Consider the following 57,671-nt stretch of genomic DNA (forward strand, 5'->3'; position numbering starts at 1 on the left):
GCATTCCGCTCCAAAGCGGTGGGCACGGTGGAAGATTCCGACTTCGGGCAGATCCCGAGTTATGCGGTGGTCAACCTGTCCACCGGCCTGCGCGGCGACTTCAACCAGGGGCAGTGGGACGTTTCGTTATGGCTGAAAAATGCCTTCGACAAAACCTACTACACGACGCTGTGGACGGCTGCGAATGGCGGTTATGAAGGCCTGCTCGGCACGCCACGAACGCTGGGCGTGACTGGTCGATACGACTTCTAAGAAGGGGGGTTCAGCAATGAGCAACGTCCAGACCGCCGTCAGTGCACATGAAGTGCTGTGGCACCCGGCACCTGGTGGCGAGTTGGTCGACCTCGGCCGACCACACCGCGTGCCCTTGGGCCAGTTGCGTTTGCAGCGTTCGCCCAAGGGCATTTTGAGCCGAAGGGAAACGATCCTGCTCGGCGTGCTGGCGTTGCTGGTACATGGCGCGGTGATCTATTGGGTCAATCAGCAACCGACCCCAGTATTGCCAATCGTGCCGCCGGAGATTCCGCCGATGACCATCGAGTTCTCGCGGCCGGCGCCACCGGTGGTCGAACCACTGCCACCGCAACCCGTGCCGCCAGTGGTTGAGCCGCCTCCACCCGTGGAAGACGAACTGGCCGTGAAGCCACCTCCACCGAAGCCGGTTCCCAAGCCTAAACCGGTGGCCAAACCGATACCGAAACCGGCGCCCAAGGCGGTTGAGCAACCACCCGCGCCTGCGACACCGGCAACGCCCGTCGCGGCCCCGGTACCCCCTGCACCGCCGGCGCCCGCGCCTGTGACACCGGCCTCCGCAACGGCCGGCTACTTGAAAAACCCGGCGCCGCAATACCCGTCGCTGGCCCAGCGTAAAGGCTGGGAAGGCACGGTGTTGTTGCGCGTGCAGGTGCTGGCCAGCGGCAAGCCCGGCGAGATCCAGATTCAGAAAAGCAGCGGCCGTGATGCACTGGACGAAGCAGCGCTGAACGCGGTGAAACGCTGGAGTTTCGTGCCGGCCAAGCAAGGTGATGTCGCCCGGGACGGCTGGGTCAGCGTGCCCATCGATTTCAAGATTCATTAAACCGAAACCAAATTCGCGCGAAACGTTTATACGAGGAATACACCATGACGTTACTGGCATCTCCACTTGAATCCATCGAAAGCGCGGTGATCTGGCTGCTGGTGGTTTTTTCCGTCGCTACCTGGGGTCTGGCATTGCTCAAGGGCGTGCAGTTCGGTCGCCTCAAGGCACAGGATCGAAAGTTTCATCAACAGTTCTGGGCCGCGTCGAGTCTCGATTCGGCGGCTGAACTGAGCGAAACCCGGCCCGGAGCCGCGGCCCGTGTCGCGCAGGCCGGATATGCAGCCATCCAGGTGGGCGAGGCGCCGCAGGCGTTGGACTTGAGCCAGGCGATCAATCATCAGGATCGCCTGGAGCGTGCCTTGCGCCAGCAGATCGTCCGCGAGCGCCGGTCGCTGGAAACCGGTTTGGCGGTACTCGCAAGCATCGGCAGCACCTCGCCATTCATTGGTTTGTTCGGCACGGTGTGGGGAATCATGGAAGCGTTGAAAGGCATCAGCGCGGCGGGCTCGGCAAGCCTGGAAACGGTGGCCGGGCCGATTGGCGCGGCACTGGTCGCCACCGGCGTAGGGATCGCCGTCGCGGTGCCGGCAGTGCTGGTTTACAACTATTTTTTGCGTCGTCTGAAACTGACGGCGGCGGACCTGGATGACTTCGCCCACGACTTCTACAGCCTGGCGCAGAAGAGTTCGTTCCGCGTGTTGATCCACCCGACGGCGCACAAGGTGGCGGCCCAGGGCAGCGCGCAGAAAGTGAAGGAGGCGTCCTGATATGGCCTTCTCCACGCAAGACACCGATGAGGTGCTCAGCGAGATCAATGTGACGCCGCTGGTGGATGTGATGCTGGTGCTGCTGGTGGTGTTCATCGTCACCGCGCCACTGCTGACCAACGCGATTCCGATCAACCTGCCCAACACCGAAGCGGTGGCGCCGGTGGAGCAGAAAGACCCGTTGGTGGTGAGCATCGACGGTGCGGGCAAACTGTTTATCAACAAGGACGAGATACAACCGGACTTGCTGGAGTTCAACCTCAAGTCGGCGAAGGCCAAGGACCCCGAGGTGCGCGTGCAGTTGCAGGCCGACAATGGTGTGAATTACGGCGAGGTGGCGCGGGCCATGGCGTCGATTGAGCGGGCAGGGATTACCAAACTGTCGGTGATTACTGCGCGTTAACGGATTTTCGTTTTCCGGGGCCGTCTCCTTGGCAGGGTGCGGCCCTTTTTTTGCCTCGACTTTCGCGAACACACTGTTCCCTGAGGGAGCGAGCTTGCTCGCGATGGCGGTGGATCAATCGACATCGATGTTGAATGTCCGGGCCCTATCGTCGGAACGCCGCCCGGAGCAAGCTCGCTCCCAAAGGTTTTGCGTTTAATATTCGATATGGGTCTTAATAAATAGCTTCTTATTCCTTAACGAATATATCTCACCTGCCTATACTCGACCGGGAACAGACACGCAGCAGGAGAGCTCCCCCATGCGCAACGAATCAATTCGCTACCTGATTGTGCCGGGCTGGCAAGGATCGCCAGAAGATCATTGGCAAAGCCACTGGCAGAACAGCCTGCCGAACAGCGCACGGGTGGAACAGGCTGACTGGCTGACGCCACGTCGCGAAGACTGGGTCGCGGCGCTGGCCGAGGCGATTGCCGCCGACAGCACGCCGGTGATTATCATTGCCCACAGCCTGGGTTGCATCACCGTCGCCCATTGGGCGGCGAGCGCCCCCGTACAGTTTTTGCGTCAAGTGCGCGGTGCCTTGCTCGTCGCGCCGGCAGACGTCGAACGCCCGGCCTGCGTGCCGGCCTTGCGTAACTTCGCGCCGATTCCGACGGACCTGCTGCCATTCCCGAGCCAGGTCGTCAGCTCCGACAACGACAGCGCCGTCAGCGCACCGCGTGCCCTGGAACTGGCGCGCCATTGGGGGGCCGAGGCGGGGATTCTAGCGGGGGCGGGGCACATCAACGTGAAGTCCGGTCACCAGCGCTGGGAGCAGGGTTTTGCCTATCTCTATCGCTTGCAGAACCGCATGGAACACCACGCCCTGCGTCGCGCTTGAACACTTTCTTTATTTAACGCCCCCGTCTCCCGGCGGTTTTGGGCGGGAGTCTGTCATGAGCTTTGAAACCTTCGGTCAGCCGCTGCTGACCTTTCCCGATGCCGAAAAAAGTCCCCTGAGCATTCGCGCCAAGGCGCTGGTGTTTGTCGATCCGCGTTCGCGGCAATTACGTGAAGACCTGGAGCAACTGGCCACGCGTTCAGTGTCAGTGCTGATCCGTGGCGAAACCGGCACCGGCAAGGAATTGCTGGCCCGCCATATCCACCGCGCCAGTGATCGCGGCGGGTTGTTCGTATCGGTCAACTGCGGTGCCATCAGCCCGACCTACGCCGACGCCGAGTTGTTCGGCTATGCGGCGGGCAGCTACAGCGGCTCGGCGAGCAGTCGTGCCGGGTGGTTCGGTTCGGCCAACGGCGGCACGCTGTACCTGGACGAAATCGGCGACCTGCCGCTGCCGATCCAGACCAAACTGCTCGCCGCGCTGGAAAACCACGAAGTCACCCGCGTCGGTGCCCAGCAGCCGAGCCCGGTGGATGTGCGGCTGGTGGCGGCCACCAGCATCGATCTGGCCCAGGCGGTTGCCGCCGGAAAATTCCATGAGCGGCTCTATCACTACCTCAGCGAAGGCCCGCTCGAACTGCCGGCGTTGCGTGAGAGGGTGGGGGATATCCTCTCGCTGGCGGAGTACTTCCTCGGCATCTACAGCCAACGCCTGGACCTGCCGGTACCGCTGATCAGCGAGGAGGCGCAACAAGTGTTGGAACGGCACAGTTGGCCGGGCAATACCAGGGAGCTGGAGAACGTCATTCACTTTGCATTGCTGGTCAGTACGGGTGACGAAATCTTGCCGGAGCATTTGAATCTGTCGGCTGTCCGGCCATCTGCGGTTCTTATACAAGGATGGATAGATCAACTTGTTCAACAAGGAGACGTCGCTGAAGTCCGGGCGCTGAAAAAATATTTCACAAGCATCATTGTATAATCCCATTGATTATTTTTATAACTAAACCAGGCAATTGATTGTTGTCTGGTTTTTTTGTGGGCGCTGATCCTTGTTTTATATTTTGTAATATTTGCAGTGTGGTTGTGACAATTTTGCGTTTTGCAGGTCGATGGGGGTTGATATATCTTTTAATTTCTCTTGGATACATTGATATCCGTCATTGTTAAATATCATATGAAAAAGGATTTTTCTGTGAGTCTTGTTGAAAATAATGCTGCGATAGCCCCGGGTGCCGACGGTGAGTTGGAAGATATCAATCCCATTGTCGAGGGTTATATGCCTGCTGATCCGGGAATGGCACCCCTGTCTTTTCAAGAGGCTGATTCTCCTGAGTGGATAGGCCTCAAACGATTTCAAGTCTTCTCGACTTCGGGCGGAAATACAATTTACGCCAATGGGTATCAGCAGTTGAAATTGATGGTAGTTGTGCAAGCTGTAGACGATGGGCAAAAGGTAGTAGGAATATCCCAACGCGAGTTCGACAGCATTCAACTGCTGGATGCCTATTCCAACAAAGCCCTGCCGATAGACAGCATTCGAGACGGCGAGGAACCGGCATGGAAGTGCACGCTGGAACGACGCTTACCCTACGAGCCGTTTCCTCACACGGGTGAACTGCATGGCCCGGTTGTGCGGGGGAAAGCCATCTTTCTCAAGGAGTTCTACGTCAGCAGCAACTCTCCCGAGCCCATCAAGCTGATTGCAGCCATTACCCGTTCGGACGGGGAGGCGTTCTATTCGGAAGAAGCCTCGGAATTCGGTGTAATAAACCTGAGGACCGTTCCACCGCCGATCTATCGAAAAGAACAGTTCAGGGTCAAACACCTATCCGGCCACTGGGAACCGACAGAGAACGTTGCCAAGGTCGATCGATATGTTCTGGACCTGTTAGTGGATCAGCACCATATAAAACTCGTCAATTGTTCGATTACCGGCGTGTTGCAGGCATGCAGTGAGCATCCCGACTATCTCGGGTATTACGCCGTTGGCTATTTTAAAGGGCTCAAGGCTAATCATGGCACGGAGGTGTTGTGGGAAACAGCCGATCAACTTGCGGCCCACCACGAAGAAAAAGGCAAAGTCACTTTTTTGATGCACTTTGCCAGAAAGGGCGGAACGTCCCAGGTTCGACATGATCGTTTATCGGTGAAGATGTTGGTTCGGGATATGTATGGGAACAGGCATGAAGTCGACGTCGCAATGAACACCCGAAACCCTTCGATGATCGAAGTTGTTTAATTTTACTGTGTCTGCAAAGTCAAGGAATGATGATGAGTACAGCAGTGCCAGAAGTGGAATCCAACGCATTCAATTTTTCTGAATTTATCCAGTCTGGAGTTGATGTCCGTACCGGATCTTATAGTACCAGCCTTAATCTCGCGGGGTGGGTAGCTAACAATATCAACGGTCCACAGATATCCTTTAGTATTTCATTCGATAGTTTCCGCACAACAGATCTCGGTTGGGGACGCGGCTGGTCATTGGGTTTGAGCTCCTACAATCGGAAGACCCGTAAACTGACCCTTGCAAGCGGAGTTTCTTATCGTGTCTACATCAGCCGAGGGCGGCTCGTCGTCAAGGATAAAAAGCTTCAAGACACCCGGGTCACGCTCGACGGCGACAATCTGGTTGTCAGCCATAAAAACGGTCTGATCGAGAGGTTGGTCAGGCCAGATGAAACGTATGACGAATGGCTGCCTGAACATGTTTACTCCAACGAAGGGCGCTCGATCAGTCTGAAATACATGTTGGTACGGGGCCGCCGTGTCCTGCACGAAATTCACGATCAGCAACACCGCGTCGTGGCCCTGAGTTATGAAACGAAAGATCAACCCGCCAGCATTACCGTATGGCCTGATCATCCGCAAAGACGCTTGAAGTTTGTTTTGCAGGTTCGCGATGGATGGCTCCGGCAGATTACCCTTGATCACGGTCCCGCCGAGCACCTTGCATGGTCATTCGATTACCAATTACTCAATGGCTTTCTGGTCATGACGGATATCCGCGCACCGGGTGGCAGTGTCGAGAGTATTGAGTACGCTCCTCAGAAGCATCGGTTACCGCTCGGGGCACCCATCAATGCTTTGCCGGCGGTGCGGCGCAGTGTTCTGGTGCCGGGTTCAGGGTTGCCGACGATCACCCGTGTCTATGAATACTCCGACAAAAATTTCCTCGGCTATCAATCGGGACTTCGTTGGGAGCAGGACGGGGACCATCTGCATGGGCACAAAGGGCCTTACACCTACTCCTGTACCGAACGCCTGGTTACGGGTGTGGGCGACAAGACAGTTGAACTGAGTCGCATCGAAAGAACCTACAACCGCTTCCACCTGATGATCTCGGAAAAGTGCGCTTCCAACGGGAAGGTGCAGCAAAGAACGATTACCTATCACGATGTTGACGGTCTGGACTTCTCCGATCAGCCCGCCCATTTTCAACTGCAGAAAACTTCTGTCGTCAGTTATGTCGATACTTCTACGAACGCCGCGCCCCGAACCGAAACCACCCATACGACCTATGATGAATCCGGCAATCTGCTAACGCAGATAAATCCGAGCGGAGCCCGGGAGGATTACGTCTATTACCCGGCAGAAGGTGCCGAGGGTTGCCCCCCCAACCCACTGGGTTTCATTACGGCATTGAAGGAGCGATCGGTCACGCCTTCCCCTGATTTTGCCCCGGCGCCGACGGTCATTGTCCGTTTTTCCTACATTGACTTGCCCTCCATGCGCGAAGACGGTCATCGGTTTTTGTTGCCTCAAAGCGAAAGGCTGTTTGAAGGAGGGAATGAAAAGCCATGCGTGGATACTCGATTCGAGTACATCGATGATGCCAGTGATGCGTTTTACGGACGCCTCAAGAGTCGCTCGCAAGCCGGGCACAACGGCAACCGCCGTCTCGAATTCAAATATTCAATTGATGGAGATCGGGTAGAAACCCTTCAACAATTGTACGTGGGTAGCGAAAGGCATGATCGCAAAGTCTGGCATGACCGATTTATCGGACAGGAAGTCAAGGCTCGGGATGGGGCCGGTAATGAGTTGTTGAAGAAGTACGACAATCTGAACCGTGTTGTTCGCGAGACAGCGGCATTCGATGGAACGGACATCGTGTCACGCATCACCGAATTCTACGGTGAAAGCCAGCCAGAGGACGGCGCAACCGTCGGCATCACCAGCATACGGGGTGTGCTGAGCAAGATTTGGCTCGACGGGGTCGGGCGCACGACCAAAGTCAAAGTTCAGGATGTCGATTCACCCGACAGACCATTACGTCTGACCTATGAGGCCCACTACGACAATTTTGGTCGACTGGTGAGCGAAGTCAGCCAGGACTGGTTCGATGACAAGGCCACTGCGTCAACCACGACCTACAGCCACGACGGCTGGGGGCGCGTATGCAGAACGGTAGGTCCTGATGGTGTCGCGGTGAACGATGTGTTTGACCCGGTTTCATTGACTCGAACATGCTGGTGCGACGGCGCTGGAAAAACCCGTTCTGTATTGAACGTGTTCGGTAAGCCAGATCGGGAAGAACGCATCGATTCCGAAGGTGTGGTCACTATTACCGCGACTTTTTCCTATGACGGACTTGGGCGTTGCCTGACGCAAACCAACGAGGCAGGATTCGAAACGAGCTTCCGATATGACCTTTTCGGTCGTCTGATCGAGACGACTCTGCCGGATGGTACTTCGATAAAAAAAAAGTATGACCCTCTGAGCACGGGTGATCATCCGATCGAAATCAGTGCCGATGACTACGTGTTGGGCACCCGGACTTATGACGGTTTGTTACGTGTCACCCGTACGACCGTCGGCGGCAGAACCGAAACAAGGACCTATGAGGGCGGTGGTGCTCAACCTTTGCAGCAAGTGACGGCGGCGGGCGATATTTTCAGGTTCACCCTTGATCCCATGCTCAACGGGGCAGTGACCGAGCGGATGGGCAGTCATGCTCAATCAGCCAGATATCGATTTGATCCATTGACCGGGCAACTCGTCGAAACCTCCAGCCCTGCCATTCAGCGCCGGTTTGAGTACTCCGGGTCGGGCAAAGAGAAGTCCCGGGAGTGGATTTCCAGCGAAGGCCGCTTCGGTACTGCCACTACCCGTTCATTGAATGGGCTGCCCATCAGCTTTACCGATGTTAATGGTGTAGAAACTACTTATATCCATGACGCTGCGGCGCGACCCATAGAAATTCAGCAGAGACCGGTTCTGGCGAAGTACGCCTACGGTGCCCAGGGCCAGTTGCTGACATTGAGTGTCGAGGACACCGCCTCGAAACGTTCGCTGACGACCACCTTGGTTCACGATGAGTTCGGTCGTGAGATTCAGCGTATTTCACAGTTCGGCGACGGATCTCGCCTGGAGGTCCTTCAAGAGTTTGGGGCCGATGACAAACTTCAGCAACGATCGCTGGTGTCCGGTGCGCAGTCACGTACAGAAACCTTCGCCTACGACAGGCGCGGGCGCCTGAAGCGCTATGACTGTGAGGGCACGCAGGCACCGATCGATGCCTGGGGAAAACGCATTGATTTTCAGGAATTTACCTACGACTACCTCGATAACCTGTTGACGGTGCGTACGGGTTTCGATGGGGAGGAGAACCTGTGCAGGTTTTTTTACGATCGTCCTGACAAAACCCAGTTGAGTTCACTGACTCACAGTCACGCGCACTATCAGCCCGGGCAAGTGAGCTTCGAATACGATGCCAACGGTAATCTGCTCAACGATAACCAAGGGCGCACGTTCAGGTATGACACTCTGAGCCGGCTCGAAAGTGTGGCCAGCGCTGGCGGTCGTGCGCATTATCAATTCGACGGCGAAGATCAATTGCATGCGGTGGCTGCCGAATCCGGAGAGCTGATCAGGTTTTTCTATAGCGAGCATGCGCTGTGCAGCGAAGTGGCGGGTAACCACCGACGCAGTCTGTTGTCAGGCGACGGCATGTCCTTGGCCGAGCAGCAAGGTGACGACGTTGTCTTGTTTGTCACGGATGGTCAGGGCACGGCCCTTGCGCGCCTTGGATCTCAAGACGAATCTGTTTTGTCTTGTCTTCCCTATGGTGATCGCCCCGCATCGAGCGGACTTGGTGCCCTGCTGGGGTTTCAGGGCGAGCGACTGGACCCGTCAACCGGGTGCTATCTGCTCGGCAGGGGTTATCGGGCCTACAACCCCCGATTGATGCGATTTCACAGCCCCGACAGTTGGAGCCCCTTTGAGGATGGCGGCATCAATGCCTATGCCTATTGTCTGGGAGATCCGGTCAATCTCAAGGATCCCACCGGGCATATCTCGACCTTGGGGTGGGTGAAAATCGGTGTGACCACCGCCCTGGCCGCCGCTGCGGTTGCCCTGACAGCCGTTACCTTGGGCGCAACCGCACCACTCGTATCGATCTCGGCTAACGCCGTCGCCTTGTTAACACTGGAGGCCATTTCCGCGACAGTTTCAGTTGCCTCGGCGGTTGTCGATGAACTGGCCCCGGATACCTTTGGCGCTCAGGTATTGACCTACTCGTCGATAGCGCTGGGAGTGGTGTCGCTCGGAGCCACCGCGGTTGCAAAAATTGCCAGTAAAGGCATTGGCTTTGCGTTGACGAAAAGTGTGAACTCCCTGGCGGACGTGGTGACTGCACAGGCGGGAGTCGCGCGCGTGACGGTGGGGCGGCGTCTATACGGCGCTGTTTCCACGGCAAATGAGGCATTGAGAAGTACAGTCAAATTGCAGAGCCGGCTCAACAACGTGTTGACGGCGAAATCGGTAATCAGTGGGGCGGGTATCGCTGCCAAAACAGCATTCGTGGTCGCGAATTCGGAAAAGTACGCGGCCAAAGCCGACGCGTTTCTTCAAGATTACTGGCCATCACTGGTCGAGGATTTCAGTGCTCAGAAGTTTCGAAGCGATGTGGTGGACGCTCTGGAGTCATTCACCCATGAGATTGGCGAGCAGATCGACACGCTGCGTGGCATTTGAGCAATGATGACCAGAGATTTGGATGCTTTCAAAATGGAATATCAACTTGAATAAAAGTTATTGTTCGGGAATAAAAAATCCCGGTATTGTCCGCATCACGCCAGCGATAGCACTTCACTGGCACTCGCGTTTTCAAGCCGTCGCCACAAGCGACTGTGATTTTCGATAAGGACACTGCATGAAAAAGGTTCTGTTGTTCACCGCACTGGCGGCTGCCCTGACCGCGGGCCTGGCCCAGGCTGGCGAGAAACTGGTGGTTGCCGCGACCCCGGTCCCACACGCCGAGATTCTCGAGCTGATCAAGCCAACCCTCGCCAAAGAAGGCGTGGACCTGGAAATCAAAGTCTTCACCGACTATGTTCAGCCGAACGTGCAGGTCGACCAGAAGCGTCTGGACGCCAACTACTTCCAGACCCTGCCGTACCTGAAGAGCTTCAACGAAGGTAAAGGCACTCACCTGGAAACCGTGATTGGCGTGCACGTTGAACCTTTCGGCGGTTACTCGAAGAAAGTCAAAACCCTGGCTGAGCTCAAGGATGGCGCGACCATCGCCATCCCGAACGAAGGCAGCAACAGCGGCCGTGCCCTGATCCTGCTGCAGAAGGCTGGCCTGATCGAGTTGAAAGACCCGAAAAACGCCGTGTCGACCCCGAAAGACATTGCCAGTAACCCGCACAACTTCAAGTTCAAAGAGCTTGAGTCCGCGATGTTGCCGCGTGTGCTGGATCAGGTCGACCTGGATATGATCAACACCAACTACGCGCTGGAAGCGGGCCTGAACCCGGCGAAAGACGCGCTGATCATTGAAGGTGCTGATTCGCCTTACGTGAACTACCTGGTGGCCCGTCCGGACAACAAGGACAGCGTTGCCATCCAGAAACTGGCCAAAGCCCTGACCAGCCCGGAAGTGAAAGCATTCATCGAGAAGAAGTACAGCGGCGCGGTACTGCCGGCGTTCTGATTCGCGAAGCAAGCCCCTTAGAGGTTTCAAACGCCGACGGCTGATTTAGCGTCGGCGTTTTTTATTGGACAATGGATTGCTCAGGCCGGCCTGGACTCCAGGGCCCTGCGCAACGCCATCAAGAGTTTCAGAATGTCCTGCGGATCCAGCCGTTGCGGCGGTTGTACGTCTGCCATTTTCTCGTCCTTGTGAGGTTTGGCCGGAAGTCTGGCCAAAAGTGGTTCGTCCCTGGAGCAGCGTTTCGAAAAAAAGATTTTTCCTACGGCGCAATGGGAAGTAGCTGTCCTCTCTTGTCTGGGCAAACCTGGGCGTCAGTTTTTTCCCGGCACTAACAGTTCTGCTAGGTGCCGACGCATTCAAGCAGGTGCAAACTGCTTCCTTCGCCGGGAGTCGACCCTCATGAGCGCATTGACTCGTCACCTCAATCGCTACCGCTATGATGCCCTGGACCGGCTGGTAGAGCTGGAGCTGTCGGAGCTGGAAAAACTGACCCGGTTCTACTGCGGCGAACATCTGGTGACGCAACTGAAAGGTCAGGGGGGGCACTGCGTGCTTCAACACGACAGGCAACTGCTGGCAGTGCAATCGTTTGACGGCGCCGAGTGCAACAGCCAGTTGCTGGTCACCAATCAGCAACGTTCGGTGTTGCGCATGGACGGTCCTGGCGGAGTTGTGCGGCAGGTCTACGCGCCCTACGGTCATCGGCGGGTCGAAAGTGGTCCCGGCAGTTTGCTGGGATTCACCGGTGAAGCAGTCGATCCGGCCACCGGTCATTATCTGCTGGGTAACGGGCATCGGGCGTTCAATCCGGTACTGATGCGCTTCAACAGTCCTGACAGGTTGAGCCCGTTTGGGCGGGGTGGGTTGAATGCGTATGCGTATTGCCTGGGGGACCCTGTGAATTTCAGTGATCCGACGGGGCGGTTTGCCGACATTGCCCGGTTAATCACAAGTCTGTTGAGCGTGACGAACACAGGACTGGGCATGTCCCGTGTCATCCCCTCCTATAATTTGGCCAAGGACGCCTTGAGGTTGGGGGCTGTGACGAAGTTGCCGTTCAGACAGTCCGCTACGGCAGTCAGCACAGTAGTTGCCAGCGGTACGATACTCACCACAGGTCTGGTTGGGGTTGCCAGTGCCGTTGCAACGCTTGTCGATGAACCTGAGACAGCCAAAATACTGGGGTACGTCGCTTTAGGACTGACGGGGTTGGCGATTGCATCGAGAGGGGGTACTTACTGGGCCGCGAGCAAGCCTGGAACTGAAGCTGCCTTGATGCGTTTTGTGAAGAACAAGGGGCAACCAGTCGTTGCGACACCACCTGCTACACCCCGGCCTTCCATCGCGTCTTTGAGCGGTTCGACGCTGGCCCAAGTGCCTTCTGCACCGCCACTTAGGGCCATTGATGAAACACCTTTTGACTGGATGACACCAGAAATCGATGCTGCATTGAACAGACTGGGAGGTACGTCGCCTCGTAACTCCATGAGCATTATTCGTAATCCTTTAGCGCCATGAACATGCGTCACAGTTTACCTGACCTCAATCCGGCCAATACCACGCCGGCTCATCCAGCATCCGCTGCCCGACAATCCCGGTTTGCCCAAGGTTTTTCTCCAGAACGATGCAATTGCAATCCGGGTCCTGCTGCAACGCCGAAATCAACCGCCGGGCATGGGACACCACCCACACCTGGCAATGTTCTGAAGCGCGGATAATCAAGCGCGCCAACGCCGGCAGCAGATCCGGATGCAGACTGGTTTCCGGTTCGTTCAGCACCATCAGCGTCGGCGGCCGTGGCGTCAGCAGCGCGGCGACCAGCAGCAAATAGCGCAGTGTTCCGTCCGACAACTCGGCGGCGGACAACGGCCGCAACAAACCCTCCTGAAAGAATTCGATGGTGAAGCGCCCGCCCGGCAGCGGTTCGATGGCCAGCCTGGCGCCGGGAAACGCGTCGCTGATCGCGGCTCGCAATGCCTCGGGATCGCCGATTTCGATGATCGTCTGCAAGGCCGCCGCCAGGTCGCGTCCGTCGTGGTGCAGCACCGGCGTGCGGGTGCCCAGTTGCGGCTGGCGTACCGGGGCGTCGGCATCGCTGCGAAAGTGATCGTAAAAGCGCCAGCGGCGGATGAACTCGCGCATCTCCAGCACTTCTGGCGAACCGCGCAGGCTGCCGACCTGATCGAACAGACTGTCGAACATCGGCGTGTGCTGCGCCAGCACATCCCACTTGCGATCGGCGCGGGCACGGATCATTGGGCCGTCACGATCGACCAGCAGACTGGCCGGACGATAGAACGCTCCAGCCCAGAGGCATTCCCGTTTGATCTGCGGGTCGAGGCCGAAGCGTGAAGGTATGGGTAACGAGTGCTCGGGTAACATGAAATGACCGTTGGAGTCGGGTAACCCCAGGCTGATCGAGTAGCCAAAATCTTCCCCGGCAAACCCCAGCCGCAGGCGTTTGACGCCCTGGCGCACCGTGGCCTCGACGGGCACTTCGCCGTTGCGCATACGCCGGGTGATGGTTTCCGGGCCCGCCCAGAAGGTCGAATTCAGCCCACCTTCACGGGCCAGCGCATTGACCACGCCGCCCTGAGCGGTTTCCGCCAGCAGGCGCAGTGCACGGTAAAGGTTGGATTTACCGCTGCCATTAGGGCCGGTAATCAGATTCAGCCGGCCCAGCGGGATCACCAATTTGTTGATCGAGCGGTAATTGGCCACCGCAAGGGTCTTGAGCATATGGGTTCCTGGGGCGAGATCGAGCGGGCTCATTTTCAGGTACGTGCAGGCGTCTATGACACGTGTTTTTGGGGGAAAACGTTATGAATTGTTTCTTCATAAAGGGAGCGTGCGCAGTTGAAATCCTGTTCTAAGCTCTCTGTCGAGTTGTCCATAAAAAAGGCCAAGGAGATTGCATGGCGGTTCCCGGATTGAAAGTAGTCATGGCCTTGAGTGTCGTCACCCTGCTAACGGCCTGCGAGGAGAAAAAACCCGTGCAGGAATACCTGCCACGGGTGTTCGTGCAGGTCGTCAAGCCAGCGGATTACGCGGCCTCGGTCACCCTCACCGGTGATATCCAGGCGCGGGTACAGACGGAGCTGTCTTTCCGCGTCGGTGGCAAGATCATCCAGCGCTCGGTTGACGTCGGTGATCGCGTGACCGCCAAGCAAGTGCTCGCCCGGCTCGACCCCAAGGATCTGCAGACCAATGTCGACTCGGCCCAGGCACAAGTGGTCGCCGAACAGGCGCGGGTGAAGCAGAGCGCGCTGGCGTTCGTACGTCAGCAAAAACTCTTGCCCAAGGGCTACACCAGCCAGAGCGAATATGACTCGGCCGAGGCCGCCTTGCACAGCAGCCAGAGCGCCCTGAGCGCTGCTCAGGCGCAGTTGGCCAATGCCAGGGATCAGTTGAGCTATACGGCGCTGATTGCCGATGCGCCGGGGATCATTACCGAGCGTCAGGCGGAAGTCGGCCAGGTGGTGCAGGCGACGATGCCGATCTTCAGCCTGGCCCGGGACGGCGACCGGGATGCGGTGTTCAATGTCTATGAATCGCTGCTGGCCGAGAAGCCGCGAGATCACACCATTGTCCTCAGCTTGCTCGACAACCCTGCGATCAAAACCACCGGCACCGTACGCGAAATCACCCCGTCGGTGTCGGCGCAATCCGGAACCGTGCAGGTCAAGGTCGGCCTCGACAAACTGCCCGACGGCATGCAGTTGGGTTCGGTGGTGAGTGCCACGGCCAGGGGATCGGGCAAATCGGTCATCGAGTTGCCGTGGTCGGCGCTGACCAAAAACATCAGCAGTCCTGCTGTCTGGATTGTCGACGACAAGGGCAAGGCGCAATTGCATTCGGTGACGGTCAGCCGCTACCTGACCGGCAAGGTCATCATCAGCGACGGGTTGAAGGACGGGGACAAAGTCATCATCGCGGGCGGACAACTCTTGCACCCGGACATGGAAGTCGAGATTGCCGAAAACACTTACAAGGATCTGACGTGGGGAGCAAAGCCATGAAGCCTTTATGGGCGTTGTCCATCGGGCTGGTGCTGAGCGCCTGTTCCAAGAGCGAACCACCGCCGGCGCCGGTACGGCCAGTGCTGTCGATCAAGGTCCAGGCCTTGAGCGAAGAGGACCTGGGCCGCTTCGCCGGCAGTATCCAGGCACGCTTTGAAAGCAATACCGGGTTTCGCGTGGGCGGGCGAATCGCCAGTCGTAACGTCGATGTCGGCACCGAGGTCGAGAAGGGCACATTGCTCGCCACCCTCGATCCTTCAGATCAACAGAACCAATTGCGCTCGGCCCAGGGCGATCTGGCGAAAATCCAGGCGCAACTGATCAACGCCAAGGCCACTGCCCAGCGTCAGCAAGCGTTGTTTGACCGCGGGGTCGGCGCGCAAGCGCAACTCGACGAGGCCAACACGGACCTGAAAACCACCCAGGCCTCCCTCGATCAGGCCCGGGCAGCCGTCAACCAGAGCAAGGACCAACTGGGCTACACCGAGTTGCGCGTCGACCATAAAGCCGTAGTCACCGCGTGGAGCGCCGAGGCCGGGCAAGTGGTGACGGCCGGTCAGCAAGTGGTGACCCTGGCGCAACCGGACATCAAGGAAGCGGTGATCGACCTGCCGGATACCCTGGTCGATCAACTGCCCAGCGATGTGGTGTTCCTGGTCGCCGCGCAACTTAATCCGAGCATCAACACCACCGCCATCATCCGTGAAATCGAACCTCAGGCCCAAAGCGCCACGCGCACCCGTCGCGCCCGCCTGACCCTGGCCGAAACGCCACAGGGCTTCCGCTTGGGGACGGCCATCAGCGTCACCCTGAGCTCGGCGATCAAGCCGCGCATCGAGTTGCCTGTCACCGCGCTGCAGGAGGTCGATGGCAAGCCACGCATCTGGGTGATCGATGCACAGAGTAAAACCGTCTCCCCCCGTGACGTCACCGTGATCAGCCGCACCGAAAGCACCGTGGTGCTGGCTGACGGCGTGAAGAACGGCGAGCGGGTGGTCAGTGCCGGTGTGAACAGCCTCAAACCGGGGCAACAAGTGAAATTCGACGAGGACAGTCAATGAAAGGGCCTTTCAACCTCTCGGAATGGGCCCTCAAGCATCAGTCGTTCATCTGGTATCTGATGTTCGTTGCGTTGCTGATGGGTGTGTTCTCGTACTTCAACCTGGGGCGCGAAGAAGACCCTTCGTTCACCATCAAAACCATGGTGATCCAGAGCAAATGGCCGGGGGCGACCCAGGAGGAAACCCTCAAGCAGATCACTGACCGGATCGAGAAAAAGCTCGAAGAGCTCGACTCCCTCGACTACGTGAAAAGCTACACGCGCCCCGGTGAGTCGACGGTGTACGTGTACCTGCGCGACACCACCAGTGCCAAGGACATTCCGGAAATCTGGTACCAGGTGCGCAAGAAGATCAACGACATCAAATACCAGTTCCCGCAGGGCATACAGGGGCCGTCGTTCAACGACGAGTTCGGTGACGTCTTCGGGTCGATCTACGCCTTTACCGCCGACGGCCTGACCTTGCGTCAGTTGCGCGACTACGTGGAACAGGCGCGCATGGAAATTCGCGGCGTTCCGGGGCTGGGCAAGATCGAGATGGTCGGCCAGCAGGACGAGGTGCTGTACCTGAACTTCTCCACGCGCAAACTCGCAGCGCTGGGCATCGATCAGCGTCAGGTGGTGCAGAGCCTGCAAACCCAGAACGCCGTGACCCCGGCAGGTGTCATCGAGGCCGGGCCGGAGCGGATTTCGGTGCGCACTTCAGGGAAGTTCGCTTCGGAGAAAGACCTGGCCGAGGTCAACCTCAAGCTCAACGACCGCTACTATCGTCTGGCCGACATTGCCGAAATCAGTCGCGGCTATGTCGATCCGGCCTCGCCGGAATTTCGCTACAACGGTAAACAGGCCATCGGCCTGGCGATTGCCATGCAGAAGGGTGGCAACGTCCAGGCGTTCGGCAAGGCTTTGCACGAGCGTATCGAACAACTGACCGCCGACCTGCCGGTGGGTGTTGGCATCTACAACGTCTCGGATCAGGCCGTGGTGGTGGAAGAGGCCGTCGGCGGCTTTACCCGTGCGCTGTTCGAAGCGGTGATCATCGTGCTGGTGGTTAGCTTCATCAGCCTCGGTGTGCGTGCCGGGCTGGTGGTGGCGTGCTCGATCCCGTTGGTGCTGGCGTTGGTCTTCGTGTTCATGGAGTTCAGCGGCATTACCATGCAGCGGATCTCCCTTGGCGCACTGATCATTTCCCTCGGCCTGATGGTGGACGACGCGATGATCACCGTGGAAATGATGGTTACCCGTCTGGAGTTGGGCGAGACCAAGGAGCAGGCGGCGACCTTCGCCTACACCTCCACGGCGTTCCCGATGCTTACCGGTACACTGGTGACGGTGGCGGGTTTCGTGCCAATCGGCTTGAACGCCAGCTCCGCCGGTGAATACACCTACACCCTGTTTGCGGTGATTGCCTGTGCGATGCTGGTGTCGTGGGTGGTGGCGGTGCTGTTTGCGCCGGTGATCGGCGTGCACATCCTCAGCACCAATGTGAAACCCCACGAAGGCGAACCCGGGCGCATTGGCAAGGCCTTCAACGGCGGGCTGCTGTGGTGCATGCGCAATCGCTGGTGGGCCATTGGCATCACCGTGCTGTGCTTTGTACTGGCGGTGTTCAGCATGCGCTATGTGCAGAACCAGTTCTTCCCGTCTTCGGATCGTCCGGAAATCCTGGTGGACCTGAACCTGCCACAAAACGCCTCACTCGACGAAACCCGCCGGGCGGTCGATAGACTCGAGGCCACGCTCAAGGACGATCCGGACATCGTGCGCTGGAGCACCTACGTCGGTCAGGGTGCCATCCGCTTCTATCTGCCACTGGACCAGCAACTGCAAAACCCGTTCTACGCGCAGTTGGTGATCGTCAGCAAAGGCCATACCCGCGAGGCCATGATGCAGAAGCTTCGCGAGCGCTTGCGCAACGACTTCGTCGGCATCGGCAGTTATGTCCAGGCACTGGAAATGGGCCCACCGGTGGGGCGTCCGATCCAGTACCGGGTCAGCGGCAAAGACGTCGACCAGGTGCGCCGGCATGCCATCGACCTGGCCACGGAGCTGGACAAGAACCCGCACGTTGGCGAGATCATCTACGACTGGAATGAACCGGGCAAAGTCCTGCGCATCGACATCGCCCAGGACAAGGCGCGGCAGTTGGGGTTGTCTTCCGAGGATGTGGCTAACCTGATGAACGGCATCGTCAGCGGCCAGGCGGTGACCCAGGTCGATGACGATATCTATCTGATCAACGTAGTCGGTCGTGCAGTGGACTCCGAACGTGGTACGCCGGAAACCCTGCAGAACTTGCAGATCGTCACGCCGAGCGGCACGTCGATTCCGTTGCTGGCGTTCGCCACGGTGCGCTACGAACTGGAGCAACCGTTGGTATGGCGTAGGGATCGCTTGCCGACCATCACCATCAAGGCGGCAATACGCGACGAGATCCAGCCGACGGACCTGGTGAAAATCCTCAAGCCGTCCATCGATGCCTTTGCCGCCAAGCTGCCGCCCGGGTACAAGGTCGCCACCGGCGGTACAGTGGAGGAGAGCGGCAAGGCCCAAGGGCCGATTGCCAAGGTTGTGCCGTTGATGCTGTTCTTGATGGCCACATTCCTGATGATCCAGTTGCACAGCGTGCAGAAGATGTTCCTGGTCGCCAGCGTCGCGCCACTGGGCTTGATCGGCGTGGTGCTGGCGTTGGTGCCAACCGGAACGCCAATGGGCTTCGTGGCGATCCTGGGGATTCTGGCGCTGATCGGTATCATCATCCGTAACACGGTGATTCTGGTGACCCAGATCGATGAGTACGAGAATAAAGGCTATGAGCCGTGGGACGCGGTGGTCGAGGCCACTGAACACCGACGCCGGCCGATCCTGCTGACGGCAGCCGCCGCGAGCCTGGGGATGATTCCGATTGCGCGGGAAGTGTTCTGGGGGCCGATGGCTTACGCGATGATCGGCGGGATTGTCATCGCCACCTTGCTGACGCTGCTGTTTTTGCCGGCGCTGTATGTGGCTTGGTACAAGATTCGCGAGCCTAAGAAGGAGGCTGTTTAAAAGGCGAGCGCTTCGCGCTCATCGCGAGCAAGCTCGCTCCCACAGGGATTGCGCTGAACCCTGTGGGAGCGGGCTTGCCCGCGAAGACGTCAGTACAACCACCGCACATTTGCGGGCTTTACACCTTACGCCAGACACTCGCCAACCAAGGCTGCTGCTCCCGCGGCAGTCCGGCCGGCCGGTAGTAATGCTCCAGCTCGACAAACCCCGCCTCGATCAACAAATGCTGCCAGGCCGCCAGGTCGTGATACGACCCATAACGCGCCCCGTTCCAGCCTTCCTGATTCTCGCCACGGGGATTGGAACTGAATAACACCCCACCCGGTTTCAGCGCTCCCCACAATTGTTTCAACACCCGTGGTAATTCCTGACGCGGGACATGAAACAGCACTGCGTTGGCAAAGATCCCGTCGAAACGCTCGGCCGGCAGATCAAGCTTCAGGAAATCCTGCTGCCACACCTCGCACCCGCTGTCCTCACGGGCCATCTGCGCGAGTTTTTCCGAACCGTCCAGGCCGATCGCCTTGTGGCCCATGCGGGTGAAGGTTTGCAAATCCCGACCAGGCCCGCAGCCAAAATCGAGAATGTCGAAAGGCGCCTCGCCCTGAATGTGCCGCAGCAGGGCATCGATGTTCTGGCTGACGTCGTGATCGCGCGTGCCTTCACGAAAGTCCTCGGCGACCGCGTTGTAATGGCCGAGGGTCGTGGAGGTGATCTGTTCAAGGTCGTCGGGTGTTTGCTTCATGGTCGGCTGCGCAGGCAATTTGGATTCACCGAATATACGCCATGGCGCCGGGGGCTGCTGCGCAGCCCATCGCGAGCAGGCTCGCTCCTACAGGTATCCGCGGTCAACTGTGGGAGCGAGCTTGCTCGCGATGGAGGTGGCACTGACAACAGATGGCTTAGCCCTTTTTCATCCCCAGACATTCAATGGAGTGATCCACCATCGCCTTGGCAATCTCCAGCAAATGCCAGATCGAGTACACCATTGCCCGGTCGGCGCCCTTGAGTTGATCGCCACACTGATACGCCGTGACCGAAGCGCAGCGCAGCAGGTCGGCGACATAGAGCTGGGTGTCTTCAAAGCTCACGTCTTTGCTGACGTTGTAGAAGCGCATTTCATCGGTTGGTGCGGGTTGCTTGCCGGTGAGGTAGAAATCGATTGCACGGTAGAGCGCTGAACGATCTTTGAGAGGGTCTTCAGTGGCAGTTTCGTTGGTGGGATTTTCGGAAGGTGGATCGGGAGCGGATTTCTTCATTGGTAAAACTCCTGAGCATAAATTGGAGCCAACCGATATCGCGACTAAACGAACAGGGGGTGGCGGCTGCACACAGGTTAGTCGACCGGCCGCCAGGCAAAACCGGCGCACCACGAGGGTGCCCTGCGCACAGCCACCATAAAATTCAGGCAATAAAAAACACCTGACAAAAGGTGACGCTGTGCGCCCGACGCGGATCCGGGCGACTAAACCCGATCACTGATAAGCAGTGACGGACCGAGACTAGCCACCGGATTTGGCAGGCGCAAGCGAGCGAAATGATCTAGGAAACGTCCTGCAAAGGAAAGGGAACAGGCCTTCGGAATCGCTGATTTTCCTGTGCGAAATATCGACAGGATCTTCACTTACCGCTTGTTCAACCCCCGCGCCAACCGATCCCCGCCCAACTGAATCACCGCCACCAGCGCCACCAGCAACACAATCACTGTCAACATGATCTGGCTATCAAACCGCTGATACCCATACCGATACGCAATGTCCCCCAACCCCCCTGCACCAATCGCCCCGGCCATGGCCGACGAATTGATCATCGTCACCAAGGTAATCGTGAACCCGCCGACAATCCCCGGCAGTGCTTCCGGCAACAACACATGCCAGACGATGTGCCAGCGCCGGCAGCCCATGGCTTGCGCTGCTTCGATCAAACCGTGGTCGACCTCGCGCAAGCTGACCTCGGCAATGCGCGCAAAGAACGGCGTAGCCGCGATGGTCAGTGGCACCACGGCAGCCCAGACGCCGTAAGTGGTGCCGACGATCAAGCGCGTGAACGGAATCAATGCCACCATCAAAATCAAGAAAGGAACCGAGCGGAACAGGTTCACGAACGCACCCAGTGCACGGTTCAGCGCCGGGGCTTCGTAGATGCCGCCCCTGGAGCTGGTGACCAATATCACGGCCAGCGGAATACCCGCCAACAGTGCGATCAGCGACGACACGCCGACCATCAAAAACGTGTCGATGAAACCCTGCAGCAAGCGATCAAACCACATAGCCCAGTACCTCCACCTGTTGCGCCCAATGGCCGGCGCGTTGACGCAATTGCTCGGCACCGAGAGATGAGCCCGTCACTGCCAACAGCAGTTGCCCAAGCGCATGACCCTGAATCCGTTCCACGCCACCCTGCAGCAATCGCACACGGCCTCCGAGGGCGCTGAACAGTGCCGCCAGGTCCGGTTCGTCGCGTTGGCTGCCGGTGAACTGCAAGCGCAGGACCACGGCGGCGTCCGAAGAATTTGGCTGCGCCTGCAAACGGCTTTGCAGCTCTTCCGGCAATGCGTATTGCAACGGCGCCAGCAGCGTCTTGCTGACCTCATGCTGTGGATTGCCGAAGACTTCCCACACCGGCCCTTGTTCGACGATGCGCCCGTGTTCCAGCACCACGACCCGATCACAGATCTCACGGATCACCGCCATCTCGTGGGTGATCAGCACAATGGTCAGGCCCAGGCGTTGATTGATCTCGCGCAGCAGGCCGAGAATCGATTGCGTGGTCTCCGGATCCAGTGCCGAGGTGGCTTCGTCGCACAGCAGAATTTCCGGGTCATGCACCAGCGCCCGGGCAATGCCTACACGCTGTTTCTGCCCGCCGGACAACTGCGCCGGGTAAGCCTTGTGTTTGGCCTGCAAGCCCACCAGTTCCAGCAGTTCACGGACTTTCTGTTCGCGTTTTTCCTTCGGCACGCCAGCGACTTTCAATGGCAGTTCGACGTTTTGCCAAACGGTCTTGGCCGACATCAAATTGAAGTGCTGGAAGATCATGCCGATGCGCCGGCGTAGCGTCACCAGGCGGTCTTCGTCGAACTCGCCGATGTCCACTTGATCGATCAGCACCCGGCCGCTGCTCGGCTGTTCCAGGCGATTGATGGTGCGGATCAATGACGACTTGCCGGCGCCGCTGCGACCGATGATGCCGAACACTTCGCCACGCTGGATTGCCAGGTCGATGCCGTGCAGGGCGGCCACCGGGCCTTGCTGGCCGTTGTAGGTTTTACCCAGGCCGATGAAGCGGACGTGGGCATGGTTGAGTTCGGGATGCAGCTCAGTGCGCTCGGCGCTTTGCGGCTCTGGAATCTCCAGTCGCCGTTGGATGGCGGCGGTCATGTTCAGCTTTCCCAACCGGCTTGATAGAGCTTGCCGTGAGCTTTATCCAGCGCGGCGCGCACAGCGGGTGAGTGTTGGTAGATGTCGACGAACTTGATCAGGCGCGGGTCGGTTTTGCTCTTGGGCTGGATCACGAACTGAATCACGTACTCCTTGTGATCAAGGCCGTCGAACAGCAGCGCGGAGCCCGCATCGAAGGTTTTCGACAAGCGAATGTAGGCCGGGTAGCCCTGTACCAGATCGGCATCGTCATAGGCGCGTACCAGTTGCACGGCTTCGACCTGGAGAATCTTGATGTGCTTCGGGTTGGCGATGATGTCTTCTTCGGTGGCCTTGTAGCCGACGCCGGGCTTGAGGGTGATCAGACCGGCCTTGGCCAGCAGCTGCAAGCCACGACCACTGTTGATCGGGTCATTGGCGATTGCCACGCTGGCGCCTTGGGGCAGTTCGTCGAAGCTTTTGTATTTCTTCGAGTAGAGGCCGACGTTGTTGATGATGCCCGGCGCGAACGGCACCAGGTCGAAACCCGAGGCGGCCTTGGCGTTTTCCAGGAACGGGATGTGCTGGAAGTAGTTCACGTCGATGTCGCCAGCGGCGAGGCTGACGTTCGGCGCGATCCAGTCGCTGAACTCCACCAGCTCGACTTTCAGGCCTTGTTTGCCGGCTTCTTCGACGGCGGCTTCAAGGGGAATGGCGAATGCAGCGGTGGTGCCGATTTTCAGCGGCGCGTCGGCGGCGAAGGTCACCGAGCTGAACAGGCCGAGGGCCAGGGCCAGTGCTTTGACTGGGTGGGAGAGGTAGTGCTTTTTCATGATGAGTTATCCAGTCAGTGCATTGATTTTTTAGTGTCTGGTCGGGCCTCATCGCGAGCAAGCTCGCTCCCACAGTGGATCTCGGGTGTTCACAAACCCCCTGTGGGAGCGAGCTTGCTCGCGATGCTTTTAGCGTCGGAAAGCCGAGCCGGTGTGCTGCTGAGGCAGATGCGCCTCCCGCTTAAACAGCTTTTCGCGCAAGGTGCCATTGTCATAAGCCGTCTTGTACGAGCCTCGCCGTTGCAACTCGGGAATCACCAGTTCGATGAAATCCTCATAGCTTTCCGGCGTGACGATGCGGGTCAGGTTGAAGCCATCCAGCCCGGTTTCGGCGATCCAGGATTCGAGCTCATCCGCCACTTGCTGCGGTGAGCCGACCACGGTGATGTAGCGACCGCCGAGGGCGTGTTGCTCCAGCAGTTTGCGTCGGGTCCAGTCGTTGTTTTGCAGGTGTTTGGTGGCGGACTGGATCGCGTTGCTCTTCACGTACTGGATCGGCTCGTCGATTTCATATTGGGAAAAATCGATCCCGGTGGACGCCGAAAAGTGCGCCACACCGGCCTCGGCACTGGCGTAGCTCAGGTATTCGGCGTGCTTGGCCCAGGCCAGCTCTTCGGTGGCACCAACGATCACATTCAGGCCCATGAACACCTTGATGTCCTCGGGATTGCGCCCGGCGGAGGCGGCGCTGGCGCGCACCTTGTCCACCTGCTTCTTGGTCGATGCCTTGGTCTGGCCGCTGATGAACACGCACTCGGCATGTCGCCCGGCGAACAGCAAACCACGATCCGAGCTGCCGGCCTGGAACAGCACCGGTGTGCGCTGTGGCGAGGGTTCACAGAGGTGGTAACCCTCGACCTGATAGAACTCGCCCTTGTGCTCGACCTTGTGCACTTTGTCCGGCTGCGCATAGATCCGTTGACGTGGGTCGTTGAGCACCGCTCCGTTTTCCCAACTGCCTTCCAGGAGTTTGTAGAGCACCTCCAGGTACTCGTCGGCCTGGTCGTAGCGACGGTCATGCTCAACCTGTTCGCTCAGGCCCATGGCCTTGGCGGCGCTGTCGAGATAGCCGGTGACGATGTTCCAGCCGACCCGCCCACGGCTCAGGTGATCCAGCGTCGACAGGCGGCGAGCGAACAGATACGGCGCTTCGTAGGTGAGGTTGGCGGTCAGGCCGAAACCGAGGTTTCTCGTCACCGCCGCCATCGCTGAAACCAGCAACAGCGGATCGTTGACCGGCAACTGGATCGACTCTTTCAACGGCACGTCCACCGAGTTCTGGTAGACGTCGTAGACCCCGACGATGTCGGCGATGAACAGTCCGTCGAACAGCCCGCGCTCCAGCAGTTGCGCCAGTTCGGTCCAGTATTCGAGGGTGTTGTACTGGGTCGAGTTATCTCGTGGGTGGGTCCACAGGCCATGGTTGATGTGCCCGATGCAGTTCATGTTGAACGCGTTGAGCAGGATTTTCTTTTTCGCGGCGGTCATCAAATGGTCCCCCGCAGCGGCGGGTTTTCATCGTTGAGGTAGTAATTGCCGACGGCGTGGTACTTCCAGCGCACCGGATCGTGCAGGGTGTGCACCCGGGCGTTGCGCCAGTGGCGGTCGAGGCCGTGTTCGATCAGGGTCGCCTGGCTGCCGGCCAGTTCGAACAGTGTGCTGCCGGCGGCCAGGGAGATTTCGGTGCTGAGGGCACGGGCTTCGGCGACGGCAATCGACGCGGCCGCGACGGTCTCGGCATGCGTGTCGGCCTGGGCCTTGTCGAGGAATTCACCGGCACGTTCCAGCAGTGCCTCGGCAGCGTGCAGGCGAATGCTCAAGTGGCCGAAGCTCTTGAGGGTCAGCGGATCGTCCGTGGCTTTTTCGTGAGTGGCGTCGATCCACGGCCGGGTTTTGGTGCGCACGAAGTGCAGCGCATCTTCATAGGCGGCGCGGGCGATGCCGGTGTCGATGGCGGCGTGGAGAATCTGCGCCAGCGGGCCGACCGGGGTCGGACGCTCGAAGGCACTTTGAAACGGGATTACATCTTCGGCCGCGACGTAGACGTCTTCGAACACTACTGAGCCGCTGCCGGTGGTGCGCTGGCCGAAGCCGCTCCAATCGTCAATTACGGTGAGGCCCTTGCTGTTGTGCGGGACGAGCGCCAGTTGTTGCACGCCGTTTTCATCCACCACCGAGGTGGGAATGCGCTGGGCGTAGATCGCGCCGGTGGCGTAGAACTTGCGACCATTGATGCGATAGCCGCTGGCGTCGCGAGTCAGGCTGGTGACGCGATCGTGTGCGGTTTTGGTGCCGAGTTCGGCCAACGCATTGCCGAAGCGCTGACCGGCCAATACTTCGGCGTACAGGCGTTGCTTCTGCTCGTGGCTGCCGTTCACCCGCAGTACTTCGAGGGCATAGAAATGATTCTGCGGGATCTGCCCCAGGGAACCGTCGGCCCGGGCAATCAAGGCGATGACCTTGGCCAGGGTGACGTTGGAAACACCGGCGCCACCGTATTCCTTCGGCACGCTGATGCCCCACAGGCCCGAGCGGGAAAACACTTCCAGTTCCGGGTGTGGCAAGCGGCGTTCGCGGTCGCGTGTGGCGCTGTCGCGTTTGAAGTCTTCGGCAAGGTCGCTGGCGACGATCAGGGCTTGCTCATCGCTGGTGATGACCGCGATGTGGTGAGAACTTGTCATGTGTTTCTCCAGAGCTCTGGTAAAAAGTGTTCTGGTCGTCAGATCCAGGAATGGCGATTAGGCAGCGTGCCGTTGAGGCGATAGGCACCGATGGCGTGGTACTTCCAGCGCACCGGATCGTGCAGCGTGTGCACCCGGGCGTTGCGCCAGTGGCGGTCGAGGTTGAATTCGGCGAGGGTCGCGCGGCTGCCGGCCAGTTCGAGCAGCTTTTCGCTGGCCAGCAACGAAATCTCGGTGGTCAGCACTTTGGCTTCGGCCACGGCAATCGAGGCGCGAGCGGCGGACTCGGCGGTGAATGGTGCGGCGCTGACGTCATCGAGCACTTGCCCGGCCTTGCGCAGCAGCGCTTCGGCGGCGTGCAATTCGATTTTCAACCTGCCGATATCGGCGATCACGTAAAGGTCATCGCTGGCCCGTTCGACCTTGGCGTCGATCCATGGCCGGGCGCGGGTTTTCACGAAGTCGATGGCGTCGTCGATGGCGCCTCGGGCGATACCGGCGTCGATGGCCGCTTGAATCAGTTGCGAGACGGCACCCTGGATGTTCGGCGTGTCGTTGATCCGCCAGTTATCCACCACCAGTTCGGGATCGACCTGCACGTTGTTAAGCAAAATCGTGCCGCTGGCGGTGGTGCGCTGACCAAAACCGGACCAGTCATCGACGATGCGCAATCCCGGTGTGCCGCGACGGATGAACGCCAGCACTTGCTTGCCGTCATCGTTCAACGCTTTGACCGCGACCCAATGGGCGAACAGTGCACCAGTGGAATAGAACTTCTGGCCATTGAGGATGCCGTCAGCGGTGATGCGCGCCTTCAGTTCCAGGGTGTTTCTGGTGCCGCGTTCAGGCCCGGCATTACCGATGCGCCAGCCCTCGAGGACGCTTTTGAACAGCTGTTTTTTCTGCACTTCGGTGGCGCTGCCGAGCACCAGATTAAGAATGCCGAACTGGTTTTGCGGGATTTGTCCGAGTGCCGGGTCGGCCGCGGAAATGATCGCGAAGACCTCGGCCAGGGTGACAAACGAAACCTGCGGGCCACCGTACTCGCGGGGGATGGAAATGCTGCCCAGGCCGCTGCGGGTGAACAATTCGATTTCCGACCATGGCAACTTGCGCTGCTGGTCGCGTCTGGCCGCTTGCAGGCGGGCGACTTGCGCCAGCTCGTGGGCGGCGCTCAGGGCTTGAGCATCGTTGCGCAAGACTTGCGCGGGCAACAACAATGGGGCGACGTCCACATCACTCTGGACGATTGCATCTGCCAGACTGGACATCAGTGCCACTCCTTGGCTGCACGCAATGCCCTGGCGGTCTGCACTGGGGTGATTGTGTTCCGGACCATACCTACCTCACATCTTATGGAAGCGCCGCTTGTGGCCGCGCATGAAAACAAGAATGTCCGGTGGTCCGGTTTATATACCCTAAACGTGTATAAATATTTTATGAACTAACTTTTAGGAATATGCATAGAAGGGCGTTCTCGGGGTAGAACGCAATCCCTGTGGCGAGGGGGCGGTCCGACAAGCCCCCACGCCACAAAAATATGGTGGGCACAGTCACTGCCGTCACTGTCTGCAGGGTTCAGCGGCCTTGAGGTGCTGTTTCTTCGGGACTTTCAGATAAGGATTGGCGCAACCGATCTTCAGCGTCCGTGCCGGTGCCCAGCGGGAGTTGTTGCCTACCCGGTCCAGGATGCAGTAAGTCACTTCCAGCCGCAGGTCTTCACCGGCTTCGAGGATGATGGCTGCAGGTATCCAGACCTGAATCGGCTGACCCACATCAGCGGACTTGAGCCGTGGCAGGTCCATGCGCACATCGCCCCAGCGCAGGGTGATCTCGTCGTCGACAGCCATGTTCAGGTACGGCTCGATGGTCAACGGCACACCGCGTTTGATCTGATTCGGGTTGACCCCTTGGCGGCGAATTGCCTCGGGAATGCTCACTGGTGCCAGGCACTGGTTTTCATCGCCGCACAGCGCGGAGGGTTGGCCGCCTGGGCAGTCGAGTTTGATCTGCACGTTTCGGCTGGCCGATACCGCCGGACCACGGCCAACTTGCATGACCCGGTAGTGAATGCGGGAGGTACCGTTGGTGACAAAACTTTCAGGCACCCGCAACTGCACCGGTTGGCCGACATCGCTGGCCGTCAGCACGCGGGAGGCCACGTAGCAGTTGTCCCAGAACAGTTCGATCAGGTCGCCTTCGTCCATGGCGGGGTAGGGCGCTACCTCGATCAGCAGGTGAGCCGCGCAAGTGACGTTGATGCCGGTCTTGTTGGATTGCGCCAGGGTCGGGGCTACAAGCCCGGATTTGTTCGAGGTGCTTTTCATAAAGTCTCCTTGAAGTCTTGCAACGATGTCCGTCTCTGGAAAATCAAAAACTAAATATCGAACAGCAAAACCGTTCATTACTTTGAATTGAAATAATGATTGAGCGTGACGAGTGTCGCTGATTGGAGACTAGATAAGAGTTCTTTATAACCAGTGTCAATGAGATTTGTTAGTTGTGGGTGGTGTTTGATGCTATTCAGAAAGTTCCTACGGTGACAAGTAAGTAAACCATGTCGCCGAGTCGACTTTATCCGCTTAAAGCCGCGCTATGTGGTCGTGTTGTGGCAAATGGTCGGTCATTCCATGCGACAGGCGACCGAACGAAATAACGCGATTTAATTATTGCGAAGCTTATATATGTACCGCACGCGCTTACAAAGCAGGCGTATCGCATATATAAGTTTAGTTTGATATTGCTGAGATGATTTTTTCAGAGGGTGTCACTTCCATCCATGGAAGTTTACCGTTGCTGCGCAGGTTTGTTAGTTGTGAGCGTTATTCAAAAACTTGCTCAGGAACTGCTTGGTTCGCTCTTCTTTCGGGTTGGCAAACAACGCCTTTGCTTCGCCTTGCTCGACGATCACGCCCTTGTCGAAAAACACCACACGGTTGGCCACGTCCCGGGCAAAGCCCATTTCGTGTGTAACGATCACCATGGTGCGCTTCTCTTCGGCCAGGCCGCGGATGGTCGCCAATACCTCGCCCACCAGTTCCGGGTCGAGAGCCGAGGTCGGCTCATCGAACAGGATCACTTCCGGTTCCATCGCCAGTGCCCGGGCGATCGCCACGCGCTGTTGCTGGCCACCGGAGAGACGACGCGGGTAAGCGTCTTCCTTGCCCGCCAGACCGACCTTTGCCAACAGTTTTTTACCCAGGGCAACGGCGTCGGCGTGCGGGGTCTTCTTGACCACGATCGGGCCTTCGATGACGTTTTCCAGCGCCGTGCGATGGGGGAACAGGTTGAAGTTCTGGAACACGAAACCTACGTGCTGGCGCAAACGCCGCACCAGGCTCTGCTGCTGGTTCAGGGGACGGCTGGTATCGACTTCGATATCGCCGACCTTGATCCGGCCGCTGGTGGGTTCTTCCAGAAAATTCAGGCAGCGCAGGAAGGTGGTCTTGCCCGAACCACTCGGGCCGATGATCGCGACCACCTCGCCTTCCCTGACCTCAAGATCGATGCCGTTGAGCACGACTTGACCCTTGAACTGCTTTGTCAGTTTTTCCACGACAATCATTGGGTCAGGACTCCTGGTCGTGCCGATTGACCCGCGCTTCCAACTGGTTCTGCAGGTGCGAAAGCACCGTGGCCAGGACCCAGTAGATCAGTGCGGCGGCAAGATACATGGTGAAGATTTCGAAGGTGCGAGCGGTGATCAGCTGCGCCTGACGGAACAGTTCCGGCACCTGGATGGTGGCGGCCAGCGCGGTGTCCTTGACCAGCGAAATGAAGCTGTTGCCCAGCGGCGGCAATGCGGTGCGCATCGCCTGCGGCAGGATGGCCCGGCGCAGGGTCTGCGCGCGGGTCATGCCGATACTGGCAGCCGCCTCCCACTGGCCGCGCTCGATGGAGCTGATCGCGGCACGCAGGATTTCACAGGCGTAGGCGGCCATGTTCAGCGAGAAGCCGATCAGGGCCGCCGGCAGCGGATCGAGTTCCAGACCCAATTGCGGCAAGCCGTAATAGATTACAAACAGTTGCACCAGCAACGGCGTGCCGCGAAAGAACGACACGTACATGCGGGCGATCCAGCTGACCAGTTTGAAGCGCGACAGGCGCATCAGCGCCAGGCCGAACCCCATCACCAGACCGAAGAACATCCCGCCCAGGCTGAGGATCACCGTGTAGTACGCGCCCTTGAGCAGAAAGGGCACGGAGTCCAGTGCGAGTTGGAAAGCTTCTCCCATTATTGAGTGACATCAGCGCTGAAGTATTTTTCCGACAGCTTTTTCAGCGTACCGTCGGCACGCAGCTTATCGATGGCCTTGTTCACCGCGGCCAGCAGTTCAGGCTCGCCTTTGCGCAGGGCAATGCCGGCTTCCTGACGGGAGAACGCATCACCGGCGGCGGTGGTGTCCTTGGCCTTCTTGGCATATTCCAGCGCGGCCAGGCGGTCGATCAGAATGGCGTCGATACGGCCGACACGCAGGTCCTGGAACTTGGTCGGATCATCTTCGTAGGTGCGGATGTCAGCCTTAGGAACATTGGTTTTGACCCACTCTTCGTAGTTGGTGCCCAGGCCTACGCCGACTTTCTTGCCAGACAGGTCGGCGGCGGACTTGATGTTCAGCTCGGCGGCCTTCTTCGTCAGCACCAGTGCCTGAATCCCGGAAACGGTGTAGGGCTCGGAGAAGTCATACTTCTTCTTGCGCTCTTCGGTGATGGTCACCTGATTGATCACTGCGTCCAGACGCTTGGATTCCAGGGCGGCGAGGATGCCTTCCCATTTGGTCGGCTGCAGCTTGACCTTCACGCCCAGCTCTTTGGCCAGGGCTTCGGAGAACTCGACTTCGAAGCCGGCCAGTTTGCCGTCGGCGTCGACGAAACTGAACGGTGGGTAGGTGCCTTCCAGGCCGACGTTGATCACGCCTTTGTCCTTGATTTGTTGCAGTTGCTCACCGGCAACCGCCTGGCCAATCAGGCCGGCGCTCAGTGCCAGGCCCAGCGAGCCCACCAGCAGATTGCGACGTAGTGCGGAAAAATTCATGACAAGCCCCTGTGTTTTCTTATGGAAGACGCTTAAGGAAAGTTGGCAAATTCGGGATTTTGACGACTGCGATATCCTGCCCTAAAGCAGCGTATGCGTCTCGTTACAAATTCGCCTGCGGCGTGACTATAAGATGACGCCGTTAGATAGGAAAATAATAAATATTCTATTTGTTATTCTTTATTTGAATATTAATTCAAATACGTTCCCACGCGAGCGCGGGAACGGTCAGTCAGAGAAAGTCTTTGTAGGCAAACAACGCCGGTGCCCCACCGGTGTGCAGGAAGATAATCGGGCCTTCGTCGAAACGCTGACGCCCGATCCCATCCAGCAAGCCCGCCATGGCCTTGCCAGTGTAGACCGGGTCCAGCAGCAAGCCTTCCTGACCCGCCAGCAGCTTCACCGCCGCCAGTGTCCCGGCGTTCGGTTCGCCATAACGGGGGGCGAAATACTCATCCCACAACTCGACTTTGAAAGCGTCCGGCAGGTTCACACCCAGCAGCTCAGCGGTGCGTTCGGCCAAGCCTTGAACCTTTGGCCGCTGATCTTCATCGCTGCGCGAGACCGTCACGCCGATCACTGGCAGATCCGGCAGTGCTTCACTCAAGGCCAGCGCCAGTCCGCTGTGAGTGCCGGCGCTGCCCGAGGCCAGGACCACGGCGGCGAACTTCAGGCCCGTGTCCTTGATCTGTTCGGCCAGTTCCAGCCCGGCGCGCACGTAGCCCAGAGCACCCAGGGCATTTGAACCACCGATCGGTACCATATAGGGCTTCTTGCCGTTGCTGCGCAGTCGGCCAGCCAGGGCTTGCAGTTGTTCGTCGGCGTTGTCGAGGTTTTCCACCAGTTCGACCTTGGTATCGAACAGGTCGAGCAGCAGCCGATTGCCGTTGCCGGTGTAATTGCTGTCGTCAGTGCCGAGAGGGTTTTCCAGAAGGGCTACGCAGCCCAGACCCAACTTGGCGGCAATGGCGGCCGTCTGGCGTACATGGTTCGATTGCAACGCGCCGGCGGTGATCAAGGTGTCGGCACCCTGGGCCAAGGCATCGGCGGCCAGATACTCGAGTTTGCGCAGCTTGTTGCCGCCCATCGCCAGCGGCGTCAGGTCATCGCGCTTGACGTACACCTCGCGGCCCAACCATGTCGACAGGCGTTCGAGTTTTTCCAGGGCGGTGGGTTGACCGAGCAGGTCGAGGCGGTTAAAGCGGGCGAGCTGTTGTTTGATCATGAGTCCGTACTGGCCGTGGAGGATTTCAGGACTATAGGCACGCCCAAAAGCCTGGGCAACCTTCAATCGCTTATAGCCAATCGATCTGAGCACAGCACTATTGGTTCTTAATTTGCCTCGCGACCCTTGCCGTAAAGTAATCGCCGTCAGTGCGGCCAGACAGTCCGGCCGCCCGTGAGGAGTTTTTACCGTGAGTGAGCGTTCCAGCCATTGGCAATTGCAGACCATCGTCAGCCAGCTGCGCACGGCACGTGAACAGTGGCGTGCTCAAAACGGCCGGGCCAGCGGCGAGCAGGGCGGTCGCGAATTGCCGTCCCGCGCAGCCATGGCGGACATTCTCGAAGCCCTGTGCGGCGCGTTGTTCCCGATGCGCCTGGGGCCGGTGGACTTGCGTGAGGAGAGTGAAGACTTCTACGTCGGTCATACGCTGGATGTGGCGCTGAATGCGCTGTTGGCCCAGGCGCGACTCGAATTGCGCTACGCCGCGCGCCACAGCGCCCAGGCCGATACCGAAGTCGAAGCCAGAACCATCCAGATCATTCAAGACTTCGCCCTCGCCTTGCCTGGGTTGCGCAGCCTGTTGGACACAGACGTACTGGCGGCCTATCACGGTGACCCGGCGGCGCGCAGTGTCGATGAAGTGCTGTTGTGCTACCCGGGGATTCTGGCGGTGATTCACCATCGGCTGGCCCACCATTTGTACCGCGCCGGTTTACCGCTGCTGGCACGGATCAGTGCGGAAATCGCCCACTCGGCAACCGGCATCGACATTCACCCCGGCGCGCAGATCGGCCGCAGTTTCTTTATCGACCACGGTACCGGCGTGGTGATCGGCGAAACCGCGATCATCGGCGAGCGCGTGCGGATTTATCAGGCGGTGACTTTGGGCGCCAAGCGCTTCCCGGCGGACGAAGACGGTCAGTTGCAGAAGGGCCAGCCACGGCATCCGATTGTCGAGGATGACGTGGTGATTTATGCCGGGGCGACGATTCTTGGCCGGATCACCATCGGTCAGGGTTCGACCATCGGCGGCAATGTCTGGCTGACCCGTAGCGTGCCGGCGGGGAGCAACCTGACCCAGGCGAATCTGCAGCATGATGATGGGGCGCAGAAGTAGTCTCCTGAATCTTCGCTGACTGTTCTGGCCTCTTCGCGGGCAAGCCCGCTCCCACAGGGTTTCCTGGTGTTCACAGCTTTTGTGTTCAACCCGGACCCCCTGTGGGAGCGAGCTTGCTCGCGATTGGATTTCAAGCCGAATCGAGCCAGTGGCCCTGATCTAATCCTGCGTCGAACCCTCCCTTGAGCTAGCGTACAACCAGTACCGCCGAGCCCTGCGATTAGTCCTTAGCCCCCTATCCATGTTTAACTTGAACGTTCATTCAAGTTAAACCGGCGGTTCGCTGCCCGCTCACAACAGGAGGCTTGCCTTTGCTGAGTCCGATTTCTACAGCCACGTTTTACCCCTCCGAGGTGCACCGAACATGAGTGCATCGTCCATCCCTCCAAACGGTCTGATCCGCATGAATCCGCCGGTGTTCTGGTTCTCGGCGAGTTTCATCCTGTTGTTTGGTGTCGTTGTCATCGCCATGCCGGAGCAGGCCGGTGCCTGGTTGCTGGCGGCGCAAAACTGGGCGGCCGACACGGTCGGCTGGTATTACCTGCTGGCGATGACCCTGTATCTGGTCTTCGTGGTGGTCACCGCCTTGTCCGGCTATGGCAAGATCAAGCTCGGTGCCGACCACGACGAACCCGAATTCAGTTACCTGTCCTGGGCCGGCATGCTGTTCGCCGCGGGGATCAGCATCACTCTGTTTTTCTTCTGTGTGTCCGAGCCGCTGACCCATATGCTGCAACCGCCCCAAGGTGAGGCTGGTACGGCAGATGCGGCGCGCCAGGCGATGCAGATTCTGTTTCTGCACTGGGGCCTTCACGGCTGGGGTGTGTTCGCCTTTGTCGGCATGGCGCTGGCCTACTTCGCCTACCGGCATAACCTGCCACTGGCCCTGCGTTCGGCGCTGTATCCGCTGATCGGCAAGCGCATCAACGGCCCGATCGGTTACGCGGTGGACGGCTTCGGCATCATCGCCACGGTGTTCGGCCTCGGCGCCGACATGGGCTTCGGCGTGTTGCACCTCAACTCGGGCCTCGACTACCTGTTTGGCATTGCCCACACCCAATGGATTCAGGTCGGCCTGATCACCTTGATGATGGGCGCAGCGATCATCGTTGCCGTATCCGGCGTCGACAAGGGCGTGCGGGTCATGTCCGACATCAACATGCTGCTGGCCTGTGCACTGTTGCTGTTTGTGTTGTTCGCCGGCCCCACGCAGCACTTGCTCAACACGCTGATCCAGAATGTCGGCGACTATCTCGGCGCCTTGCCGATGAAGAGTTTTGATCTGTACGCCTACGGCAAACCCAGCGACTGGCTGGGCGGCTGGACGGTGTTCTACTGGGCCTGGTGGATCGCATGGTCGCCGTTCGTGGGCCTGTTCATCGCACGGATTTCCCGTGGCCGGACCATTCGCGAATTCGTTTTCGGCGTGCTGCTGATCCCGCTCGGCTTCACCCTGGCGTGGATGTCGATTTTCGGTAACAGCGCCATCGATCAAGTGCTCAACCACGGCATGAGCGCGCTCGGCATGTCGGCCATCGACAACCCGTCGATGACGCTCTACTTGCTGCTGGAAACCTACCCGTGGAGCAAAACCGTCATCGCGGTCACGGTGTTCATCAGCTTCGTGTTCTTTGTCACCTCCGCCGACTCCGGCACCGTGGTGCTGTCGACGCTGTCCGCCAAGGGCGGCAATCCCGATGAAGACGGGCCGAAATGGCTGCGGGTGTTCTGGGGCGCGATGACTGCGCTGGTGACCAGTGCATTGCTGTTCTCCGGCAGCATCGATGCGTTGAAGTCGGCGGTGGTCCTGACCTCGCTGCCGTTCTCGTTGATTCTGCTGTTGATGATGTGGGGGCTGCACAAGGCGTTTTATCTGGAGTCGCAGAAGCAGATTGCGCAGATGCATTCACTGGCACCGGTGTCCGGATCACGGCGGGGCGGGTGGCGTCAGCGTTTGAGCCAGGCCGTGCATTTCCCGTCGCGGGACGAGGTCTATCGCTTCCTCGATACGACGGTGCGCCCGGCGATTGAAGAGGTCTCGGCGGTATTCATCGAGAAGGGCCTCAAGGTCATCACGCATCCAGAACCGGTCAACGACAGCGTCAGCCTGGAAATCGGTCACGGTGACGAACATCCATTTATCTACCAGGTGCAAATGCGCGGCTACTTTACGCCGTCGTTTGCCCGGGGTGGCATGGGTTCCAAGGAACTCAACAACCGTCGTTACTACCGCGCCGAAGTGCATTTGAGCGAGGGCAGCCAAAACTACGATCTGGTGGGCTACACCAAGGAACAGATCATCAACGACATCCTTGATCAGTACGAACGGCACATGCAGTTCCTGCATCTGGTGCGTTGATCGCGGGCAGGGCGCCGGGGCTTTTCAGGTCTCGGCGCTCAGCACCATGAACAACACCAGCGCCGCGACCGGAATGCTGAACACTATCGTGCCGATGGCCAGTTCCGTGCTCAACGACTGGCCGGCGTTCACCATGCCGATGGCGCCGTTGATCACCGTCAGCGCCAGCCACAGCACCACGAAACCGTAGGTCAGTGTCTGACGGCTGAAGCCGATTTTCTCGCCGATGAACAGCATCAGGGCGAGCAAGGCCAGGCCGAAGGTGATGATGATCGTGGTGTGCATGGCTTCTTCCATCCTTGCGATAGCTATCGCTTCTTCGTTGCTTTGGCGACTTTGTTCCTGTCGACCCGGATCACGCAAGCCTGTCGCTGTTTTGTTCAATTCTCCGGGCAGATTAATTTTCTGTGAAACGTTTCAGCATTTAGTCGAATCCCAGGTTTTTTGGCGTCCGTGCGGGCGTATGCTGGACGACTGGCGAAGCAGTCGATACCAGATTCAAGACCGACAAGAGAGGATTCGATGACTTACACCGCTGCCGAAAACCGCTACGACTCCATCCCGTACCGCCGCGTGGGCCGCAGCGGACTGGTGCTGCCGGCGCTGTCGTTGGGCCTGTGGCACAACTTCGGCGACAGCACGCCGATCGATACCCAGCGCGCGTTGTTGCGCACGGCGTTCGACCTGGGCATCAACCATTTCGACCTGGCCAACAACTATGGCCCACCGTACGGCAGCGCCGAGATCAACTTCGGCCGTTTGCTGCGCGAAGACTTCAAGCAATACCGTGACGAACTGATCATCTCCAGCAAGGCCGGTTGGGACATGTGGCCGGGGCCTTACGGTCAGGGCGGCGGTTCGCGCAAGTACGTGCTGGCCAGCCTCGACCAGAGCCTGCAACGCCTGGGTGTGGACTACGTCGACATCTTTTACTCCCACCGTTTCGACCCGGATACGCCGCTGGAAGAAACCGCCAGCGCACTCGCTGCAGCGGTGCAACAGGGCAAGGCTTTGTATATCGGCATCTCGTCCTATTCCGGGGTGAAAACCCGTGAAATGGCCCAGTTGCTCAAGGAATGGAAAGTCCCGTTGCTGATCCATCAACCGGCGTACAACCTGCTCAACCGCTGGGTGGAAAAAGACCTGCTGGACACCACTGACGAACTTGGCACTGGCGTGATTGCCTTCACCCCGCTGGCTCAGGGCTTGTTGACCGACAAATACCTCAACGGCGTGCCGGCGGATGCACGGGTCAATCGTCCGGGCGGTGGTTCGTTGCAGGCGTCGCATTTGTCCGAGGCCAACATCGCCCAGGTGCGGGCACTCAATGAAATCGCCAAGCGTCGTGGCCAGAGTCTGGCGCAACTGGCGCTGGCCTGGACCCTGCGCGATCCACGGGTCACGTCGGCATTGATTGGTGCGAGCCGGCCGGAGCAGATCATCGAGAACGTCGGGGCGTTGAAGAATTTGAGCTTCAGTGCAGAGGAACTGGCGGAGATTGACCGATTTGCCCAGGAGGGTGGGATCAATCTTTGGGAGAAGCCTTCTACTGCTGAGTAAGTAGTGGGTGCCAGACTATTCGGCGCCTTTCAGATCGCCATCGTCGGAAGGCCGCCCGGAGCAAGCTCGCTCCCACAGTGTCCGTGTCGTACACAAATCCTGTGAACACCGCCGAACCTGTGGGAGCGAGCTTGCTCGCGATGAGGCCGGATCTGACAGTAAAGATTTCAGGGGGCAGCGAAAGAAAGGCACATCCCCCAACACAGTCGCCCGCTGCATCACCCGCCGCGCCGGGCGGTAATCATCCACCGCGTAATGCTGAGTCACGCGGTTGTCCCAGAACGCAATGTCGTCCTGCTGCCAGCGCCAGCGAATGGTGAACTCCGGCCGCGTTGAATGGGCAAACAGGAACTTCAGAATCGCCCCGCTTTCGGTTTCCGACAGTTCGTTGATCTTCGAGGTGAAGCCTTCGTTGACGAACAGCGAGCGGCGCCCGCTGACCGGGTGCGTGCGGATCACCGGGTGCGACAGCGGCGGATTCTTGCGTCGTGCTTCTTCCCACTGGACCAGCGCCTCGGGCGTGTTGCCATAGCGTTCCAGCGGGAATGAACGGGTGAAATCGTGGGTGGCGGTCAGCCCTTCGAGCAAGGTTTTCATCGGTACCGACAGGGCTTCATATGCCGCAATCCCGCTGGCCCACAACGTGTCGCCGCCAAACGCCGGCAGCAACTTGGCGCTGAGCACGGCGCCCATGGCCGGGGTCGGCAAAAAGGTCACGTCGGTGTGCCAGATCGCATTATCGCGCACGTCGGTGACGGCGGTGTCGAGGATCAGTACTTGCGGTTGTTCCGGTACGTTGGGGTAGATCGGGTGAATGTGCAGGTCGCCGAAACTCGCGGCGAACCGCGCCTGTTGCTGTGGTGTGATTGGCTGGTCGCGGAAGAACAGGACTTGATGCTTGAGCAGGGCCTGCTCGATGGCATCGCGCTGCTCCAGGTTCAGCGGCTGGCTGATGTCGATGCCACTGATTTGCGCGCCGAGGGCGGAGCTTAGAGGAACGATGGTCAGTTGGCTCATGGTGGTTCTCTTCAATCCGGTGTGCCGAGCTTTTTGTGGGAGCGAGCTTGCTCGCGATAGCGGATTGTCAGGCGACACAGGTGTTGAATGTGTAACCGTCATCGCGAGCAAGCTCGCTCCCACATGAATACTGTCAGTGATTTTGGCCGTGCCACGGCACCAGTTTGCGTTGCAGGGCACGCAGGCCCAACTCCATGGCAAAGGCAATCAACGCGATCACCAGAATCCCCAGCAGCACCACATCGGTGACCAAAAACTGCGCAGCCGATTGCACCATGAAGCCCAGACCGCTGGTGGCGGCGATCAATTCGGCGGCGACCAGCGTCGACCAACCCACGCCGAGGCCAATGCGCACACCGGTCAAGATATCCGGCAAGGCACTTGGCAAAATAACGTGGCGAATCAACTGCGCGCGGGTCGCACCCAGCGACTGCGCGGCACGCAATTTGGCCGGGTCGACCGTGCGCACACCGGTGGCGGTGGCGATGGCAATCGGGGCGAAGATCGCCAGGTAGATCAGCAGCACTTTCGACAATTCGCCGATGCCGCACCAGATCACGATCAGTGGCAGATAAGCCAGCGGCGGAATCGGCCGGTAGAACTCGATCAGCGGGTCGAGCACACCACGGGCGATACGGTTGGCGCCGATGGCGATTCCCACCGGCACGGCGGTGAGAATCGCAAAGCCGAGGCCCAGGCCGATGCGGCCCAGACTCGCGCCGAGGTGCTGCCACAGGGTTGAATCCATGTAACCCGAAGTCGCGAGCAGCCAGCCTTTTTGCAGCACGGCGGAGGGCGGCGGCAGGAACAGCGGCTCGATCAAACCGGTCGCGGTTACGGCCCACCAAATAACAAGGAGAGCGACCAGTGTCAGCACACTGATCCAGCGAGTGCTCAAACGGCGACTTGCCGGAATCACGGCGGTGCCTGGTGTTATCGCCGCGACGGGAATTTCGTAGCTGCTCATGCGCGCTCCTGCCGCTGGGCGGCGCTGCGTTGGGAGAACACTTTGGCGAGTACGTGTTCGCGGGTTTCGATAAAACGCGGGTCGGACTTGATCGAGCGGGCCGATTCACCGGCGGCATAACGCTGACCGAAATCGAGGCTCAGGCGCTCGACGATTTGCCCTGGATTGGGCGCCAACAGAATCAGGTCGGTGGCGAGGAACACGGCTTCTTCGATGTCGTGGGTAATCAGGAACACCGGTTTGGCGGTGCGTTGCCAGACTTGCAGCAACAGTTCCTGCATCTGCTCGCGGGTGAAGGCGTCGAGGGCGCCGAAAGGTTCGTCCATCAGTAACACACGCGGGTCGGCGGCGAGGGCGCGGGCCAGGCCGACACGCTGCTTCTGGCCGCCGGAAAGCTGCCAGATGCGGCGCAATTCAAAACCGGAAAGGTCGACCAGGGCGAGCATTTCCCTGGCACGAGCTTCGCGTTTGTCCCGGGCGATGCCGGCCAGTTCAAGACCGAACCCGACATTGGCTAGTACGTCTTGCCACGGCAGCAACGCGTCGTCCTGGAACACCACGCCACGCTCGGCACTCGGGCCTTGGACTGGCACGCCGTCGAGGGTGATGCGCCCGGCGCTGGGCTCGACGAAACCGGCAATCAGGTTCAACAGCGAAGTCTTGCCACTGCCGGACGGGCCAAGGGCGACCAGCAATTGCCGGGGGCCCAGGCTCAGGGAGATATCCGCCAACACCGGTTCCGGGTTGCCGGGGTACTGTGCGCTGATGCGCTCCAGCTGTAGCAAGGCCATCGCGTTGACTCCCGATCAGTTGGTGATGAACTTGGCGCTGACGTAGGGCGCGTAGTCCGGCAGCACGGCCTCGACCTTGCCTTGCTCCTTGAGGAACGCCGCGGTGTCGGTGATGGCTTTGGTAGTCGGCGCGCCGAGGGTAAGCACCTGGTCAGCCGCCAGCGGGTAGACGTTGCCTTGCAGCAGCAATGGAATGTCGCTGGCCTTGGCGCCGGAGAGCTTCACCAGTTTGTCGACGTTGCCTTGGTTGGCGAGCCAGGCTTGCGGGTCTTTGCGGTAATCGGCGTAGGCGTCCAGGGTCACTTTGGCGAACGCAGTGACGATTTCCGGATGCTTCTCGGCGAAATCCTTGCGCACGATCCAGGCATCGAAGGTCGGTGCGCCGAACTTGGCCAGCTCGCCGGAGGTGATCAGTACCTTGCCGTTTTCCTTGGCGACACCGAGGGCCGGGTCCCACACGTAAGTGGCATCGATGTCACCGCGTTTCCAGGCGGCAATGATCGCGGGTGGAGCCAGGTTGAGAACGGTGACTTTCGATGGGTCGATGTTCCAGTGCTTGAGCGCAGCGAGCAGGCTGTAGTGACCGGTGGACACAAATGGCACGGCGATTTTCTTGCCGATCAGGTCTTGCGGGGTCTTGATCCCGGAACCGTCGCGGGCGACCAGGGCTTCGGCGGCGCCGATCTGGGTGGCGATGAGGAAGGTTTCTACCGGGACTTTGCGAGTGATGGCGGCGGTCAGAGGGCTGGAGCCGAGGTAGCCGATCTGCACGTCGCCGGAGGCGATGGCAGCGATGATATCGGCACCGTTGTCGAATTTGCGCCAGCTGATATCGGCCTGGGTGGCCTTTTCGTAGGCGCCGTCGGCCTGGGCGACTTTCGCCGGGTCAACGGTGGTCTGGTAGGCGACGGTGAAGTCGGCCGCCTGGGCAAAAAAACTTGCGGTAGCCAAGGAAGCGGCCGCCAGCAAGCGTAGAGGGAAAGTCAGTTTCATCAGAAAGCTCCTTGTCAGGCGACCGAGTGTCGGCGTGAGAAAGAGACTAAATGATCTAAGAATTCTAAAATAAATAACTTTTTAGAATTAGCTTATGAGGGGAAAATTCTCAGAGAGACCGCTGCGCGGTCTATCGCGAGCAAGCTCGCTCCCACAGGATTTGCGCAGTTCCTGTGGGAGCGAGCTTGCTCCGGGCGGCGTTCCGACGATAAGGTCCGCAGGACCTTCGACGCTCAGTTGCTGATCGCCAGAATGCTCGCCTGGTACGCTCCGACGAACACATCGAAATCACCGACTTCGTTCTGTTCCAGCTCAGCCTGTTGAGCCAGCGACGAACGCGCCCGCTCTTCAAACTTCGCCTGTTCCTCAGCCGCCAACGGCTCGCTGCGGAAGAACTCGGCATGGGCCTGGCTCTGGCGCAGGGAGAACTGGGCGAAGCTCTCCTTGTGCTCGGCCATGGCCACCAATACCTGGGCCGACGGCGTCAGGGACGGGTCCTGGACCTTGGCCATCTGGGCGTCCAGCGCCTTGCTGTGGGCATCGCCGCCATGGCTCTGGTCGAGCATCGCCGCCAGAGGAGCAATTTTCTCCAGCAACTCGCCGGCCCATTCCTTGAGGTCAACCGGTTGGCCATCCCGTTGCAGTTGCAGGCCCGGACGACGACCTTCCTTGACCACGCTGAGGAAGTTCGAGGTCGCGTTGCCGCAGCTGGTATTGGTCAGCAGCGGGCTGTCGTTCAATGCGCAGTACAGCAGGAACGCATCGAGGAAACGCGACTCGGTGAGGTCGATGCCCATCGGCAGGAACGGGTTGATGTCCAGGCAGCGCACTTCAACGTACTGGATACCCCGGGCCATCAGTGCCTGGATAGGGCGTTCACCGGTATAGGTCACGCGTTTCGGGCGGATGTTGGAGTAGTACTCGTTTTCGATCTGCAGGATGTTGGTGTTGAGCTGTACCCACTCGCCATCCTGGTGGGTGCCGACTTCGACGTACGGTGCATACGGCGTGGCCACCGCTTTGCGCAGGCTGTCGGTGTAGCTGTTCAGATCGTTGTAGCACGGCGTCAGGCCGGCCTGGGCGTTGCTCTGGTAACCCAGGTCGCTCATGCGCAGGCTGGTGGCGTACGGCAGGTACAAGGTCTGCGGGTCCAGTTGTTCCAACTGGTGCGAACGACCGCGCAGGAAACCGGCGTCCAGTGCTGGCGACGCGCCGAACAGGTACATCAGCAGCCAACTGTAGCGGCGGAAGTTGCGGATCAGCGCGATGTAGGACGACGACTGGAAATCGCGGTCGGTGCCGACAAAACCTTCGGCCTGCTTGAGCAGCGGCCAGAGCTTTTCCGGCAGGGAAAAGTTGTAGTGGATGCCGGCAATGCACTGCATGGTCTTGCCGTAACGCAGGGCCAGGCCCTTGCGGTACACGTACTTGAGCTGCCCGATGTTGGACGTGCCGTAGTAGGCGATCGGGATGTCTTCCTCGGCCGGCAACGGGCAAGGCATCGACGGGCTCCACAGGTACTCGTTGCCGAGCTTGCTGTAGGCAAAACGGTGAATGCTGTCCAGGCTCGCCAGCGTATCGGCAGGATCGGGCAGGGCCGGGGTGATGAACTCCAGCAGCGACTCGGAATAGTCGGTGGTGATCTGTTCATTGGTCAGCGCGGAACCCAGGCTTTCCGGGTGCGGCGTTTGCGCCAGGCGACCTTCATCGGTCACGCGCAGGCATTCACGTTCGATGCCGTGAAGGCACTGTTCGAGCAGAGAGAGGTTAGCGCGCTCGCCGAGCAGAGCCAGGCGGCGGTTGAGAAGTTCGCTCAAGTTGGATTCCTTCACGCGTCGGTCGCCCCAATATGGGGGTGGGCAAGACGGTCTACAAGGGTGAAGTTAAAACTGGCGTTTTCGCCTGGTTTTGTAGGAGCGAGCTTGCTCGCGATGGAGGTTAACGATAACGCGGGGTGCCTGAATGAAAACGGCGCCCTGACGTTCATCGCGAGCAAGCTCGCTCCTACAGGTCATAACGCCGAAATTAACTCAAATCGATGACATCCATCTACAGGACAGCGAACGTGCCTTGTGCTTTTGCGACCAGTTTGTCGCACTGCATCACATCGGCCTCGACCACCAGTGTGCGGCGACCCGGGTGGATCACCCGTGCCGTGCACATCACCTCGCCGTCTGAGACGGCACGGATGTAGTTGATCTTGCACTCGATGGTCGCGCTCTGCTGGTCAAAGCCGTGGGTGCTGGAACAGGCCAGCCCCATGGCAATGTCCACCAGGCTGAACAAGGCCCCGCCGTGCAGCTTGCCGCCGCGATTGCGCAGCTCGGGTTCCAGCGCCAGGGCGACTTGCGCCACCCCGGTTTCCAGACTGTGCAAGCGGCAGCCCAGCAGCTTGAAAAACGCGCTTTCGGTCAGCCCGGCGGGAATGTCCATCAGCGTTTCTTCAACTGCTTGGCATTGGCGAACAGCGAAGCCATGGCATTGTTGCCCGGTGCTGCCGCCGTGGTTTCCTTGCGCGGTGCGGTGTTCTGGGACTGGCGTGGCGCCGAACCCGGACGTGCGCCGCGAGCGCCGTCGATTTTCTCGCCCGGGGTGTCGCTCATGCGCATCGACAGGCCTACGCGTTTGCGCGGGATGTCCACTTCCATGACCTTCACTTTCACCACGTCACCGGCCTTCACCGCTTCCCGTGGATCCTTGATGAACTTCTCCGAAAGCGCGGAGATATGCACCAAACCGTCCTGATGCACGCCGATATCGACGAAGGCACCGAAGTTGGTCACGTTGGTCACCACGCCTTCGAGGATCATGCCCGGTTGCAGGTCCTTGAGGTCTTCGACGCCTTCCTGGAACTCGGCGGTCTTGAACTCGGGACGCGGGTCGCGCCCTGGTTTTTCAAGCTCCTGGAGGATGTCGGTCACGGTCGGCAGACCGAAGGTTTCATCGGTGTACTTCTTCGGATCGAGACGCTTGAGGAACGTGGCATCGCCAATCAGCGAGCGGATGTCACGGTCGGTTTCGGCGGCGATGCGCTGAACCAGCGGATAGGCTTCCGGGTGAACCGCCGACGAGTCCAGTGGGTTTTCACCGTTCATGACGCGCAGGAATCCGGCGGCCTGTTCGAAGGTTTTTTCACCCAGGCGGGCGACTTTCTTCAGCGCGGCGCGGGTCTTGAACGCGCCGTGCTCGTCGCGGTGGCTGACGATGTTCTGTGCCAGGGTCGCGTTGAGGCCGGAGATCCGTGCCAGCAGCGCCACGGAAGCGGTGTTCACGTCCACGCCAACGGCGTTAACGCAGTCCTCGACCACCGCATCCAGGCCACGGGCCAGTTTCAGCTGCGACACGTCGTGCTGGTATTGGCCGACGCCGATGGATTTCGGATCGATCTTCACAAGCTCCGCCAGCGGGTCTTGCAGGCGACGGGCAATCGACACCGCGCCACGGATCGACACGTCCAGATCCGGGAATTCCTTGGAAGCCAGTTCCGATGCCGAGTAAACCGATGCGCCAGCCTCGGAAACCATGACCTTGGTCATCTTCATGGCCGGGTATTTTTTGATCAGCTCGGCGGCCAGCTTGTCGGTCTCGCGGCTGGCGGTGCCGTTGCCGATGGCGATCAAGTCCACCGAGTGCTTGGCGCACAGGGCGGCGAGCACGGCGAGGGTCTGGTCCCACTTGTTGTGCGGCACGTGCGGGTAAACCGTGGCGTGATCCAGCAGCTTGCCCGTGGAGTCGACCACGGCGACCTTGCAACCGGTGCGCAGGCCCGGGTCCAGGCCCAGAGTGGCGCGCGGGCCGGCCGGGGCCGACAGCAGCAGGTCGTGCAGGTTGTGGGCGAAGACGTTGATCGCTTCGGTTTCCGCGCCATCGCGCAGCTCGCCCAGCAGGTCGGTCTCCAGGTGGGTGTAGAGCTTGACCTTCCAGGTCCAGCGCACCACTTCGCCCAGCCATTTGTCGGCGGCGCGGTTCTGGTTCTGGATGCCGAATTGCTGGCCGATCATGCCTTCGCACGGGTGCATGCTGCCCGGCAGTTCGTCGCCGACTTTCAGCGCGGAGCTGAGGATGCCTTCGTTGCGGCCACGGAAAATCGCCAGCGCGCGGTGCGACGGCATGCTTTTGAGCGGTTCGTCGTGTTCGAAGTAATCGCGGAACTTGGCGCCTTCCTCTTCCTTGCCGGCGATCACGCGGGCACTGAGGGTGGCTTCCTGCTTGAGGTAGTTGCGCAGCTTCTCCAGCAGGCTGGCATCTTCGGCGAAGCGCTCCATCAGGATGTATTTGGCGCCTTCGAGGGCTGCCTTCACATCGGCCACGCCTTTTTCCGCGTCGATGAAGCGTGCGGCTTCGGTTTCCGGGCTCAGGGACGGATCGTTGAACAGACCGTCCGCCAAGTCGCCGAGGCCGGCTTCCAGGGCGATCTGACCCTTGGTGCGGCGCTTCTGCTTGTACGGCAGGTACAAGTCTTCGAGACGGGTCTTGGTATCGGCGAGCTTGATATCGCGTTCCAGTTGCGGGGTCAGCTTGCCCTGCTCCTGGATGCTGGCGAGGATGCTGATACGCCGTTCGTCGAGTTCTCGCAGGTAGCGCAGGCGCTCTTCCAGATGACGCAATTGCGTATCGTCGAGGCTGCCGGTCACTTCTTTCCGGTAACGGGCGATGAAGGGAACGGTAGAGCCTTCATCGAGTAGCGCGACGGCCGCTTCGACCTGTTGTGGGCGTACACCGAGTTCCTCGGCGATGCGGCTGTTGATGCTGTCCATAAAACCACCTGACAAATTGTGAAAGCAGGCTCGCAGGCGCGGAAATAGGGCCTTCGCGAGTCTGGTTGAGCGGCCTGGCCAGCGCCGCTGCCTGGGTCAACAGGCATTGCGTTGACCCGTGAAATCGAACAATTACTGCTGACGCGATAAAAATAAATCGCGTCCGTCTGTAGTACCTGTCTGATGTTGCCTGACACAAAAGGCCGGGCATTATAACCAGCGTTACGGCATTCGGGGGCATCGCGGGTTGCCGGTGCAATGGCCGGTTTTCTGGCGGTATAGGAAAAATCTGCTAACAATGCACACGGTGCGTATAACGGCAGCTACGCCATAATGCGCGCCGAGATCAAAGGGAGCATCCAATGAGCAGCACTGCACAAACTGCTGAAGGCGAAAAAATTCTTATCGTTGACGACGATCCGGGACTGAGCAGCCTGCTGGAGCGTTTTTTCGTCAGCAAGGGCTACCGCGCCCGCGCCGTACCGAACACTGAGCAGATGGATCGCCTGCTGGCGCGCGAAGTATTCAACCTGGTCGTCCTCGACCTGATGTTGCCCGGCGAAGACGGCTTGACCGCCTGCCGCCGTCTGCGCAACGCGAACAACCAGATTCCGATCATCATGCTCACCGCCAAGGGCGACGAGCTGAGCCGCATCAAGGGCCTGGAACTGGGCGCCGACGATTACCTGGCCAAGCCGTTCAACCCCGATGAGCTGATGGCTCGCGTCAAGGCGGTATTGCGTCGCCAGTCGGCTCCGGTGCCTGGCGCTCCGGGCAGCGAAGACGAAAGCGTGACCTTCGGTGACTACGAGTTGTCCCTGGCCACCCGCGAGCTCAAGCGCGGCGAAGAAGTGCACATGCTCACCACCGGTGAATTCGCTGTGCTCAAGGCCCTGGTGATGAATGCGCGTCAACCGCTGACCCGCGACAAATTGATGAACCTGGCCCGTGGCCGCGAGTGGGATGCCCTGGAGCGTTCCATCGATGTGCAGATTTCCCGTCTGCGCCGGATGATCGAACCCGACCCCTCCAAACCGCGTTACATCCAGACCGTCTGGGGTGTGGGTTATGTGTTTGTTCCGGATGGTACCGCCACCAAGTGATTGGCGATTTGTAGGAGCGGGTCATGCGGATAACGGATCAATCGATCCTGTCCGCAGACTCGCGATCCGCAATATGCGAGCATTGCTCGCTCCTGCAAGTGTTTAACGGCTATCCATGAAAACCCCCGTTTGGTTTCCCCAGAGCTTCTTCTCTCGCACCCTTTGGCTGGTGCTCATCGTCGTTCTCTTCTCCAAGGCGCTGACCCTGGTTTATCTGCTGATGAACGAAGACGTGCTGGTGGACCGCCAATACAGCCACGGTGTCGCCCTGGTGCTGCGTGCCTACTGGGCGGCTGATGAAGAGAACCGAGCAAAGATTGCCGATAGTGCACCCCTGATTCGGGTAGTGGGTGCCGGTGTCCCGGAAGGCGAGCAACATTGGCCATACAGTGAGATTTACCAGCGACAGATGCAGACCGAGTTGGGGCCGGACACCGAAGTGCGACTACGCATGCATTCTCCCCCGGCATTGTGGGTTCGTGCTCCGAGCCTGGGTGAAGGTTGGCTGAAAGTGCCGTTGTATCCGCACCCGTTGCGTGGTCAGAAAATCTGGAATGTGCTCGGCTGGTTCCTTGCTATCGGTCTGCTGTCCACGGCGTCTGCGTGGATCTTCGTCAGCCAGCTCAATCAACCTTTGAAGCGTCTTGTGTATGCCGCACGGCAACTCGGCCAGGGTCGCAGCGTGCGCCTGCCGATCAGCGATACGCCGAGTGAGATGACCGAGGTTTACCGAGCCTTCAACCAGATGGCAGAAGACGTCGAGCAGGCTGGTCGCGAGCGCGAACTGATGCTGGCCGGTGTTTCCCATGATTTGCGCACGCCGTTGACCCGCTTGCGTCTGTCCCTGGAATTGATGGGCGATCGCACCGACCTGACCGACGACATGGTGCGTGACATCGAAGACATGGATGCGATTCTCGATCAGTTCCTGGCGTTCATTCGCGACGGGCGAGACGAGTCGGTGGAAGAGGTTGACCTGAGTGATCTGGTCCGTGAGGTCGCTGCGCCCTACAACCAGAATGAAGAGAAAGTGCGGCTGCGCCTGGAGCCGATCCAGCCGTTTCCGTTGCGTCGTGTGTCGATGAAGCGGCTGCTGAACAACCTGATCGGCAATGCGCTGCATCATGCCGGCAGCGGTGTGGAGGTGGCGGCCTATGTCTCTGGTGACACTGCCGCGCCATACGTGGTGCTGAGCGTCATGGATCGTGGCGCTGGGATCGATCCTTCGGAACTTGAGGCCATCTTCAACCCGTTCACCCGCGGTGATCGTGCCCGCGGTGGCAAGGGCACCGGATTGGGATTGGCAATCGTGAAACGGATTGCTTCGATGCATGGCGGGAATGTCGAACTACGCAATCGCTCGGGTGGTGGGCTGGAAGCGCGGGTGCGGTTGCCATTGGGATTGATGTTGCCGCGGGATGCCGTTTAAAACCTGAATTTTTCAGTGAGGCTGATGGCCCCATCGCGAGCAAGCTCGCTCCCACAGGAGATTGCATTTCAATGTGGGAGCGAGCTTGCTCGCGATGGCGGCATCCCTGCCGACACAAGGCTTGAGGGTTAACCCTTCCCTTTGGTCCGAGTCATATTCGGCCCACCATTCTTCTCCAGATGCTCAATGATGATCCCCGCGACATTCTTCCCGGTGGTGGTTTCAATCCCTTCAAGCCCCGGCGACGAGTTCACTTCCATCACCAGCGGCCCGTGATTGGAACGCAGGATATCCACCCCTGCCACCGCCAACCCCATGACCTTTGCCGCACGCAACGCCGTCATGCGCTCTTCGGGTGTGATCTTGATCAGGCTGGCGCTGCCACCGCGATGCAGGTTGGAGCGGAACTCCCCGGGTTTGGCCTGGCGCTTCATCGCCGCAATCACCTTGTCACCGACGACGAAGCAGCGAATATCCGCCCCGCCAGCCTCCTTGATGTACTCCTGAACCATGATGTTCTGCTTGAGGCCCATGAACGCCTCGATCACCGATTCCGCGGCCGTGGCGGTTTCACACAGCACCACGCCGATGCCCTGGGTACCTTCCAGCACCTTGATCACCAACGGTGCGCCGTTGACCATTTCGATCAGATCGGGAATGTCGTCGGGGGAGTGGGCAAACCCGGTCACCGGCAAACCGATCCCGCGACGAGACAGCAATTGCAGCGAACGCAGCTTGTCCCGCGAACGGGCAATGGCCACCGACTCGTTGAGTGGAAATACCCCCATCATTTCGAACTGGCGCAGCACTGCGCAGCCATAAAAGGTCACGGACGCACCGATCCGTGGAATCACCGCATCGAAACCCTCCAGCGGCTTGCCGCGGTAGTGGATCTGCGGCTTGTGGCTGGCGATGTTCATGTAGGCGCGCAAGGTGTCGACCACCACCATTTCATGGCCTCGCTCGGTACCGGCTTCAACCAGGCGGCGGGTGGAATACAGACGCGGGTTCCGCGACAGCACAGCGATCTTCATGCAACACCTGTGGAGGAGGTAGATACCGGGAACACCGGCTTGTCTTGTACATACTTGATGCCCGGATTGACCACCAACTGGCCGTGGATCAGGGCTTTGGAGCCGAGCAACAGGCGATAACGCATGGACTTGCGGCAGGCGAGCGTGAACTCGACCCGCCAGACCCGATCACCAAGGGCCAGGGTGGTGCTGATCACGTATCGCACCTGCGCGTGACCGTTTGAGCTTTTAATGGTTTTCCTTGTCACCAGCGGTGCTTCGCAGCGACGGTGACGTAACTGCACCACCGTGCCCAGGTGTGCCGTGAAACGCACCCACTGCTCGCCGTCGCGCTCGAACGGCTCGATTTCGGTGGCGTGGAGGCTTGAGGTGCTGGCGCCGGTGTCGATTTTTGCCCGAAGGCCCGCGACTCCCAAATCAGGGAGCGCCACCCACTCGCGCAGACCGACAACGGTCAAATGGTCAAATGTCTTCAAAATTGCTCAACCGGTAGAAACCGCGGTGGCCGCAGGCGGCCGAATTCGCGGTATTCACGCAGAATAATGGTTAAAAGGCGACAGATATCTACGGCCCGGATTTCCAGCCCCGCAAGGAGGTTATGGAATGTCAGCATTGTAGCTCGGGCCGGTGAAATTCTTGGTACGAGAGAAACGGTAGTACAGTTCACCAATATTTCAGAATGAGGAAATTCCATGGCACAAAAAAACGAAGAGGACGACAAAGTCCGCCTCGATAAATGGTTGTGGGCTGCACGATTTTACAAAACCCGGGCCTTGGCCAAAGCGGCGATTGAAAGCGGCAAGGTGCATTGCCGGGGTGAGCGCTGCAAGCCCGGCAAGGAACCACGTATCGGCGATGAATTCGTGATTCGTACCGGTTTCGACGAGCGCACGGTGGTGGTCCAGGCGCTGTCGATCGTTCGCCGTGGCGCGCCGGAAGCACAGTTGCTGTACGCCGAAACCGAAGCCAGCATCGCCAAGCGCGAAAACGCCGCCGCCGAGCGTAAAGCAGGCGCTCTGGGCGTGAGCACCGATGGCAAACCGAGCAAGAAACAGCGGCGGGATCTGTTCAAGTTTCGTGGCAGCAGCAACGAATGATTGACCGGCTCCGTCGATCACCCGGGCAGGCAAAGACTTGTAATTGTGCTTGCGCGTAGCCATATGGGGTAATTCGCCTACCCTGCATGAGCCATTGGCAGTGCCATTCGTCGTAAAGCGCACACAGTCGCCGACCTGTAAGCCATAACCAGGCAGCAAGACGCTATGGCCAGGGCGTAACCTCGAATTTTGTAATCACTTTTGTCACCACTTCAGATACCCAGACTTATGACCGACCTACCGGATAACGACTTCACCCAACGCTTCATCTTCGATGACAGCGACACCCGTGGCGAGCTGGTCTCTTTGGAGCTCAGCTACGCCGAAGTCCTGGCCAAACACGCCTACCCGCAGCCGGTCGCGCAACTGCTCGGCGAGCTGATGGCGGCTGCATCGTTGCTGGTCGGCACGTTGAAGTTCGATGGCTTGCTGATCCTGCAGGCCCGCTCCGAAGGCCCGATCCCGCTGCTGATGATCGAGTGCTCCAGCGAGCGCGACATCCGCGGCCTGGCTCGTTACGAGGCGGACCGGATTGCGCCCGACGCCACCCTGGCCGACTTGATGCCGGATGGCTCGCTGACATTGACCGTCGACCCGAGACACGGTCAGCGTTACCAGGGCGTGGTCGATCTGGATGGCGAAACGTTGTCCGACTGCTTCACCAACTACTTCGTCATGTCGCAGCAGATTGGCACGCGTATCAAGCTCTGCGCCGATGGCCGCCGCGCCCGTGGCCTGTTGCTGCAGCAACTGCCCGCCGACCGCCTTAAAGACGAAGAGGAACGCGCTGCCAGCTGGCAGCACCTCACCGCATTGGCCACTACCCTGACCGCCGATGAACTGCTGGGCCTGGACAACGAAACCGTGCTACATCGTCTCTACCACGAAGAGCAGGTGCGTCTGTTCGATGTGCAGAAGTTGCGCTTCCGCTGCAGCTGCTCGCGCGAACGTTCAGCCAATGCGCTGGTCAGTCTGGGTAAGGAAGACGCGCAGCAATTGGTCGTCGAGCACGGTGGCAACATCGAGATCGATTGCCAGTTCTGCAACCAGCGCTACCTGTTCGACGCGGCCGATGTCACTCAATTGTTCGCTGGTGCGGGCATCGAGACACCGTCAGATACCCGTCACTGAAACGTTTCAGCGCAGGTAAATTCACTGCCTTGCGCCGGATTAACGCCGTTACGACAGGAGGGGCCTACTCTTTTTGGGCTTTTCTGGCATAATCCGGCCCACTTTTTTCGCGGTAGTAGTGCACGACTTTCTACTACAAAAACGTTTGGAGCACTCGGCCACTGGCCGACGGGGAACCTCATGACGCAAGCCAATAACGCCGTGTACACCGATCTGAGTGTTGATGATCTGGTTAAAGAAGCCCTCAACCGCGGTGAAGGCGAGCTTGCCGATACCGGCGCACTGGTTGTTCGTACCGGTCACCGTACCGGCCGTTCGCCAGTCGATCGTTTCATCGTTGAAGAGCCAAGCACCCAGGCTGCCATCGCCTGGGGCCCGATCAACCGCAAGTTCCCGGCCGACAAGTTCGACGCCCTGTGGGCTCGCGTCGAGGCATTCAACAACGCGCAAGAGCATTTCGTTTCCCACGTGCACGTAGGTGCTGCTTCCGAGCACTACCTGGCCGTGAAGATGACCACCCAGACTGCCTGGCAGAACCTGTTCGGCCGTTGCCTGTTCATCAACCCGGCTCAGTACAACCCGGCGGGTCGTGACGAGTGGCAGGTGCTTAACGTTGCCAACTTCGAGTGCGTGCCAGAGCGTGACGGCACCAACTCCGACGGCTGCGTGATCCTCAACTTCGCACAGAAGAAAGTGCTGATCGCCGGCATGCGTTACGCCGGTGAAATGAAGAAAGCCATGTTCTCGGTGCAGAACTTCCTGCTGCCGGCTGCTGACGTGCTGCCAATGCACTGCGCTGCCAACATCGGTGAAGAGGGCGACGTGACCCTGTTCTTCGGTCTGTCCGGCACTGGTAAAACCACCCTGTCGGCCGACGAAAGCCGTTACCTGATCGGTGACGACGAGCACGGCTGGGGCGAAGGCGTGGTGTTCAACATCGAAGGCGGTTGCTATGCCAAGTGCATCGACCTGTCCGAGAAGAACGAGCCGGTTATCTGGAAAGCCATCAAGCACGGCGCGGTATTGGAAAACGTCGTTATCGACGACGCCAAGCACGCCGACTACGCCGATGTCAGCCTGACCCAGAACAGCCGTGCCGCCTACCCGCTGGAGCACGTTGCCAAGCGCTCCGAGAAGAACCTCGGTGGCGAGCCAAACGCTGTGATCTTCCTGACTTGCGACCTGACCGGCGTGCTGCCGCCAGTGTCGATCCTCAACGAAGAACAAGCGGCTTACCACTTCCTGTCCGGCTACACCGCGCTGGTCGGTTCGACCGAAATGGGCTCGGGCAGCGGCATCAAGTCGACTTTCTCCACCTGCTTCGGCGCACCGTTCTTCCCGCGTCCGGCCGGCGAATACGCTGAGCTGCTGATCAAGCGCATCCGCGGCTTCGGCTCCAAGGTCTACCTGGTCAACACCGGCTGGACCGGCGGTGGCTACGGCGTCGGCAAGCGCTTCAACATCCCGACCACCCGCGCCGTGATCGCAGCGATCCAGAGCGGCGCGCTGATCGGTGCCGAGACCGAGCACCTGGACACCATCAACCTCGACGTGCCAGTGGCCGTACCGGGCGTTGAGACTGGCCTGCTGAACCCACGCAACACCTGGGCTGACAAAGCCGCCTACGACGAAGCCGCCAAAGCACTGGCCGGCCTGTTCATCGAGAACTTCAAGAAGTTCGAAGTGAGCGACGCGATCAAGGCTGCTGGTCCAAAGCTGTAAGTGTTGGATTGAGCTAACGAAGAAGCCGCCCCTCGGGGCGGCTTTTTTGTGCGCAAAATTCAGTTTTTCGCGGGCAAGTCAGAATGCGTCGGGCCGTTACAGGCCCTCGAGCTCATCCGTGTCCCAGCGTTGGGCCTTGATGGCCCGGTAGAGCATGCTGATGGTCAAAGGCACCTTCTCGCCGCGACCCTTGGCTTTTCGCTTTAGATTCACGTCAAAGCCGTCGGGCTGGAAATAGCGATAGCTGTCGAAATCTACGAAATCGATGGCGAAGTGGTCTTCCAGGGTTTCGATCAAATGCCGGGCGTCTGTACCGTTGCAGCCCAGGTCGAAGTTGATCGAGGTGGCGAGGCTGATGGTTTTGCGTTCGGGGAAGCCGAGTTCTTCATGCAGCAGTTGCATGAGTTGCTGCATCAAGTGGTCGTCGGGGAGGTTGGGGGCGAGGTTCATTGCGTAGGCTCCGCTAATCGAAATGCAGGCGCCATATTATCCTGCTCACGATTCGATAGCCCCAAAGCCCCCGCTAGTGTTGGCCATTGGCTGACAACTTCTTTGAAGCTGTCGATGATGTGTTCTGCATCCGCACGACCGAAAACGAGAAAAGCCCTGCAAGCGTAAACCTGCAGGGTTTCTCGGCCAGGCTGACCATCTCATTAAGCCCCCGAACCAGTCGGGGCTTCTTCATTCTCAGCCTTGCATCAGGCCTCGACACCACAACCAATCATCAAAAGATATTGATCGGGTAATCCACGAACACACGCACTTCGTTGCCGCTGACGTTGTACTCGCTCGACTTCTGCGACACGCGCAGGACCGAGCTGCGCAGTTTCACGCTGAGGTCTTTGGCCGGGCCGCTTTGGACGACGTATTTGATCTGGTTGAAGATCTCGCGCTCGGTGCCGCCTTCGCTGGTGGAAGTGGTGATGTTGTCGCCGCGCACGTAGGCCACGTTGTAGCTCAGGCCCGGTACACCGAAGGTGCTGAAGTCCAGGCCGTAGCCCATCTGCCAGCTGCGTTCGTCTTCGGCGTTGAAGTCGGACCAGTAGGAGTTCGCCAGGAAGATGGTGTTGCCACCGTCGCCGACGCGACCCTGGTCTTTCTGGTAGCCGCCGTAGGCGTAGCCCAGGTTGCTGTCGCCGGTGCTGCGCTGATGCGCGAGGGTGAACGAGTGCGGGCCGGTGATGAAGGTGGCCGCCAGGCTCCAGATCTTGTTGTCGTCGCCGGTGATACCGTTTTCGCGAACGTAGGAATCTTCCAGCTTGGTGCGGTAGCCGTTGAAGTCCAGGGTCAGGGACTGATCCTTGTCGATCGGGAACACGTAGTTGGCGTTCACGTATTGTTTCTTCAGCACGTCTTCGACGTCGGAAGCGTACAGCGCAGCCTTGAATTGCTCGGTGAACTGGTAGCTACCGCCCAATACGTTGATCGACTTCAAGCCACCGCTGTCGCGGCCTTCAGCGCTTTTACGCGATTCGGCGGTGAAGCGCCCGGCGTCCAGTTGCAGGCCTTTGATCTCTTTGGAGGTGATCAAGGTGCCGGTGTAGCTTTCCGGCAGCAGGCGCGAGTTGTCGTAATTCAGCACCGGCAGGGCCGGCATCTGGTCGCCGTAGGTCAGGGTGGTGCTGGACAGGCGGAACTTGATCGCCGCGCCGCCCTTGGACAGGTCGTCAGCCGGCTGGCCGCTGTCGCCCTTTTTGAAGAAGTCGATGCCTTGCGCGCCGCTACGGTCTTCGCTGCGTTCCAGGTTCAGTGCGTACAGCCCGAAAGCGTCCACACCCACACCCACGGTGCCTTGGGTGAAGCCGGACGAGAACGTGCCGATGGCCGCCTGGCCCCACTCGGATTTATCCGGGTTGCCGTCTTTGAAGTCACGGTTCATGTAAGCATTGCGCAGCAGCACCTTGAGGCTGCTGTCTTCAACAAAACCCTTGGATTCGGCCTGGTCGTTCGCCATGGCTTGTGTAGCGCTCAACATCCCCAGAGCGATCAGGCTGATTCGCTTGTTCAACATTTTGTTTTTTTCCTTAATACGGTTGATACGCGCTGTGTCGAACGGCCGAAACGGCGCTATCGCGCTCTTATTTCAATGCAAAAACAAAAAGGCCCGCTCACGATTTCTCGCGGCGGGCCTTTTATTGTTTTTGAGTCGTGGCGGTCGGCCACAGGCGTTGGGTCGAATCGTAGCTGCGCCCTCAACGATGTGTCAATTTCATGAATCTTCTGAAAACAGGCGAAAATCGTCCAGGAAATTGCTTTACGCGGCAGGAATATTCAATTGAAGCAGGCATCGAGACCGCAGACTGCTACGGAATTGGATGAGTCCTGCTCCTGCAGCGACTGACTCAGCCACTGCGCAAATGCCTGGGGTTTACCCAGCCATGGCCCGATATCGATCAGGGTGAATTGGTCATTGTGCTCAAGCGCCAGGGTCGGAAAGCCCTGCCCGCCGACCTTGGCCAAAAGAGCCCGGCTGTTCCTGATATGGCCTTCGGTGTCGGCCGCCCTTAAGGCCCTTTCGAAGGTTTCGCGGTCCAGCCCCATACCGTGGGCAAGTTCAAACAGCACCGATTCATCGGCGATGCGGCGCCCCTCCACGTAGTGAGCACTTTGCAAGTGCCCCAGCAACTCCAGCCCGCGACCGGCCATTTGCTCGGCAGCCAGCACCGCAGCGATGGGTGGCGCCGAGTCGAACACGGCGGTGTGATCACGCAGCAAACCTTCGAAATAGGCCTCACCGAACGGCTGCCCGCTGTATTCGGCGATACGCCGGTCATGGGGTATGACGTAATTGCGCAGTTGTGGCGAAACCTTTTGCCGATTGGCACCCGTCATCATGCCGCCGCCGTGGGCAATCACGGGCAGCACAGCCTGGGCGGCCTGCACCAGCGGTTTGGCACCGTAGCACCAACCGCACAAGGGGTCGTAGATGTAATGCAGGATCATGGGAAAGCTCCGACAAAAATTCAGGAAAATTCAATGTCGGCAGATTAGTGCCGCAGCGGTCCCGGAAAAACGCCGGATTGGCTTTCAGACTGTTGCTTGAATCGGTCGAATGGTTGCGTAACAAAACCCTGTGGGAGTTCGCGATAGCGGTGGATCAGTCGACATTTATATTGATTGAACGGACGCCATCGTCGGAACGCCGCCCGGAGCAAGCTCGCTCCCACAGGGAACGGGGTTGTCTACAAAATCTGCACAAAAAAAAGCGCTGCCATCCCGGCAGCGCTTTTTTTTGATCAATCCGTTGTTCTTCTTATCCTTCCATTACATCCCACAACGCATCCAGTTCCGCCTCGCTGAATAAACCAGCAGGGTAACGCTCGATCATCGTCCGGCGCGGATCGGTTTCACCTATCTGACGCATTCCATTGGACTTGAACCAGTGCGCCAGAATCTGGAGCGATTCGCTGTTTATTGCCAGGGGATGCAACGCCTTTTCGCCCACAACATTCATTTCGGCGTTCATTTCAGCGCTCTCTCCCGGTTTGTGAGCGGCTAACTTATCCAAGGTTTATGACAGAACATCGAAGTCCTCTCCCTCCCCGAGTTACAACGGCAGAGATACAAGAGCTGTGCCAAGGTTTCTGAAGTGTGGCCAAGCGGACACAAAAAAGCCCGCAGGCCTGAAGGGCTGCGGGCTCCGTGCAACGCTGGAGGCTGTGAGTGATTTCGCAATCAACTCAAGCTGTTACGACCTCACTCACTCCTTGTGCGGCGCGGGTTGCTGCTGGGTAAGGCAGTGAATATTGCCGCCCCCCAGTAACAGTTCGCGACCAGGCACCATCACCACTTCATGCTGTGGAAACAGGTTCTGCAGGATTTCTTTTGCCGGGCCATCCTGCGGGTCGTCAAAGCTCGGCGCGATGATGCCGCCGTTGACGATCAGGAAGTTCACGTAGGAACCGGCCAGACGAACAGTCGGGTTACGCTCCTGAGTACCGTCCACCGGATCGACACCGGCGCACTCTTGCTCGGTCGCAAACAGCGGCCCCGGGATCGGCATTTTGTGCACCGTGAACGGGCGGCCCTTGGCGTCGGTGCTGCTTTGCAGCACTTTCATCGCGGCCTGGCAGCGCGGGTAGTTCGGGTCCTGAGGATCATCGGTCCAGGCCAACAGCACTTCACCCGGACGCACGTAGCAGCAGAAGTTATCCACATGGCCGTCGGTTTCGTCGTTGAACAAGCCATCCGGCAGCCAGATGATTTTATCCACAGCCAGGTTCGCACTCAGGGCCGCTTCGATTTCCGCGCGATTCAT

49 protein-coding genes and 1 pseudogene (2 of these 50 only partly in view) are annotated in these 57,671 nt (G+C 59.3%); 21 read left to right on the forward strand and 29 right to left on the reverse strand.

The genetic code is table 11. From position 1 onward, the window contains the following. From AC1DU9_RS00260 to AC1DU9_RS00305, 10 genes are all read left to right on the forward strand, one after another. Positions 1-252, forward strand: partial view of a TonB-dependent receptor gene (locus tag AC1DU9_RS00260; RefSeq protein ID WP_477809605.1) — the final stretch only. Its footprint begins 2,109 nt before the window's first position; 252 of the gene's 2,361 nt are visible here — the last part of the coding sequence; its start codon lies beyond the left edge, outside the window; the stop codon is at positions 250-252. 16 nt (positions 253-268) lie between these two features. Beyond that, positions 269-1,078: an energy transducer TonB gene (locus AC1DU9_RS00265; protein WP_477809606.1), complete on the forward strand. Its 810-nt coding sequence runs from the start codon at positions 269-271 to the stop codon at positions 1,076-1,078. 44 nt (positions 1,079-1,122) lie between these two features. Then, positions 1,123-1,848 carry a MotA/TolQ/ExbB proton channel family protein gene (locus tag AC1DU9_RS00270; RefSeq protein ID WP_223463272.1) on the forward strand — a complete coding sequence of 242 codons (726 nt, stop codon included), beginning with the start codon at positions 1,123-1,125 and terminating at the stop codon, positions 1,846-1,848. Between the two features lies 1 nt (position 1,849). Beyond that, complete coding sequence (locus AC1DU9_RS00275) at positions 1,850-2,251, forward strand: ExbD/TolR family protein (protein ID WP_477809607.1); 402 nt, start codon at positions 1,850-1,852, stop codon at positions 2,249-2,251. Positions 2,252-2,552: 301 nt separating this feature from the next. Continuing rightward, complete coding sequence (locus AC1DU9_RS00280; protein WP_457265711.1) at positions 2,553-3,134, forward strand: alpha/beta hydrolase; 582 nt, start codon at positions 2,553-2,555, stop codon at positions 3,132-3,134. Between the two features lie 55 nt (positions 3,135-3,189). Then, complete coding sequence (locus AC1DU9_RS00285) at positions 3,190-4,116, forward strand: sigma 54-interacting transcriptional regulator (protein WP_477809608.1); 927 nt, start codon at positions 3,190-3,192, stop codon at positions 4,114-4,116. 213 nt (positions 4,117-4,329) lie between these two features. Continuing rightward, positions 4,330-5,376: a hypothetical protein gene (locus tag AC1DU9_RS00290; protein WP_223462696.1), complete on the forward strand. Its 1,047-nt coding sequence runs from the start codon at positions 4,330-4,332 to the stop codon at positions 5,374-5,376. 32 nt (positions 5,377-5,408) lie between these two features. Then, positions 5,409-10,115, forward strand: a complete 4,707-nt coding sequence (locus AC1DU9_RS00295) for an RHS repeat domain-containing protein (protein ID WP_477809609.1) — start codon at positions 5,409-5,411, stop codon at positions 10,113-10,115. Positions 10,116-10,293: 178 nt separating this feature from the next. Next, positions 10,294-11,076 carry a MetQ/NlpA family ABC transporter substrate-binding protein gene (locus AC1DU9_RS00300; protein ID WP_223462698.1) on the forward strand — a complete coding sequence of 261 codons (783 nt, stop codon included), beginning with the start codon at positions 10,294-10,296 and terminating at the stop codon, positions 11,074-11,076. Between the two features lie 399 nt (positions 11,077-11,475). Further along, entirely contained in the window at positions 11,476-12,594 is a 1,119-nt protein-coding gene (locus AC1DU9_RS00305) for an RHS repeat-associated core domain-containing protein (protein ID WP_223462699.1), read from the forward strand. Positions 12,595-12,618: 24 nt separating this feature from the next. On the opposite strand, the gene AC1DU9_RS00310 is transcribed toward AC1DU9_RS00305, so the two are convergent. Then, positions 12,619-13,815, reverse strand: coding sequence for an AAA family ATPase (locus tag AC1DU9_RS00310; RefSeq protein ID WP_223462700.1), 1,197 nt, complete (start codon positions 13,813-13,815; stop codon positions 12,619-12,621). 176 nt (positions 13,816-13,991) lie between these two features. On the opposite strand from AC1DU9_RS00310, the gene AC1DU9_RS00315 reads away from it, so the two are divergent. The 3 genes from AC1DU9_RS00315 to AC1DU9_RS00325 are packed head-to-tail and all read left to right on the forward strand — an operon-like array spanning position 13,992 to position 19,203. Continuing rightward, positions 13,992-15,095 (forward strand): efflux RND transporter periplasmic adaptor subunit, encoded by a 1,104-nt coding sequence (locus tag AC1DU9_RS00315; RefSeq protein WP_223462701.1) that lies wholly within the window; start codon positions 13,992-13,994, stop codon positions 15,093-15,095. After that, on the forward strand, positions 15,092-16,156 hold the full coding sequence (locus AC1DU9_RS00320; protein ID WP_223462702.1) for an efflux RND transporter periplasmic adaptor subunit: 1,065 nt from the start codon (positions 15,092-15,094) through the stop codon (positions 16,154-16,156). Before AC1DU9_RS00315 ends, AC1DU9_RS00320 begins: the two co-directional genes overlap by 4 nt. Further along, a complete protein-coding gene (locus AC1DU9_RS00325) occupies positions 16,153-19,203 on the forward strand; it encodes an efflux RND transporter permease subunit (RefSeq protein ID WP_223462703.1) in 3,051 nt (1,016 codons plus the stop codon). The genes AC1DU9_RS00320 and AC1DU9_RS00325 overlap by 4 nt, the downstream gene beginning before the upstream one ends. Positions 19,204-19,321: 118 nt before the next feature. Here the strand turns inward: AC1DU9_RS00325 and AC1DU9_RS00330 are convergent, their stop codons facing one another. From AC1DU9_RS00330 to AC1DU9_RS00390, 13 genes are all read right to left on the reverse strand, one after another. Next, positions 19,322-19,948, reverse strand: coding sequence for a class I SAM-dependent methyltransferase (locus AC1DU9_RS00330; RefSeq protein WP_477809610.1), 627 nt, complete (start codon positions 19,946-19,948; stop codon positions 19,322-19,324). A 157-nt stretch (positions 19,949-20,105) separates the two neighbouring features. Beyond that, positions 20,106-20,462, reverse strand: coding sequence for a DUF6124 family protein (locus AC1DU9_RS00335; protein WP_477809611.1), 357 nt, complete (start codon positions 20,460-20,462; stop codon positions 20,106-20,108). A 365-nt stretch (positions 20,463-20,827) separates the two neighbouring features. Continuing rightward, complete coding sequence (locus AC1DU9_RS00340; RefSeq protein WP_108216106.1) at positions 20,828-21,472, reverse strand: methionine ABC transporter permease; 645 nt, start codon at positions 21,470-21,472, stop codon at positions 20,828-20,830. Beyond that, positions 21,462-22,583 carry a methionine ABC transporter ATP-binding protein gene (locus AC1DU9_RS00345; protein ID WP_477809612.1) on the reverse strand — a complete coding sequence of 374 codons (1,122 nt, stop codon included), beginning with the start codon at positions 22,581-22,583 and terminating at the stop codon, positions 21,462-21,464. Before AC1DU9_RS00345 ends, AC1DU9_RS00340 begins: the two co-directional genes overlap by 11 nt. 2 nt (positions 22,584-22,585) lie before the next feature. Further along, a complete protein-coding gene (locus AC1DU9_RS00350) occupies positions 22,586-23,395 on the reverse strand; it encodes a MetQ/NlpA family ABC transporter substrate-binding protein (protein WP_223462707.1) in 810 nt (269 codons plus the stop codon). 129 nt (positions 23,396-23,524) lie between these two features. After that, a complete protein-coding gene (locus AC1DU9_RS00355; RefSeq protein ID WP_477809613.1) occupies positions 23,525-24,883 on the reverse strand; it encodes an LLM class flavin-dependent oxidoreductase in 1,359 nt (452 codons plus the stop codon). Continuing rightward, positions 24,883-26,076, reverse strand: a complete 1,194-nt coding sequence (locus AC1DU9_RS00360) for an SfnB family sulfur acquisition oxidoreductase (RefSeq protein ID WP_477809614.1) — start codon at positions 26,074-26,076, stop codon at positions 24,883-24,885. Before AC1DU9_RS00360 ends, AC1DU9_RS00355 begins: the two co-directional genes overlap by 1 nt. A gap of 38 nt (positions 26,077-26,114) precedes the next feature. Further along, positions 26,115-27,347, reverse strand: a complete 1,233-nt coding sequence (locus AC1DU9_RS00365; protein ID WP_223462710.1) for an SfnB family sulfur acquisition oxidoreductase — start codon at positions 27,345-27,347, stop codon at positions 26,115-26,117. Positions 27,348-27,638: 291 nt separating this feature from the next. Continuing rightward, on the reverse strand, positions 27,639-28,403 hold the full coding sequence (locus AC1DU9_RS00370; RefSeq protein ID WP_477809615.1) for a hypothetical protein: 765 nt from the start codon (positions 28,401-28,403) through the stop codon (positions 27,639-27,641). A 482-nt stretch (positions 28,404-28,885) separates the two neighbouring features. Further along, complete coding sequence (gene tcyN, locus AC1DU9_RS00375) at positions 28,886-29,641, reverse strand: L-cystine ABC transporter ATP-binding protein TcyN (RefSeq protein WP_223462712.1); 756 nt, start codon at positions 29,639-29,641, stop codon at positions 28,886-28,888. Between the two features lie 4 nt (positions 29,642-29,645). Beyond that, positions 29,646-30,311 (reverse strand): cystine ABC transporter permease, encoded by a 666-nt coding sequence (gene tcyL / locus AC1DU9_RS00380; protein WP_223462713.1) that lies wholly within the window; start codon positions 30,309-30,311, stop codon positions 29,646-29,648. After that, positions 30,311-31,111 (reverse strand): cystine ABC transporter substrate-binding protein, encoded by an 801-nt coding sequence (gene tcyJ, locus AC1DU9_RS00385; protein ID WP_223462714.1) that lies wholly within the window; start codon positions 31,109-31,111, stop codon positions 30,311-30,313. Before tcyJ ends, tcyL begins: the two co-directional genes overlap by 1 nt. A 232-nt stretch (positions 31,112-31,343) precedes the next feature. After that, positions 31,344-32,336, reverse strand: coding sequence for a D-cysteine desulfhydrase (locus tag AC1DU9_RS00390; RefSeq protein WP_477809616.1), 993 nt, complete (start codon positions 32,334-32,336; stop codon positions 31,344-31,346). Between the two features lie 190 nt (positions 32,337-32,526). Here AC1DU9_RS00390 and epsC point away from each other — a divergent pair, with 190 nt between their 5' ends. Beyond that, positions 32,527-33,453: a serine O-acetyltransferase EpsC gene (epsC, locus tag AC1DU9_RS00395; protein WP_223462716.1), complete on the forward strand. Its 927-nt coding sequence runs from the start codon at positions 32,527-32,529 to the stop codon at positions 33,451-33,453. Positions 33,454-33,856: 403 nt separating this feature from the next. After that, on the forward strand, positions 33,857-35,812 hold the full coding sequence (betT, locus tag AC1DU9_RS00400; protein WP_477809655.1) for a choline transporter BetT: 1,956 nt from the start codon (positions 33,857-33,859) through the stop codon (positions 35,810-35,812). A gap of 24 nt (positions 35,813-35,836) precedes the next feature. On the opposite strand, the gene AC1DU9_RS00405 is transcribed toward betT, so the two are convergent. Then, positions 35,837-36,097 (reverse strand): hypothetical protein, encoded by a 261-nt coding sequence (locus AC1DU9_RS00405; protein WP_477809617.1) that lies wholly within the window; start codon positions 36,095-36,097, stop codon positions 35,837-35,839. A gap of 237 nt (positions 36,098-36,334) precedes the next feature. On the opposite strand from AC1DU9_RS00405, the gene mgrA reads away from it, so the two are divergent. Then, entirely contained in the window at positions 36,335-37,372 is a 1,038-nt protein-coding gene (mgrA, locus tag AC1DU9_RS00410) for an L-glyceraldehyde 3-phosphate reductase (protein WP_223462718.1), read from the forward strand. A gap of 177 nt (positions 37,373-37,549) precedes the next feature. Here mgrA and tauD read toward each other — a convergent pair. The 7 genes and pseudogenes from tauD to AC1DU9_RS00445 form a co-directional block, all read right to left on the reverse strand. Beyond that, positions 37,550-38,389, reverse strand: a pseudogene (gene tauD, locus AC1DU9_RS00415) (taurine dioxygenase); the annotation flags it as partial. A gap of 133 nt (positions 38,390-38,522) precedes the next feature. Further along, positions 38,523-39,356, reverse strand: coding sequence for a taurine ABC transporter permease TauC (gene tauC, locus AC1DU9_RS00420; protein ID WP_477809618.1), 834 nt, complete (start codon positions 39,354-39,356; stop codon positions 38,523-38,525). Next, a complete protein-coding gene (gene tauB / locus AC1DU9_RS00425) occupies positions 39,353-40,147 on the reverse strand; it encodes a taurine ABC transporter ATP-binding subunit (protein ID WP_457265710.1) in 795 nt (264 codons plus the stop codon). The genes tauC and tauB overlap by 4 nt, the downstream gene beginning before the upstream one ends. A gap of 15 nt (positions 40,148-40,162) precedes the next feature. Beyond that, positions 40,163-41,140, reverse strand: a complete 978-nt coding sequence (gene tauA, locus AC1DU9_RS00430; RefSeq protein ID WP_477809619.1) for a taurine ABC transporter substrate-binding protein — start codon at positions 41,138-41,140, stop codon at positions 40,163-40,165. A gap of 233 nt (positions 41,141-41,373) precedes the next feature. After that, positions 41,374-42,957 (reverse strand): glutamate--cysteine ligase, encoded by a 1,584-nt coding sequence (gshA, locus tag AC1DU9_RS00435; protein WP_223462722.1) that lies wholly within the window; start codon positions 42,955-42,957, stop codon positions 41,374-41,376. 232 nt (positions 42,958-43,189) lie between these two features. Then, a complete protein-coding gene (locus AC1DU9_RS00440; protein ID WP_223462723.1) occupies positions 43,190-43,573 on the reverse strand; it encodes a PaaI family thioesterase in 384 nt (127 codons plus the stop codon). Then, entirely contained in the window at positions 43,573-45,897 is a 2,325-nt protein-coding gene (locus AC1DU9_RS00445; RefSeq protein WP_457265708.1) for a Tex family protein, read from the reverse strand. The genes AC1DU9_RS00440 and AC1DU9_RS00445 overlap by 1 nt, the downstream gene beginning before the upstream one ends. Before the next feature lie 362 nt (positions 45,898-46,259). On the opposite strand from AC1DU9_RS00445, the gene ompR reads away from it, so the two are divergent. Continuing rightward, positions 46,260-47,000 (forward strand): osmolarity response regulator transcription factor OmpR, encoded by a 741-nt coding sequence (gene ompR, locus AC1DU9_RS00450; protein WP_007972873.1) that lies wholly within the window; start codon positions 46,260-46,262, stop codon positions 46,998-47,000. 115 nt (positions 47,001-47,115) lie between these two features. Next, a complete protein-coding gene (locus AC1DU9_RS00455) occupies positions 47,116-48,429 on the forward strand; it encodes an ATP-binding protein (RefSeq protein WP_223462725.1) in 1,314 nt (437 codons plus the stop codon). A 128-nt stretch (positions 48,430-48,557) separates the two neighbouring features. Here the strand turns inward: AC1DU9_RS00455 and rimK are convergent, their stop codons facing one another. Next, positions 48,558-49,463, reverse strand: a complete 906-nt coding sequence (gene rimK / locus AC1DU9_RS00460; RefSeq protein ID WP_007972871.1) for a 30S ribosomal protein S6--L-glutamate ligase — start codon at positions 49,461-49,463, stop codon at positions 48,558-48,560. Further along, positions 49,460-49,939, reverse strand: coding sequence for a retropepsin-like aspartic endopeptidase RimB (gene rimB / locus AC1DU9_RS00465; RefSeq protein ID WP_108216130.1), 480 nt, complete (start codon positions 49,937-49,939; stop codon positions 49,460-49,462). Before rimB ends, rimK begins: the two co-directional genes overlap by 4 nt. A 216-nt stretch (positions 49,940-50,155) precedes the next feature. Between rimB and AC1DU9_RS00470 the strand changes: the two genes are divergently transcribed. From AC1DU9_RS00470 to AC1DU9_RS00480, 3 genes are all read left to right on the forward strand, one after another. Continuing rightward, a complete protein-coding gene (locus AC1DU9_RS00470; protein WP_223462726.1) occupies positions 50,156-50,560 on the forward strand; it encodes an RNA-binding S4 domain-containing protein in 405 nt (134 codons plus the stop codon). A gap of 228 nt (positions 50,561-50,788) precedes the next feature. Further along, positions 50,789-51,691, forward strand: coding sequence for an Hsp33 family molecular chaperone HslO (hslO, locus tag AC1DU9_RS00475; RefSeq protein ID WP_223462727.1), 903 nt, complete (start codon positions 50,789-50,791; stop codon positions 51,689-51,691). A gap of 180 nt (positions 51,692-51,871) precedes the next feature. Then, positions 51,872-53,413 (forward strand): phosphoenolpyruvate carboxykinase, encoded by a 1,542-nt coding sequence (locus AC1DU9_RS00480; RefSeq protein WP_223462728.1) that lies wholly within the window; start codon positions 51,872-51,874, stop codon positions 53,411-53,413. 96 nt (positions 53,414-53,509) lie between these two features. On the opposite strand, the gene AC1DU9_RS00485 is transcribed toward AC1DU9_RS00480, so the two are convergent. The 5 genes from AC1DU9_RS00485 to aguA form a co-directional block, all read right to left on the reverse strand. After that, positions 53,510-53,863, reverse strand: coding sequence for a DUF1493 family protein (locus tag AC1DU9_RS00485; RefSeq protein WP_223462729.1), 354 nt, complete (start codon positions 53,861-53,863; stop codon positions 53,510-53,512). A 274-nt stretch (positions 53,864-54,137) separates the two neighbouring features. Then, positions 54,138-55,424, reverse strand: a complete 1,287-nt coding sequence (locus AC1DU9_RS00490; protein WP_223462730.1) for an OprD family porin — start codon at positions 55,422-55,424, stop codon at positions 54,138-54,140. A gap of 260 nt (positions 55,425-55,684) precedes the next feature. Continuing rightward, on the reverse strand, positions 55,685-56,356 hold the full coding sequence (locus tag AC1DU9_RS00495) for a DsbA family protein (protein ID WP_223462731.1): 672 nt from the start codon (positions 56,354-56,356) through the stop codon (positions 55,685-55,687). A gap of 310 nt (positions 56,357-56,666) precedes the next feature. Next, entirely contained in the window at positions 56,667-56,879 is a 213-nt protein-coding gene (locus tag AC1DU9_RS00500) for a hypothetical protein (protein ID WP_223462732.1), read from the reverse strand. 234 nt (positions 56,880-57,113) lie between these two features. Further along, a protein-coding gene (aguA, locus tag AC1DU9_RS00505) for an agmatine deiminase (RefSeq protein WP_223462733.1) crosses the window boundary here: on the reverse strand, positions 57,114-57,671 show its 3' portion. Its footprint extends 549 nt past the window's final position; only the last 558 of its 1,107 coding nucleotides appear in the window; the start codon falls outside the window, past its right edge; it ends in the stop codon at positions 57,114-57,116.

Source organism: Pseudomonas sp. P4_C1 (assembly GCF_056402155.1).

Excerpts from the sequence above, each read along its gene's own strand:
- AC1DU9_RS00265 (WP_477809606.1), top strand. The coding sequence starts at position 269 with ATGAGCAACGTCCAGACCGCCGTCAGTGCACATGAAGTGCTGTGGCAC.
- AC1DU9_RS00270 (WP_223463272.1), top strand. The coding sequence starts at position 1,123 with ATGACGTTACTGGCATCTCCACTTGAATCCATCGAAAGCGCGGTGATC.
- AC1DU9_RS00275 (WP_477809607.1), top strand. The coding sequence starts at position 1,850 with ATGGCCTTCTCCACGCAAGACACCGATGAGGTGCTCAGCGAGATCAAT.
- AC1DU9_RS00280 (WP_457265711.1), top strand. The coding sequence starts at position 2,553 with ATGCGCAACGAATCAATTCGCTACCTGATTGTGCCGGGCTGGCAAGGA.
- AC1DU9_RS00285 (WP_477809608.1), top strand. The coding sequence starts at position 3,190 with ATGAGCTTTGAAACCTTCGGTCAGCCGCTGCTGACCTTTCCCGATGCC.
- AC1DU9_RS00295 (WP_477809609.1), top strand. The coding sequence starts at position 5,409 with ATGAGTACAGCAGTGCCAGAAGTGGAATCCAACGCATTCAATTTTTCT.
- AC1DU9_RS00300 (WP_223462698.1), top strand. The coding sequence starts at position 10,294 with ATGAAAAAGGTTCTGTTGTTCACCGCACTGGCGGCTGCCCTGACCGCG.
- AC1DU9_RS00305 (WP_223462699.1), top strand. The coding sequence starts at position 11,476 with ATGAGCGCATTGACTCGTCACCTCAATCGCTACCGCTATGATGCCCTG.
- AC1DU9_RS00310 (WP_223462700.1), bottom strand. The coding sequence starts at position 13,815 with ATGCTCAAGACCCTTGCGGTGGCCAATTACCGCTCGATCAACAAATTG.
- AC1DU9_RS00315 (WP_223462701.1), top strand. The coding sequence starts at position 13,992 with ATGGCGGTTCCCGGATTGAAAGTAGTCATGGCCTTGAGTGTCGTCACC.
- AC1DU9_RS00320 (WP_223462702.1), top strand. The coding sequence starts at position 15,092 with ATGAAGCCTTTATGGGCGTTGTCCATCGGGCTGGTGCTGAGCGCCTGT.
- AC1DU9_RS00325 (WP_223462703.1), top strand. The coding sequence starts at position 16,153 with ATGAAAGGGCCTTTCAACCTCTCGGAATGGGCCCTCAAGCATCAGTCG.
- AC1DU9_RS00330 (WP_477809610.1), bottom strand. The coding sequence starts at position 19,948 with ATGAAGCAAACACCCGACGACCTTGAACAGATCACCTCCACGACCCTC.
- AC1DU9_RS00335 (WP_477809611.1), bottom strand. The coding sequence starts at position 20,462 with ATGAAGAAATCCGCTCCCGATCCACCTTCCGAAAATCCCACCAACGAA.
- AC1DU9_RS00340 (WP_108216106.1), bottom strand. The coding sequence starts at position 21,472 with ATGTGGTTTGATCGCTTGCTGCAGGGTTTCATCGACACGTTTTTGATG.
- AC1DU9_RS00345 (WP_477809612.1), bottom strand. The coding sequence starts at position 22,583 with ATGACCGCCGCCATCCAACGGCGACTGGAGATTCCAGAGCCGCAAAGC.
- AC1DU9_RS00350 (WP_223462707.1), bottom strand. The coding sequence starts at position 23,395 with ATGAAAAAGCACTACCTCTCCCACCCAGTCAAAGCACTGGCCCTGGCC.
- AC1DU9_RS00355 (WP_477809613.1), bottom strand. The coding sequence starts at position 24,883 with ATGACCGCCGCGAAAAAGAAAATCCTGCTCAACGCGTTCAACATGAAC.
- AC1DU9_RS00360 (WP_477809614.1), bottom strand. The coding sequence starts at position 26,076 with ATGACAAGTTCTCACCACATCGCGGTCATCACCAGCGATGAGCAAGCC.
- AC1DU9_RS00365 (WP_223462710.1), bottom strand. The coding sequence starts at position 27,347 with ATGTCCAGTCTGGCAGATGCAATCGTCCAGAGTGATGTGGACGTCGCC.
- AC1DU9_RS00370 (WP_477809615.1), bottom strand. The coding sequence starts at position 28,403 with ATGAAAAGCACCTCGAACAAATCCGGGCTTGTAGCCCCGACCCTGGCG.
- tcyN (WP_223462712.1), bottom strand. The coding sequence starts at position 29,641 with ATGATTGTCGTGGAAAAACTGACAAAGCAGTTCAAGGGTCAAGTCGTG.
- tcyL (WP_223462713.1), bottom strand. The coding sequence starts at position 30,311 with ATGGGAGAAGCTTTCCAACTCGCACTGGACTCCGTGCCCTTTCTGCTC.
- tcyJ (WP_223462714.1), bottom strand. The coding sequence starts at position 31,111 with ATGAATTTTTCCGCACTACGTCGCAATCTGCTGGTGGGCTCGCTGGGC.
- AC1DU9_RS00390 (WP_477809616.1), bottom strand. The coding sequence starts at position 32,336 with ATGATCAAACAACAGCTCGCCCGCTTTAACCGCCTCGACCTGCTCGGT.
- betT (WP_477809655.1), top strand. The coding sequence starts at position 33,857 with ATGAATCCGCCGGTGTTCTGGTTCTCGGCGAGTTTCATCCTGTTGTTT.
- AC1DU9_RS00405 (WP_477809617.1), bottom strand. The coding sequence starts at position 36,097 with ATGCACACCACGATCATCATCACCTTCGGCCTGGCCTTGCTCGCCCTG.
- mgrA (WP_223462718.1), top strand. The coding sequence starts at position 36,335 with ATGACTTACACCGCTGCCGAAAACCGCTACGACTCCATCCCGTACCGC.
- tauC (WP_477809618.1), bottom strand. The coding sequence starts at position 39,356 with ATGAGCAGCTACGAAATTCCCGTCGCGGCGATAACACCAGGCACCGCC.
- tauB (WP_457265710.1), bottom strand. The coding sequence starts at position 40,147 with ATGGCCTTGCTACAGCTGGAGCGCATCAGCGCACAGTACCCCGGCAAC.
- tauA (WP_477809619.1), bottom strand. The coding sequence starts at position 41,140 with ATGAAACTGACTTTCCCTCTACGCTTGCTGGCGGCCGCTTCCTTGGCT.
- AC1DU9_RS00440 (WP_223462723.1), bottom strand. The coding sequence starts at position 43,573 with ATGGACATTCCCGCCGGGCTGACCGAAAGCGCGTTTTTCAAGCTGCTG.
- AC1DU9_RS00445 (WP_457265708.1), bottom strand. The coding sequence starts at position 45,897 with ATGGACAGCATCAACAGCCGCATCGCCGAGGAACTCGGTGTACGCCCA.
- ompR (WP_007972873.1), top strand. The coding sequence starts at position 46,260 with ATGAGCAGCACTGCACAAACTGCTGAAGGCGAAAAAATTCTTATCGTT.
- AC1DU9_RS00455 (WP_223462725.1), top strand. The coding sequence starts at position 47,116 with ATGAAAACCCCCGTTTGGTTTCCCCAGAGCTTCTTCTCTCGCACCCTT.
- rimK (WP_007972871.1), bottom strand. The coding sequence starts at position 49,463 with ATGAAGATCGCTGTGCTGTCGCGGAACCCGCGTCTGTATTCCACCCGC.
- AC1DU9_RS00470 (WP_223462726.1), top strand. The coding sequence starts at position 50,156 with ATGGCACAAAAAAACGAAGAGGACGACAAAGTCCGCCTCGATAAATGG.
- hslO (WP_223462727.1), top strand. The coding sequence starts at position 50,789 with ATGACCGACCTACCGGATAACGACTTCACCCAACGCTTCATCTTCGAT.
- AC1DU9_RS00480 (WP_223462728.1), top strand. The coding sequence starts at position 51,872 with ATGACGCAAGCCAATAACGCCGTGTACACCGATCTGAGTGTTGATGAT.
- AC1DU9_RS00485 (WP_223462729.1), bottom strand. The coding sequence starts at position 53,863 with ATGAACCTCGCCCCCAACCTCCCCGACGACCACTTGATGCAGCAACTC.
- AC1DU9_RS00490 (WP_223462730.1), bottom strand. The coding sequence starts at position 55,424 with ATGTTGAACAAGCGAATCAGCCTGATCGCTCTGGGGATGTTGAGCGCT.
- AC1DU9_RS00495 (WP_223462731.1), bottom strand. The coding sequence starts at position 56,356 with ATGATCCTGCATTACATCTACGACCCCTTGTGCGGTTGGTGCTACGGT.
- AC1DU9_RS00500 (WP_223462732.1), bottom strand. The coding sequence starts at position 56,879 with ATGAACGCCGAAATGAATGTTGTGGGCGAAAAGGCGTTGCATCCCCTG.